Genomic DNA, 57,192 nt, shown 5'->3' with positions numbered 1-57,192 from the left:
CGGCCCTACGGTGCAGGTGTGTTCATGGGCGAACCACCCCGCGGGCCGGAAGACGGCGTCCCGATCCCCTGGGTGCCCGACACGCACGCCCCCGGCCTGAGCGACCTCGAACTCGTCGCCGACATCTGGGCCGCCGACGCCCGCGAGGCCCGGCACGCCGCCGAGCGCGCGGAGGCGATCGCCGCGCTCGCCCGGCGCCGCTCCATCGACCGCGACCGCGACTTCGGCCCGCTGGGCGGTCCGGGGCTGGACAGCCGGCTCCGCCGATCCGAGGTGCTGGCCCAGGTCAGCGAGACCTTCGTGTCCGAGCTCGCGCAGATCCGCAACTGCTCCGAGGTCGAGGCCGAAGCCCTCGCCGTCGAATCGATCCTGCTCACCACCCTGCTGACGGGCACCTGGGACGCCCTCTACGCCGGCCGCATCGACGTGCGCAAGATGCGCGCCCTGGTCGACCTCCTGTCCACGGCCACGCCGGACGTCATCGCCGAGGTGGAACGCCGCGTCCTGCCCGACGCCGGCCGGCTCACCGTCGCCCAACTGCGCGCCCGCGTGCGCCGGACGCTGGCCCGCCTGGACGCCGACGCCCTGGACCAGCGCCGCAAGGAAGCGGCCAAGCGGGCCGACGTCACCACCCGCCGCACCGGCGACGGGATGAGCCAGCTCGTCGCCGACCTCCCGGTCCACCTCGCCGCCGCCTGCGCCGACGCGATCGACCAGTACGCCCGCCTGCTGCGCGCCGACGGCGACTCCCGCCCCATCGGCGTGCTCCGCGCCGCCGTCGCCGCCGACCTGATCCTGCGCCCCTGGGACGACACCCGGCCTCCGGTCACCGCCGTCCTGACCATCCACGCACCGCTGCCCTCGCTGCACGACCCCGACCGCAACAACAGCAGCCAGCCGGCCGCAGAGGTCGCCGGCGAGGTCGTCACCGCCGCGCAATGCCGGGAGATCCTGCACGAACTGGACATGCTCGGCGTCGGTGCTGCACCGGCTGGCGGGTGCGTTCAGGTGGCCATCGGGAACCCGGCCGACGGGCGGCTCGTCGCCGTCGCCACCCGCAGCCAGCTCCGCCGCGCCGCCGGGCACCGCCGCCCCACCCGCCGCGGAAGAACCGCCAGGACCCCCTCGCGCGGTGACCGAGAACCCGGCTCAGGGCTGGGGCCGCCGGCACCGACCACCGCCTACGCACCGACCGCCGCGCAACGCCGGTTCCTGCACGTCCGCGACCGGCACTGCCGCATGCCCGGCTGCCGACGACGCGCCGGACGCTGCGACATCGACCACGGCACCCCCCACGCCGACGGCGGCCCCACCGACTGCTGGAACCTCTGCTGCCTGTGCCGCCGCCATCACCGCATCAAGACCTTCGCCCGCGGCTGGCGCTTCCACCTGCACAGGGACGGTCGCCTCACCGTCCGCACACCCAGCGGCGTCTCCCGCAGCACCCGCCCATCCGGCTGGAGCCACGACCCCGAACCCGACCCACCCTGGCTCGACGAGCAAGCACCACCCGACCCTCAGCGCCACTGACCGACGGGACCCACGCGTCCGGATCCGTTCCCAAGGCGTGCTCGTGCGAGGACAGTGGACACCGCCGCATCGCCCTTCGACGCCGCCCGCTCACCAGAGGAGCCGTCGCATGTACGCGCGTTCCACCACCATCGCCGGCAACCCCGCCCAGGTCGAGCGGGGCATCGTCTACATCCGCACCCGCGTCCTCCCCGCCGTCATGGGCATGGACGGCTTCATCGGCCTGTCGATGCTCGCCGACCGGCACTCCGGCCGCTGCATCGTCACCAGCGCCTGGGAGGACACCACCGCTCTCCGCCAGAGCGCCCCGCAGGTGAAGGCCATGCGGGCCCGGGCCAGCGACATCCTCGGCGGCCCGGCCGTGATCGACGAGTGGACGATCGGCGTCCTGCACCGCATGCACCCCGCGCCCGAGAGCGCCTGCGCCCGCGTCACCTGGACCGAGGGCAGGCCCGAGCGGCTCGACGGGATGACCGAGGCCTTCGGCATGAGCATGGTGCCGCGCCTGGAGGACATCCCCGGTTTCTGCTCGGTGAGCGTGCTGGTCCAGCCCGAGACCGGCCGCGCCGTCACCGCCGTCACCTACGACTCGCGCGACGCCATGCAGGCGGCGATCGAGCACGCCACCGAACTGCGCCAGGCGTTCAGCCGCCGGACCGGCGCGCAGGTCGTCGAGGTCGCCACCTTCGACCTCGTCGTGGCCGAGCTGCGGGTGCCCGAGACGGTCTGATCGGCGACGGTCAGCGCCGCACCAGGGCACGCACCGGCGCCGTCACCGACCGGGAGCCGCCCGGCCACGTCGGCAGGAGCAGCATCTTCACCCCGGCACCCCCGGTGACGACGACGTGCACATCGGACGGCGAGGCCGCCACGCGCAGGTCCCCGGCCGAGTACCGCGCCAGCCCCGCGTGGAAGGCGAGCACCGGTGCCGAGCCCTGCAACAGCGCGCTGGCCTGCTCGAAGAGGAACTGCGCGATCCGCGCGTACCCCCACCCGTGCACCGCCAGCAGCTCGGCCGGCTCCGGCGGCAGCAGCAGGAACTGCTCCCCCAGCGCGGCACGCCGCGGGTCGCCCGACGCCAGCGCGACCCCGGCCATCGCCGCCGCGGCCGGCCCCAGCACGGACGGCGGCTCCCGATAGCCCTCCCCGGGCAGCGCCTCGACCACGCTCCCGACGCCGATGACCGTCACCGCGTCGACGTCCACCCCGAGGCCCCGGCGCTGCGCCAGCGACGGCAGCGGGCGCGCCGCCTCGGCGGTGCAGCACGTGTACTTCGCCGGCTGCCCGATCGTCGCCATGTCGGTCAGCCCGGCCGTCGCTCCCCCGATGCCCGCCAGCGCCATCGACACCGCCCGCCCGATGCAGGCGTTCGCCCGGTTCCCGGTCCCCAGCCCGCCGGCACCCGACGTCATGCCGAGCCGCCTCGCCACCGGCCCGTGCACCAGCACCGCGACCGCCGGCGCCCCCGTCGTCGTCGACAGCCCCAGCAGGTTGAACGGCTCCTCGAGCGCCGCGCGGCACGCGGCCACCACCACCGGCAGCTCCCCGGGCCGGCACCCCGCGAGCACCGCGTACCAGGCCACCGAGCCCACGGTCAGCGGGCCGAACAGCGGCGGCACCAGCCCGAGCTCCTCGTCGGGCGCCGTGACGCCGTCCAGCATCGCCCCGAGCCGAGCCGCGGTCGGCGGCACCACCGGCAGCCCGTCCCCGTGCCCCGCGGCCAGCAGGTCGGCCAGCACCGCCCCGGGGTCGGCATCGGCCCCGACCAGCGGCAGGTCCGCCGCGTTCACCACGGGCCCGCGGAATCCGGTCTCACGGCCGCTCCGGCACCGCGCGCGTGACTGCCGCCGTCGCGCCGAACGAGGGGATCCACGCCGAGTGCTTGCCCGCACCGCCCGCGACCAGGATGTGCAGCATCTCCGGGCCGGTGCTGACCGGGTAGAAGTCCCCCTCGGGCTCCACGCCCCAGTCCTCGAACTGCCGCTGGTTCTCCTCCGACACCTTGGACACCGGCACCCGCGCCTGCTCCCACAACCGCTCGCGCACCGACTCCGCCGTCCACCCGTCGCGGTGCAGGGTCGCCGCGTGCTCCGGGCCCAGCACCAGGAAGTGCGGCCCCTTCACGTAGAGGTTGTTCGACCCCGTCTGCGCCATCGTGCCGGCGATCGTCATCAGCAGGCCCTCACCGGTCGTGCTGCCGTGGTCGTTGATGTTGTGCGGCCCCTCGCACGCCGCCACTGTCACCGTCGACTCCCCCGGCGCGAACCCGCGGCGCACCGAGAACGGCTCGAACGGGCTCTCCTCCTCGTTCTCGCCGAAGCACCACGTGTACTTCGCCGGCCCGCCCTGCGTCGACCGGTCCATCGAGCCGGGTCGCGCCCCGCCGACGTGCGTCGTCACCAGCTGCACCGCCCGGCCGATCACCGCATTGGCCCGGGCGCCCTGGCCGAAGCAGTTTGTGCCGCCGTTGACCCCCAGAAGCGTCCGCACCGGACCGTTCACGATCACCAGCGGCGCGCACGGGTGGGTCGTGGCCAGCACGCCGTGCAGGTTGTACTCCGGCGCGAGCAGCGCGCGGACGGCGGCGAGCACCACCGGCAGGTCGGCCGGCCGGCAGCCGGCCATCACCGCGTTCGCCGCGAAGCTCTCCCGCGTCGGCACGAGCCCCGACGGCGGCACCGGCCCGAGCTCCAGGTCGATGCCTTCCAGCGCCTCCAGCGCCGCCGCGACCCGCTGCGGGGTCGGCGGCACCGTCGGCAGCCCATCCCCCCAGCCGCGTTCCCACGCGACCTCGTGCCAGCTCTCCTCGGTCACCCCGGGGAGCTCGATCACCTCGGTCATGCGCTCCCCCGAGCCTCGTCGGCCAGCGGCAGCAGCGCACCGGCCGCGGCCTCGATCCGCTCCGCGAGCTCCTGCTCGTTGAGCCCGCCGACGGGGTGCGGCACCACGATCACCCGCGGCGTCACGCGCCGGGCCTTGGCCTGCGCCTCGACCAGCGGCAGGAACGTCGAGGTCACCAGCAGCGGTGCCACGACGCCACGCTTCTCCAGTTCCACCGAGTCGTGGAGACTCCACGACGAGCACGAGCCCTAGTCACCGACCGCCACCAGCACCATCTTGTAGCGCTGCGACAGCCAGTCGATGAGGTCCTTGTCGGCCGCCGCGGAGGCGTTGGGCTTGCTGGCGAACCCGAGCTCGGGCAGCCGCCAGTGCTCCTGCAGCCGGCCACCCACCCCGCGGAGCAGCTCGGTGGCGTTCGGCTTGGAGTTGGAGAACAGCGCCACCTCGGTCCAGTCCGCGCCGCCGCCCACCGGGACGACGCCCTCGGCCTCGTCCGCCGGCACGCCGTAGGTCGGGTCGACGATCTGCAGCCCCGGCCCGGCCGCCGCCCGGAGCGCGGCCACCGCCGCCTCCCCCGCCGCGGTCCCGTCCTCGACCGCGGCCGCCACCGACTGCGCCGCACCCGACCGCGCGTCACCCGCCACCACCACCGTGCCGGCTCCCGTGCGCACCCCGTCGGCGAGCAACCGCCCGGCGCCGTCGGCAGGCACCGACTCGACCAGCCCGCCCGGGCCCCGGCGTCCCACGTACGGGAAGAGCCCGTCCGCGGCGAGCTCGCGCTCCCCACCGGGCGTGGCGACGACGACGCCGGCGAGCAGGCCCTCACCCCGCAGGGCGGTCACGCTCGCGCCGGTCAGCACCTCGACCCCGTCCGCGGCGGCCAGCCGGCGCGCGCGGTCGGCGTCCCACCGCGGCTCCCCCGGCACGAGCACGGTGACCGCGGACGCGACCTCGGCCAGCTCCAGCGCCTCCTCGGCGGTCCACCCGTCGTCGCCCACCACGACCACCGGGCGGCCCTGGAACAGGGGGCCGTCGCACCCGGCGCAGGTGGAGATCCCGCGGCCGACGAACAACTCCTCCCCGGGCAGGCCCAGCCGCCCCGCGCCCAGCCCGGTCGCCACGACCACGGCGCCCGCGGTCGCCGCACCCCCGCTCGTCTCCAGCCGCGCCGGGGTGCCGGGCCGCACCAGGGTGACCTCGTCGAAGGCCATGACCACACCGGCGGCCTCCGCCTCGGCGACCAGCCGCGACATCAGCCCGGTCGACCCGACGACCTGCCCCGGCCGCGGGTAGTCGTGCACCGAGGTCAGGTTGACCAGCTGCCCGCCCGGGGCCATCCGGTCGTAGGCCACCACCCGCAGCCCGGCCGCGGCGGCCACCCGTGCCGCGGTCAGCCCGGCGACGCCGGCGCCGACGACGGCGACGTCCCAGTCGGTGCTCATGCGCTCACCAGCCCCCTCGAGATCGTCGGCCACAGCTCGTCGGCGCCGGCGTCGGCCAGCCGCCGCCCGAGCTCCCGGCCCCACGTGCGCTCGCTGCCGAACTCGTCCCGCCACGACCACAACCGCCGGCTGAGCTGGCCGAGCTCGTACTCCTTGGTCATCCCGATGGCACCGTGCGCCTGGTGCGCCGCGCGGGCCGCGAGGGTCGCCGCTTCGCCGGTCACGGAAGCGGCCGCCGCCACGTCGAAGAAGCCGGGCTCCGGCCGCGCGTTGCGCGCCGCCACCTCGACGGCCAGCCGGGCCAGCTCCGCCTCCTCCGCGATCGTCACGAGGTGCGCCTGCACCGCCTGGAACCGGGCCACCGGCCGGCCGAACTGCTGCCGCTCACCGGTGTACCGGACGGTCAGCTCGCCCACCCGCTCCAGCGCCCCCGAGATCAGCGCCGCCCGGCCCAGCGCCCCGCGCAGCCGCAGCGCGTCGGGGTCCACACCGGCCGGCGCCGCGGCGACCGCCTCGTCGCCGAGCGGCACGTCGTCCCAGGCCAGGGTGTCGCGGGGCTCCGCCGCGAGGTTGCGGCCCGGCTCCACCCGCGCCGCCTCCGTCGGTGCGCAGACGACGTGCCGCTGGCCGCCGACGGACGCCAGGAGCACCACCCGGGTGCTCCGGCCACCCCAGGGCACCCGCTGCACCCGCGCCGTCAGCCGCCACCGCCCCGGCCCGCCGGAGAGCTCGACGGCGTCACCCGGCCGGCCCACCGCCACCGACACCGGGCCTTCCGGCAGTTCCAGCCCCGCGGCGGCCAGCGCCCAGCCGGCCAGCAGCCCGCTCTCGGCCAGCGGCACCGGTGCGGCGAACCGTCCGGCCACGGCGAGCAGCGCGCACGCGTCGGCGACGTCCCCGCCCGGGCCACCGGCCTCCTCCGGCACCGACACGTAGGGGAACCCCGCCTCGGTCAGCGCCGACCAGAGCCGGTCGCTCCACCCGGTCGCCTCCGCCGCGACGACGTCCTCCGGGGTGCAGAGATCGCGCATCAGCCCCGCAGCCACCTCGGTCAGCATCGTGCTGTGCTCGCTCATGCCAGCCCCTTCGCGGCCACGGACCGCAGGATCTCGGTGGTGCCGCCGCGCAGCGTGTAGGACGGCGAGGTGAGCACTGCCTCGGCCAGCAGCCGCTGGAAGAGCGTGCCCGTGCTCTGGTCGACCTCGGTCTCGGCGGCGACCCGCAGCGCCTCCACCAGGTCCTGCTCGAACCGCGTGCCGACCTCCTTGACCAGCGCCGCCTCGATGACCGGCACCGCCCCGGCGTCCAGGGCGCGAGCCACCGACAGCGACAGCGCCCGGATCGCCCAGGCCCGGGCGGCCAGCCGCCCGATGACCGTCGCCTCGTCGTCGGCGACCGCTTTGCCGGCCCCCTCCCGCACGAACTCCCGCAGCACCGGGAACGTCGAGAGCCACCGGTCGGGCCCGCTGCGCTCGTAGGCCAGCTCGCTGGTGACCTGCTGCCAGCCCGAGCCGATCTCGCCGAGGACCATGTCGTCGGGAACGAAGACGTCCTCGAGGGCGACCTCGTTGAAGTGGTGCGATCCGTCGAGGTACGGGATCGGCGAGACCCGCACGCCGTCAGCGTGCAGGTCGACGATGAGCTGCGACAGCCCGGCGTGCTTCCGGCCCTCCTCCATCGGGGAGGTGCGGCACAGCACGGCGAAGAAGTGGTTGCGGTGCGCCTCGCTGGTCCAAACCTTGGTGCCGGTCACGGTCCAGCCGCCGTCGACCCTGGTCGCCCGGGTGCGCACCGAGGCGAGGTCGGAGCCGGAATCGGGCTCGCTCATCCCGAGCGAGAAGTAGATCTCTCCCGCCGCGATGCCCGGCAGGAAGCGGCGGCGCTGCTCCTCGGTGCCGAAGTGCAGCAGCGCCGGGCCGGTCTGGCGGTCGGCCACGAAGTGCGCACCGATCGGGGCGCCGGCGGCCAGGAGCTCCTCGGCGACGACGAAGCGCTCCACCGCGCTGCGGCCGTGCCCGCCGTACTCGGGCGGGATCGCCATGCCCACCCACCCGCGGGCGGCGAGCTTCCGGGAGAAGTCCGGGTCGTAGCGGCCGGCGAAGCCGAGCGCCGGCCGGTGGTCCTCGGGGAGCTCCGCGGCCAGGAAGTCGCGCACCTCGGCGCGCAGCGACTCCTCGGCGGGGGTGAGGGTGGTGGCGCCGAACTGCATGGCCGGTCTCCTCCGGTCAGGGGTTGCCCGCCGGGCCGCCGGTGGTGCGGCGGCCCGGCGGGGCGTGCTCAGGCGGTCTCGCGCCGCCGCTGGGACCACATCTGCGTGGCCCGCTCGAAGTGCAGGGCGGCCTCCCAGCCGATCCCGGGCGGGCCGGACTCGGTGCGGAACGAGCGCGCCGCCTCGCGGGCGAGCTCCGGGTCCTTGGCGGCGCGGCCGGCGAGCTCCATCGCGAGGTCCTCGACCTGCTCGTCGGGCACCGCCTTCCACGCCATCCCGATCTCCGCGGCGCGGACCCCGTCGATCTCCTCGCTGAACAGCCCCATGGCCGCCGTCGCCTCGCGGCCCGCGGTGCGGGAGCTGATGGTGAAGTAGCCACCGCCCGGGTGCAGGCCGATGCGGAGGAAGCCGGCCAGCAGCCGCGCGGACTCGGAGACGATCCGCAGGTCGGTGGAGAGGGCCAGGTTGATGCCTGCGCCCACGGCGGCACCGCGGACGGCGGCGATCGTGGGCACCTGCAGCAGGCCCACCCGGCGGAACGCCTGGTAGACCGCGCCCAGCTCCTTGTAGGTCTTGTCCTCTGCCTGGTCGGAGCCGGCCGTCCAGCGGCGGCGGTCGGCGCCCGAGCAGAACATGCCGTCCTTGCCGCGCACGACCGCGGCACCGATGGCGGGGTCGCGGTCCACCTCGTCGCACAGCTCCGACAGCTGCATGCCCATCTCGGGCGTCAGGCCGTTCTTCACCTCGACGTTGTCGATGGTGAGGACGGCGATGCCGCCCTGCTTCTCCAGGTGTACCTGTCCCACGCGGGGGTCCTGCCTCTCTGTGTGAGTGGTGCTACTCGCCGAGCGGGGCACGGTGGCCGGTGGTGCGCACCAGCACGTCGACGGCGGTGGCCCCGCCGCCCTGCGCCCCGACGATCAGGGGGTTGACCTCGAACTCGGCCAGCCTGTCACCCCCGGCCACCGCGGCCTGCGACAGGCGCACCACCGCGTCGACGGCGGCGGCGACGTCGGCCGGCGGCGCACCCCGGAAACCGGCGAGCAGCGGCCAGGCGCGCAGGCCGCGCAGCATCGACCAGGCGTGCTCCGGGGTCACCGGCGCCAGGCCCGAGGCGATGTCGCGGTAGAGCTCGGTGGTGATCCCGCCGAGACCGACGGTGACCACCGGGGGGAAGCCGTCGCGGCCGGCGGTCGCGGCGAGGATCAGCTCGGTGCCGGGCGGGATGAGCTCCTGCACCTGCACGCCCTCGACGTCCGGGACATGGTGCCGGCGGGCGGCCTCGACCAGCTCGGTGAAGACGGCGGCGGCCTCCTCGACGGCCACGCCGACGCGCACGCCGCCGACCTCGCTCTTGTGCGCCAGGTCGCCGGCGGCCAGCTTGAGCACGCCGGGGCCGGGCAGCGCGGCGACCGCCTCGCGGGCCGCCTCCGGCGTCGTCACCAGCGTGGCGGCGGGCTGCGGGATGCCGATGGCGCGCAGCAGCTCGGGCCCGTCGACGACGTCGGCGTCCAGCAGCTCGCGGACCCGGGCGACGGGCACCTCGGGGGCGGGCGGCAGGGCCGGCGCCGCCCCGCGGTGCGCCGGCGGCGCCATGCGCGCCGCGGCGCGGACCACCCCGCCGACCGAGCCGAAGACCGGGATACCCGCGTCGCGGAGCACGCGCCGCCCCTCGGTGGTCAGCTCCTGACCGGCGATCCATCCGACGAGCAGCGGCACCGGCAGCTTCGCGGCGGTGAGCACCAGGTCCTCGGCCAGCCGGGCCCCGGCGTCGCCGACCACCATCGTCACGAAGACGGCGATCGCGTCCACCGACGGGTCGTCGGCCACGATCCGGCAGACGTCGCCGAACGCGTGCGCCCCCCGGTTGAACAGCTGGGCGGTGACGTCGACCGGGTTGGCCAGCGCGCCGAACGCGGGGATCAGCGGGCGCAGCCGGTCCTGGGTGTCGGCGGAGAGCTCGGGCATCTCCAGGCCGAGGTCCTCGCACTGGTCGGCCGCGAGGCTGCCGGCCCCGCCGGAGGTGGTGACGACGGCGACCCGCCGCCCCTCCGAGCGCTTGCCGGTGGAGAGCAGCGCGGCCACCGAGAGCAGCTCGTCGATGTCGTGGACGAGCACCACACCGTGCTCCTCGGAGGTGAGCACGAAGGCGACGTCGTCTCCCAGCATGGACCCGGTGTGGCTGGCCACCGCCCGGCGCCCGGCGCTGGAGCGGCCCGACCGGAGCACCACCAGGTGCCGGCCCGTCTCGCGCGCCCGGCGGGCGAGCGCGGCGTAGGCCTGCCCGTCGTCGGTGGCCTCCACGTAGAGCATGAGCACCCGGATCGCCGGGTCCTCCAGCAGCTCCCGCGAGACCTCCAGCAGGTCCAGGTCGGCCTGGTTGCCGGTGCTCGCCCAGAACGACAGGCCCAGCCCCATGTCGGTGGCCAGGTCGAGCACCGAGCCGCCGACCGCCCCGCTCTGCCCGACGTAGGCGACGCCGCTGTCGGAGGTCAGCGGCCGGTCGGCCGCCGCGGTGAAGGTGGCGACCACGCCGGTGGGCGCGTAGAGGAAGCCCTGGCAGTTGGGGCCCAGCACGCGCACGCCGGTCTCCCGCGCCACCTCGGCCAGCCGCTGCTGCAGCGCCACCCCCTCCGGCCCCACCTCGGCGAAGCCGGAGGCGTAGACGACGGCGGCCGACGCGCCGACCGCGGCCGCCTGCCGGATCGCGTCCTCCACCCGGTCGGCGGCGACCAGCACGAGCACCAGGTCCACCGGCCCGGGGACGTCGGCCAGCGTGGCGTAGCACTTCTGCCCGACCAGCTCCTCGTAGTTCGGGTTCACCGGGTACAGCGCACCCGTGTACCCGTGCTCGACCAGGTAGCGCAGCGGCCGGGACATGAGGTTCTCGGTGCGCCCGGAGATGCCCAGCAGTGCGATCCCGCGCGGCCGCAGCAGGGCACCGAACCCACCGGGGCGGGCGTCTGTCGGCGATCCGGTCAACGGGATCCGCCTTTCGGGCGGGCGACGGGGTGGGCAGGACCAGCTAAGTTGACACCGACGTCAGTGTCAACAGCGCCCCGGGCGTTGCGGGAGGGAGGCCCCTGGTGCAGCACCCCGGCTCCGCCGGGCCGGACGCGATCCCGGCCGCCCCCGCCGCGACCCTGCCGGCGCCGGCCACCGAGCGCGGCCGCGCCATGCGCGTCCGGCTGCTCGCCGCCGCCCGCCAGGTCTTCGAGCGGGACGGCTTCCTCGACGCCCGCGTCACCGACATCTCCGCCGCGGCCGGCGTCGCGCACGGCAGCTTCTACACCTACTTCCGGTCCAAGACCGACGTGTTCCGGGCCCTGGTCGCCGCCACCATGGACGACCTCTACGCCTCCCTCGGCAGCGGGGCGGAGGCCGGCAGCGGCGCGGCCGACGGCGGCATCCGCGACCGCCCCGCGGACCCCGTCGCCGCCATCGAGCGGGCCAACCGCCGGTTCGTCGCGATGTACCGGGAGAACACCGCGCTCATGGCGCTGTTCGAGCAGGTCACCACCTTCGACCCCGAGGTGCGCGCGGTGCGGCAGGCGGCCCGCGAGCGGATGGTCGGCCGGGTCCGGCACAGCATCGAGCGCTACCAGGCCGACGGCCTCGTCACCGCCGACCTGGACGCGGAGTACAGCGCCCACGCCCTCGTCGCCATGGTCAACGGCCTGGTGCACTACTGGCTGGTGCTCGGGGGGGACTTCGAGGAGGAGCGCCTGGTGGAGACGCTCACCCGGCTGTGGGCGCAGTCCCTGGGGCTGGCCACGACCCGCTGAGCGACCGGGTCATCTGGCGGCGGGTCGAACTCCCCGCATCCCGGTCGGCCCCGGGTCACGTCGAGCCGCTCCATCCACCGTTGAGCCGCGTGCGGACGCGGCTCGACGTCGCGCGAAGCGGCTCGACCCGCGGGGCGGGGGCTCCCCACCTCCCGTTGAGCGCTCGGGTCAGCCGGTGATGCGGGTGGCCAGGGTGCCGATGCCCTCGATGGTCACCGCGATGTCGTCCCCCCGCTGCAGCGACCCGACCCCGGCCGGCGTGCCGGTCAGCACCACGTCGCCGGGCAGCAGCGTCATCGCCTGGCTCACCCACGAGACGCACTCGGCGACGTCGCGCAGCATGTCCGCGGTCGTGCCGTCCTGGCGGACCTCGCCGTTGACGGTGGACCGCAACGCCAGCGCGGAGGGGTCGACGTCGGTCTCCACCCACGGCCCCAGCGGGCAGGCACCGTCGAAGCCCTTGCCACGGGTCCACTGCCCCTCGCGCTTCTGGACGTCGCGCATCGTGAGGTCGTTGGCCACCGTGTAGCCGAACACGACGGCGGCGACCTCCCCGGCCGTGACCGCTTTGCAGCGCCGGCCGATGACGACGGCGAGCTCGCCCTCGTAGTGCAGGTCGGAGGTGAGCGCCGGGTACTCGACCTCGGCGTCCGGGCCGACGACCGAGGTCGACGGCTTGAGAAAGACGATCGGCACCTCGGGGACCTCGTTGCCGAGCTCCTTCGCGTGCTCGGCGTAGTTCCGCCCGAACGCGACGACCTTGCTCGGCTCCACCGGCGCGAGCAGCCGCACCTCCGCCAGCCGCAGCTGCTCGCCGGTCCGGCGCACCCCGTCGTAGGGCAGCCCCTCGAGGGCGTGCAGCACGGCGTCGTCGCCGTCGCCCTCGACGACGGCGTAGGAGGCTGCGCCGCCGGGAGCGGTCTCGTAGCGGGCGATGCGCATCAGATGGCCTTGACCAGGCCGCCGTCGACGAGCAGGTTCTGCCCGGTCAGGTAGGTGTTCGCGCCGGAGACGAGGAACGCCGCCACCCGGCCGAACTCCTCCGCCTCCCCGTAGCGGCCCAGCGGGATGGTTTTCTCCGACTGCGCCCGCACCTCCTCGATCGAGAGGCCGGTCTTCTCCGCCCGGGCGGCGTCCAGCGAGGCGACCCGGTCGGTGGCGATGCGCCCCGGACCGACGGTGTTGACCAGCACGCCCTCACCCGCGAATTCGATGGCCAACGACTTGGCCAGCCCCACGACGGCGACCCGGTAGGTGTTGGACAGCAGCAGGTTCTCGATCGGCTGCTTGATCGACGACGACGTGACGACGGCGATGCGGCCCCAGCTCTGCTCGCGCATGTGCGGCAGCACGCCGCGGATCAGCCGCACCGTGCTCATGAGGTTCAGGTCGTGCGCCTGGTACCACTTCGCGTCGTCGACCGCGTCGAACCCGCCCGGCGGGGGGCCGCCGGCGTTGGCGACCAGCACGTCCACGCCCCCGAGGCGGTCCCGCGTCTCGGCCAGCAGCCGCTCGACGTCGGCAGGGTCCGCGACGTCGGCCGGGCAGTGCTCGACCTGCGCCCCGGTCGCCTCGGCGATCTCGGCCGCGGTGCGCGCCAGCTGCTCCTCGCCCCGGCTGGAGATCATCACCCGAGCACCCTCGGCGGCCAGCTGGGTGGCGGTCGCCCGCCCCAGCCCCTTGCTCGCCGCGGTCACGAGCGCGGTACGACCGGTCAGCTGCAGGTCCATCGGTTCACTCCACGGGGTTCGAGAGGTCGCGGAAGCCCGCGATCGAGACGCCGGCGGTGTCGCCGGGCCGGATGTGCACGGCGCCGGGGGTGCCGGTCGAGATGACGTCGCCGGGCAGGAGGGTCATGACGCGCGAGTGGAAGGCGACCAGCCACCACGGCCGGAACGTCATGTTGGAGACGACGTTGCGGCGGTGCACCTGCCCGTTGTGGATCGTGGCGACCTCGAGCGCATCGACGTCGGCGACCTCGTCCACGGTGACCAGCTCCGGGCCGAAGCTGAAGAAGGTGTCGAAGCTCTTCGACCGGGTCAGGTACCGCGGGTTCTTCTCGAGGATGTCCTCGGCGGTCATGTCGACGATCGTGGTGAACCCGGCGACGACGCCCGGCGCGTCGGCCTCGTCGACGTCCTTGCACTCGCGGCCGATGACGACGCCGAGCTCCCCCTCGGCCGTGGTCCGCTGCGACTGCGGCGGGATCCGGATCACGTCGCCGGGCCCGATGATCGCGGTGTCCGGCTTCATGAACGACGCCGGCTCCGTCGACGGGGCCTTCTCGGACAGGTCCGCAGCGTGCTCGACGTAGTTCAGCCCGATCCCCCAGATCTTGCGGGGCCTCCGGTAGAGCGGCGCGTACGCCAGCTGCTCCTGCGGGATCGCCAGGTCGTCGAGCAGCCCCGCCGGGGCGCCGCCCACCCACTCGCGCAGCGGCTCCACCTGGCCCTGCTCCAGCAGCTCCTGCACCGTGCCCGGCCAGGTGGTGCCCAGGGCCTCGTTCACGGCCGTGAGGAGCACGGCGCCGGAGGGCCGGACCAGCGCCGCCGGTTCGGCGCCGTCGATCCGCAGGGAGGTGAGTCGCACAGGGGTGTCCCGTCTCTCGGGTGGCCGCCGGTCAGAGACCGACGGCCGCGATCAGGTCGTCGAGCTCGGCGAGGGTCACGTCGTCGACCGGCGGTGCCGGGAAGCGGGCGTGCGGCGAGCTGATCGCGCCGCGCCGGGCGAACACCTGCTTGCGGATGGTGACCCCGCCGACGCCCAGCTGGGCCTCGTAGCGGATCAGCGGCAGGTACCGGAAGAAGTACTGCTGGGCCTCCGCACGATCGCCGGCCACGAACTTCTCGTAGGTGCCCACGAGGACCTGCGGAAAGCCGAAACCGGTCATGATCCCGTCGGCCCCGCGCAGCAGCTCCTCGTACAGGTACACCCCGCCGAGGCCGCCGAAGATGCCCACCGGCGAGGTGACCGCCTTCCGCACCGCGGTGATCTTCGGCAGCGTCGGCGTCTCCTCGAGCTTGAGGTACCGGCACCCCTCGATCTCGTCGAGCAGCCGCACCAGGAAGGGGGCCGGCATGGTGACGCCGGTGTTCACCGGCTCGTCCTGCACGACCACCGGCACCGAGACCGCCTCGGCCACCCGGCGGAAGTGCTCGAACACCAGGTCGAGGTTCTTCGTGCCGTCCGGGGGTGCGAGCATGACCGCCGCGGCACCGGCGTCCTCGGCCCGCCGCGCGTAGTCCAGCGCCATGTGCGTCGCGCGGGCCGACACCCCGGCGACGACCGGCACCCGGCCGGCGGTCGCCCCGACGTAGCGGCGGAGCACCCGCTCCCGCTCCTCGTCGAGGAGCTTGGCGGCCTCGCCCATGATCCCGAGGATGGTCAGGCCGTGGGCCCCGGCGCCGAGGTAGTCCTCGACCAGGGTGTCGATGCTCCCCTCGTCGACCGCACCGTCGTCGGTGAACGGGGTGAGGGTGATGGGCAGGACCCCCTGCAGGGAGGTCATCGCCGGGCACCCCGCGCGGACGCGCCCTGCGACGGGCTGGAACACTCGGTGATCGACATCACAAGGTCACCGTAACGGTTCCTCGGGCGATGCTCAGGGCGGGTCCCACCGGGTGGACCCAGATCGGAGGATCCATGTCCGCGGCTCGCTTCGCCGTCGTCGGCGGCGGCATCATCGGGACGGCGGTGGCCCGGCGGCTGCTCCAGCTGCGCCCGGAGGCGCAGGTCACCGTCCTGGAGAAGGAGGACCGCCTCGCGGCCCACCAGACCGGGCGCAACAGCGGCGTCGTGCACGCCGGCCTCTACTACGAACCCGGGTCCCTCAAGGCGGTCCTCTGCCGCCGCGGCGTGGCGCTGCTCAAGGAGTTCTGCGCCGAGCACGACCTGGGCTACGACGAGATCGGCAAGGTGCTCGTCGCCCTCGACGACGCCGAGCAGCACCGGCTCGGCGCGATCGCCGAACGGGCCCGCGCCAACGGGGTCCCCGGCATCCGCATCATCGGCCGGGACGAGCTGGCCGAGCTCGAGCCGAACGTCACCGGCGTCGGCGCCCTGCACTCCCCCAGCACCGCGATCGTCGACTACGCGGGCATCACCCGGCAGCTGGCCGCCGACGCCACCGCCCGGGGAGCGACGATCCGCACCGGCTTCGCCGTCACCGACCTGCGGCACACCACGGGCGGCCCCGGCGAGGAGGTCGTCGTCCGCGGGAGCACGGGCGAGGAGCTCGTCGTCGACCAGGTCGTCCTCTGCGCCGGGCTGCAGGTCGACCGGCTGGCACAGCTGGCCGGCGACGGGGCGGCCCCGCGCATCGTCCCCTTCCGCGGGGAGTACTTCGCCCTCGTCCCCGGCAAGCGGGAGCTGGTCAACGGCCTCGTGTACCCGGTGCCCGACCCGCGGTACCCCTTCCTCGGGGTGCACCTGACCCCGCGGTTCGACGGCGAGGTCCTGGTCGGTCCCAACGCCGTCCTGGCGCTGGCGCGGGAGGGCTACCGCCGTCGCGACGTCAACCTGCGGGAGCTGGCCGAGACCGCTCGCTACGCCGGGTTCCGCCGGTTCGCCCGGCAGCACTGGCGCACCGGGGTCGCGGAGATGTACGGCTCGCTGAGCAAGCGGGCCTTCACCCGCGCCGCCCAGCGCTACGTGCCCGCGCTGACGGCCGCCGACCTGGTGCCCGCCGACGCGGGGATCCGCGCCCAGGCCCTCGAGCCCGACGGCAGCCTGGTCGACGACTTCCGCATCACCCGCACCGGCGCGGTCGTCGCCGTGCGCAACGCGCCCTCCCCGGCCGCCACGTCGTCCCTGGCCATCGCCGAGCACATCGTCGACGACCTGCTCGACCGCCGCTCCGACTCGTGAGCGCGGCGCGGTGGGCCTGACCGCCGTGCGCGGGTGGCGGGGCCGCGGCCCGGCGAGCTCGACCGCGGCCGCGGTCGCCGCGGTGACCGTGACGACGGTCGGGGTGCTGCCGATCTACATGGTCGGCGTGCTGTGGGTGCAGATCCGCGAGGAGCTGGAGTTCGGCCCCTCCCTCCTCGGCGTCCTGGTGGCCTGCTTCTTCCTCGTCTCCGCGGTCTCGGCGCTCACCGCCGGCGTCGTGGTGCGCCGCTTCGGCACCTCGCCGGTGGTCCGGCTCTCCGCCCTCGTGGGCGGCCTGTCGATGCTCGCCGTCGCCCTGGCCGCGCAGCACACCGCCGTCCTGGTCGGCGCGCTGGTCCTGGCGGGCTGGGGCAACGGCATCGGCCAGCCGGCGAGCAACGACCTGATCGCCCGGGCGGTGACCCCGGGCCGGCACGGGCTGGCCTACGGCACCAAGCAGGCGGCGATCCCGCTGGCGACCATGCTCGCCGGGGTCGCCGTCCCGCTCGTCGCCATCCCGCTGGGCTGGCGCACCGCCTTCGTGATCGGCAGCGTGCTGGCCGTGCTGGTGCTGCTCGGCGTCCCCGGGGGCGCGCGGCTGCCGGCCCGGGACGCCGCCCAGACCTCGGAGGCGGCCGGCCCGTTCCACCGGGCGGCGCTCGTCGTGCTCGCCGTCGGGCTCATGCTGGGCGCGGCCACGGGCAACGCGCTCGGGTCCTTCTTCGTCGCCACCGCCGTCGACTCCGGCATCGCCCCGGCGACCGCGGGGGTGCTCGCCGCGGTGGCCAGCGGCGCCGGCGCGGCGGCGCGGGTGGCGTTCGGCTGGCTGGCCGACCGGGTGCGCACGCGCTGGCTGCTGGTCGTCGCCGCGCAGATGTCGATCGGTGGCCTCGCCTACGCCCTGCTGGGCACCGGCGTCGAGGTCCTGGTGGCCGCGGGCGCGGTGATCGGCTACTGCACCGGCTGGGCCTGGGCGGGGCTCTCCACCTACTCGGTGGCCCGCATGCACCCGGGCATGGCCGCCCGCGCCACCTCCATCACCCAGGGCGGGATGGGCGCCGGGGCGGCGCTCGGGCCACTCGCCTTCGGCGTCGTCGTCTCCTCCACCTCCTACGCGGTCGCCTGGTATGCCACCGCGGCCGTCTCGGTGGTGGCGGGCGCGGTGGTCGTCCAGGGCCGGCGCATGCTCGTGCACGACCGGCCGCAGCTCGTGGCGGCCCAGCGGCTGCGCCGTCAGGCCCGCCACGGCTGAGCCGGTTCAGCCCGGCGGGTCGGTGGGCAGCCGCCCCAGGACGTCGAGGGCCTCGGCCAGCGACCCCGGCACCTCGCCGGGCTCGTGGCCGGCCGCCGCCAGGCCGCGAGCGGTCAGCTCGTGCCGGGCCAGCAGCCCGCCGGAGAGCAGCGGCGGCACCCCGGTCCCGGCGACGGTGTCCCGGGCCATCCGCACCTCCACCTGGCGCCGCCCGGCGTGCCCGACGTGGGTGGTGACCAGCATCGTGGCGAAGTCCCGGGTCGGGTAGCGGTCCAGCGTCTCCTCCACCATGGCGATCAGCGGCTCGACGACGCCCAGCTCCCGCGCGGCCAGCAGCGCCTCCACCCAGAGCCCCTCCATGCCCTTGACGACGACGCTGCGCAGCATCTTCAGCGCCGCGGCGGCCCCCACCTCGCTGCCGACGACGCCGGCCTTCAGCCCCACCCCGCGCAGCAGCTCCGCCGCCTGCTCCGCCTGCGGGCCGGCGAGCGAGATCGGGATCGCCGCGCCGTCCAGCCGGATCCCGCCGCCGGTCATCACGCCGTCGACCACCCGGTCGCCGCCGAGGGCCTCGGCGACGGCGCGCTTGTCGCCCGGCGCGGTGGAGTTCAGGTCGACGTAGAGCAGGTCGGGGCGCGTGCCGACGGCGCACTCCACCGCCGCCGCCACCGCCGTCGCCGGCGTGACCAGCGACAGCACGACGTCCCGGTCGGCGAAGTCGGCGAGGTCTCCTGCCGCGCGGGCACCGGTCGCCTCGATCGCCGCGCGCGCCGCCGGCCCACGGGCGGGGTCCAGCAGGACCCGGTCGTGCACCAGCAGGTCGGCGCCCGCGGCGGCGACCGCCGCGCCGATGACCCGGCCCGCCTCGCCGAACCCGATCAGCCCCCAGCGGGGGCTCACCGCGCGGCCCGCTCGCCGGCCGGGGACTCGGTCAGCGCCGCGGTCACCCAGGAGCGGTCCAGGGTCCCCGCGGCGATCTGCCGGAACGTCTCCTCCTCGGCGGCCAGCCGCTCCTGCCCGGCCCCGACCACCTCCGCGGCCCGCTCGTGCGGCACGACCACCACGCCGTCACCGTCACCGACGACCAGGTCGCCGCAGCGCACCACCGCGCCACCGGCCTGCACCGGGCCGCGGAGCTCCCCCGGGCCGTCCTTGTACGGCCCGAGGTGGTTGATCCCCCGCGCGAACACCGGCACCGGGCCCTCTGCCAGCCCCTCGCGATCGCGGACGGCGCCGTCCACCACCAGCGCCGCCAGACCGCGCGCGGCGGCGTAGCGCGCCATGATCTCGCCCAGCACCGCCCGGTCCAGGGCACCGCCGCCGTCGACGACGAGCACGTCGCCCGGCTCGGCGAGGTCCAGGGCGCGGTGGACCACGAGGTTGTCGCCCGGGCGCGTGCGCACGGTGAACGCCGGCCCGGCGACGCGCGGCCAGGCGGCGCCCGGCACCCAGTGCAGACCCGTCGCGCCCTGGGCGCGCTCCATGCTGTCGGACAGGATGCTGGTGGGCAGCGCCCGGGCCCGGGCCAGCAGCGCGGGATCGGGCCGGGGACCCGGCGGGTGCAGCCGGCAGGTGCTCATCGGGGTGCTCCTCTCGTGGTGCGCGGGGCGCCGGAGCGGGTCCGGGCCGGGCGCGCCGGTCAGGTCGGGGAGTGCAGGTCGGGCACGGCCGCCGGCCGCCACGGGTGCCGCAGCGACGTCACCGGCAGGCCCCGGGACCGGCGGACGGTGCGGCGGGCCGAGCGGACCGTCAGCGCCGCCGCCAGGCTCAGCACCGCCGCGGTGGACCACGCGGCGCGGTAGGAGAAGGCCTGCGCCACGACGCCGAACAGCAGCGGCCCGCTCGCCGCGCCGAGGGACAGACCGGTCTGCACGAAGCCGGTCACCGAGGCCGCCGCCGTCCGGTTGTCGCGGATCACCGCGAAGTGGAACAACCCGGTCCAGGCCCAGCCGAGCAGGTAGGCGCCGAAGGACCCGGCGACGAACAGCGGCGTGGCGCCGGTGGCCAGCAGCAGGTAGGCGACCGAACCACCGGCCATCAGGTTGGCGATGAACAGGTAGCGGCTGCGGTCGGGGTACCGGTCGGCGAGCCACCCGAACCACACCCGGGCGCCCAGGCCGAACACCGAGCAGGCGGCGAACAGCAGGCCCGCGGCACCCGGGCGGAGGCCGGCGGCGACGGCGGAGTCGACGAGGAACACCCCGGTGGAGGTCGCCGCCGCCGAGCCGAGGAACCCGCCGACGGTGAGCACGACCAGCCCCCGGCGGGGGATGCCCTTGTCCGGTCCGCGGTCCACGGCCGTGGGGGCTCGGGACCGGGCGTCCCGGCCGGTGCCGACCGCCCACAGCAGCAGCCCGAGCGCCAGGCCGATCGCGGCGAGCACCGCCCAGCGCCAGCCCAGCACCAGCGCGATCCCCGGCACGGCCAGCCCGCCGAGCAGCGTCGCCGCCGGGATCGAGGACTGCTTGATCCCGAACGCCAGCCCCAGCCGGGCCTCGGTGACCAGCTCGGAGATGCCGAGGTTGGCCGAGGGCTGGGCGACGGCGTTGCCGAGGCCGCCGATCGCCAGCCCGACCATCAGCCAGGCCGCCGACTGGGCGAGCGCGATCACGCTGAGCGAGGCGATGGACAGCAGCGCCGCCAGCGCGGTGCCCCGGCGGGAGCCCAGCCGCTGCACCAGCCGGCCACCCGGCCGGGCCAGGGACCCCGAGACGGCGAAGAGGGTGGCGGCGGCCAGGCCGAAGACGCCGAGGCCCACCCCGAGGTCGGCGCGGATCTGCACCGCGAGGGCGCCGACGAGGAAGGCCGGCAGCACGCCGAGCACCGAGACCGAGACGCCCTGCACCACGGCGCGACCGGAGGCGACCGGGACGGCGGCGGGCGCCGCCGGCCCGGTGGGGGCGGCGTCGGTCCCCTCAGCCACGGGCGGCGGCCCCCAGGGGCCGGCCCAGCCGGTCGCCGACGGCGACCAGCGCCGCGTGCGTCTCCCGGTCCAGCGGCACGCCGTCCGCCCGGCGACGCGCGCGCTCGGCGGCGGCGCGCTGGCCCGGCGTCCGCACCGGCAGCTCGTCGTCGACGGGCAGCAGCGCCCGCAGCTGGGCCAGCATCCGCCGCATCTCGCCCTGCATGCGGACGGGGTCACCCAGCCGCGCCGGGTCGAGCACGACGACGAGGTGGCTGGTGCCCGGCGGCCGGGGCTCCGACCGGAAGGTGAGGTTCCCGACCTCCGGGCCGAGGGGGCCGCCGGCGAGCACCGCGGTGAGCACCTCCACCAGCAGGCCGAGGCCGTAGCCCTTGTGGCTGGAGCGCTCGCGGTCGCTGCCCAGCGGCAGCAGGGCGCCCTTGCCCGGGAAGACCGCCGCGGGGTCGGTCGTCGGCCGGCCCTCGGCGGTCAGCCCCCAGCCCAGGGGCACGGGCAGCCCCTGCCGCAGCGCGATCTCGAACTTGCCGCCGGCCACCGCGGAGGTGGCCATGTCGAAGACCATCGGGTCCTCGCCGTCCACCGGCACCCCGAGAGCCAGCGGGTTGGTGCCGAAGTACGGCCGCCCGGTGCCCGTGGGGGCGACGATGGGACCGGTGTTCGTGGCCACCAGCCCGAGCAGGCCCTGGGTCGCGACGTCGTGGACGTAGGAGCCGCTCGCCCCGTGGTGGCTGCTGCGGCGCACGTTGACCCAGCCGACGCCGTACCGCCGCGCCCGCGCCACCGCCTCGTCCAGCGCCAGCGCCGTGACCGGGTGGCCGAGCAGCCCCTGCCCGTCGACGAGGGCGACCGCCCCGCCGTCGGAGTGCACGACCGGCTCGCCGTCCGCGGCGATGGCCCCGGTGCCGATCATGGTCACGTAGGCGGGCAGCCGGGCGATGCCGTGCGAGTCGATGCCCGAGAGGTCGGCGTAGCCGAGCACGTGCGCCACCTCCCGGGCGTGCGCCGGGCGGACGCCGACGGACTCCAGGACCTCGACCGTCCAGGCCTCCAGCACCTCGGCCGGCACCCGGACGTCCGGCTCCGAGACCTCTCCCGCCGTCCCGCCCGCGCCGCCGGGTGCGGTCGCGTCGAACGCGGCGAGCACGGCATCGGCGACCTCGTCGGTGGAGGCCGGCGTCATCCCGGCCGGGGCGAGGTCGTAGGTCCAGGGGCCGTGCCGCAGCACGGCGTGCGTGGCCGCGCGCAACTGGTCGCCCAGCGCCCGGGTGGTGTCGAAGTGCCGGAGCAGCGCGACCAGGGCGAGGAAGCCGCCGAGCGGATCGACCTGGCGCAGGCCGGCCCTTCGCGGCGCCGAGCCGTGCGCCGGTTCGAACAACCCCTGGCAGCGTCCGTGCGCCGGCGGGCCGGGGTGGATCGACGCCGACCCGCACAGCGCCGGCGAGCCGGCCCGGCCGGCGGCGAGATCGCTGAGGATGTCGCCGAGCAGCCCCTCGGTGACGATCACCGCGGGCACCTCCGCGCCCGACCCCAGCTCGAAGGCGGCGCGGTCGACGTAGCGGTGCTCGACGGGGACGCCGCGGCGGCCGGTGACCTCTGCGGCGACCTGCCGCCAGAGCCGGCCGGTGGCGTAGAGGTTCGCCTTGTCCACCGACACCAGCCGGCCGCCACCCCGCTGCAGCAGCCGGTCGATGCCGAGCTCGACCACCTCGCTGATGCGCCCGGGGGTCAGCCGCAGCACGTCCGCGGCCTCGCCGCCGCCCTCGGAGTACGTGCGGTCGGCCGGCCCGGTGCCGTAGGAGCCGCCGATGAGGTTGCGGACGACGGTGAGCTCGCCGTCCTCACCGAGCGGGATGTCACGCACCGAGATGCGCAGGTCGTAGCGGGCCCTGAGGCGGTGCAGCGCGACCTCGGGTCGCGGGCAGACCTCGGGCGGGACGGCGGGGTCCTCCCCCACCGCGCCGAGCAGGATCGCGTCCGCGTCGTCGCAGGCGGCGAGCGTCTCGTCGGGCAGCACCTCGCCGGTGACGGCCGCGGCCGTCGCCCCGACCGGCCACGGCCCGGTGACCTCCACCAGGCCCCGCTCGGCCAGCCGGTGCAGCAGCCGGGTCGGCCCGTCGAGCACCTCCGCGCCGACGCCGTCCCCCGGCAGCAGCGCGATCCTGATCACCGCCGCACCAGCCGTCGCCCGACCGTGGTCAGGATGAGCTCGGCGTCGGCCTCCCCCACCGACCGCTCCAGGCCGGCCAGCCAGCCCGGCAGCGCCTGCTCCATCGTCGGGTGGTGCGCGTGCCCGAGGTCGCCGCCGAAGGCAAGCATGTCGTGGGGGTACACCTCGCCGAGCGTCGTCGAGGGCGGGCCGTCGGTGGTCAGGATGTCGGGCAGGATGCCGAGCTCCAGCACCACCCCGAGCCGGGCAAGCTCCGGCGCCGCGTCGTCGTCCCACTCGAGGAACGGCATCCGGGGGTGGTTGAACAGCATCCGGGTCACCCCCGCCGCCTTCGCCGCGCGGAACAGTGCCAGGGCCTGCGCGCAGGTGAGGTGGCCCGAGGCCAGCACGAGGTCGTGGGCGGCGACGACGTCGAGCACGTCCTGCCACGCGGGCAGCAGCGCACCGGCGTCGTCGACGACGTCGACCTGCCGGAACACCATGCCCCGGTGGACCGACCGGGCCGGGCTGGACGGCGAGGCGATGTGCGCCGGCGCCGACACCGTCGGCATCCACACCACCCGGCCGCCCAGCCGTGCCGCCACCTCGACCGCGTCCGGGTTGGCGCCCCCGACCGGTGAGTTGAGCACGATGCCGCCGTACACCTCGACGCCGGCCGCCTCCCCGCGCTGGGCGGCGAACACCGCCCGCTCGACGGTCGAGCCCTCGTGCGCCTTGAGCACCGCCAGGTCGACACCGACCGACCCGTGCGCGCCGACGACCTCGTGGTCGAAGCCGTGCCGCTCCACCAGGCTCGGCGCGCCGTGGACGTGCAGGTCGGCGACCCCGGAGATCACGACGCCACCCGCCCGGGGGCTCCCACCTCAGCGCTCACCGGGACGGTCGGTGCCCGAGGTGGTCGCGCCGGCCGTGGTGCCGCTCGGGGGCGTGCCGTCGCCGTCGGTTCCGCCACCGCCCCCGGGGGCCATCCCCTTGACCTTGGCGGCGACGTCGTCGCCCGCACGCCGGCGCATCACGAGGTGCACCGCGGTGCCGAGCACGCCGAAGCCGAGGCCGATGGCGATCCACAGCGGCTCCATGACCAGCAGCGCGATCGCCGCGCCCAGGAAGAGCGCCCGCTCGGGCCAGCCCGCCGGGCCGATCAGCCACTTGCCGGTCACCACCGCGAGCGCGCCGACCGCGAGCGAGGATGCGACGAACGCGATGGCGACCGTGCTCGCGCCACCCTCGAAGAGCAGGCCGACCCCGTTGGGCGAGAGCACGAAGATGAACGGCACCAGGAACGCCGGCAGCGTGTACTTCCACGTCAGCCACATCGTGGGCACCGGTTTGCCGCCGGTGATCGCCGCGGCCGCGAACGGCGAGAGCGCCGTCGGCGGCGAGACCTCGCTGAGCACCGCGTAGTAGAAGATGAACATCGCCGCGGCGAACGGCTCGACGCCGACCTGCTGCAGCGCCGGCGAGATGATCACGAAGGAGATGATGAAGCTCGCCGTGACCGGCACCGCCAGGCCGAGCAGGATCACCACGATCGCCGAGAACAACGCGGTGAGCACCAGGCTGCCGCCGGAGAAGTCGACGATGATGCCGGCCAGCCGCAGCGCCAGACCGGTGAGGGTCATGACGCCGACGATGATGCCGGCGACGGCCATGACCGGGATGACCGAGAGGGCACCGACCGCGCCCTGGCCGAGCGCGTGCCAGATCCGCTTCGGCGTCATCCAGTGCTCGCGGTCCAGCCAGCTCAGCAGGAAGGCCAGGACCGTGGCGTACACGACGGCGCGGAAGGGCGTGTAGCCCAGGGCGAGGAAGAGGACGATCGCGGCCAGCGAGCTGAAGTGGTACCCGAACCGGAGCAGCAGCCGCCACGCCGACTTCTCCTCCACCTCGACCTGGTGCGTGCCGTGCCGGCGGGCGTCGAACTCGATCGCGAGCACGATGCCGAGGTAGTACAGGATCGTCGGGATCGTCGCCCAGATCAGCACCTCGAGGTAGGAGACGTTGAGCAGCTCGGCGATGATGAACGCCGCGGCGCCCAGCGTCGGGGGCGACATGATCGCGCCGATGCCGGCCGCGGCGAGCACACCGCCACCGGCCTCCGCCGGGTAGCCGGCCTTGCGCAGCAGCGGCCAGCCGAAGCCACCGAGGGTCACCGTCGTCGCGACGCCCGAGCCCGACACCGTGCCGAGCAGGAAGCCCGAGAGCGTGACGGTGCGGCCCGGGCCGGCCTTCGACTGACCGAAGGCGGCGAAGGACAGGTCGATGAAGAACTTCGTCGCACCGGAGGCCGCCAGGACGGCGCCGTAGATGGTGAACAGGATGATGTAGGTCGCGGCGACCTCGAGCGGTACGCCGAAGATCCCCTGGGTGCCCATCACGTTGTGGCCGATGAGCCGCGTCCACTGGAAGTCGGCGGTCGTGAAGGGGCTCGGCATCGCCGAGCCGAAGTAGGCCATGGCCAGGAAGCCGAGCACCACGAGCGGCACCAGCAGACCGACGGTGCGGCGCGCGGCCTCCAGGATCAGGACCACCAGCAGCGTGCCGACGACGAGGTCCATGTCGGTCGGGGTGATCGCCCGGCGGAAGAAGCCCTGCCAGTCGTAGACCATGTAGAGACCCGGCACCAGCGACACGAACGCCAGCAGCCAGTCGAGGACGTTGGGGTGGTCGGCCCTGCCCTTGAGCTTGTCCTTGTCCGACCGGCCCCAGCCGCGGTAGGTCAGGAACGTCAGGAAGAGCCCGATGCTGAGGAACAGGGGCAGGTAGACCTGCCGCGGCATCGGGTTGAACACCCAGTAGAGGGCGAAGACGGACAGCCCGACGCCGATGACCGCGACGACGTGGCCCGGGATGCCGGTGAGGTGGCGCGCCGGCTTCTCGGCCTCGAACTCGGCGAGCAGTGCCTCCTCGTCGATGGCCTCGTCGTCGACGTCGCGACGCCGGTTCAGGCTCTTGTCGATGGTGGAGGCGTCCTCGTCCCCGCGCTCGGCACCCGGGCTCGCCGGAGGTGCGCCGGGGACGTCGCCCGGCTGGTCCTCGGCGACGCGGGTGGCCCCCGCGGTCGTCCCCGGCTCGGCCTGCCGATGCGTGAGTCGTCGGAGATTCATCGGTTCTCCTCGATGTCGAGAATCACGGTGGGGTCGTCGGTGACGACGAGCTGCCAGATCGGGACCGGCTCGGCGCCGGGCACGTGGAGCGTCCGCTCGCCCAGGTCGGTGGCGGCGATGTTGAGCTCGTCGAAGACCGCCGGCCGGGCCGGGTCGGGCGGGACCACGTACGCCAGGCGGTCGCGGGGCGGGGCCGGGCGGGGCGGGGCGGGCACGGCGTAGTACTCCTCGAGGACCGCGACCTGCTCCGCGGCCAGTTCCACCAGCTCGAACCTGCCGTCGGGGAGCACACGGTAGCGCTCCTCGGCGAGGGTCCGGTAGATGCTGTTGCGGTAGCCGACGGCGAACGTGTCGCCGTCCAGCGGGACGCGGGCGATCTCCACGCCGTCCGGCCCGCGGACGGTGACCGCCCGGGACCCTTCGCCCACCGCGACGGGCCCGCCCTCGGCCGTCGCGACCGCGACCGCCACCCCCGCCGCCGTCACGGTGACGAGCACCGCGACGACGGCGAGGACGAGGTGGCGTGCCACGAGCGGGCGTCGGGAGGGCCCGGGGTCGCCGGGGCCGGAGATCCCTCCGGCACCCGGCAGCGCACGGGTCGGGCCGCCGGTCAGCCGACCGAGTCGAAGTAGGCCTGCGCGCCGGGGCAGGTCTCGATGAACCCGACCTCGTCGGCGGTCTCCGCGTTCAGCTCCTCGGCCGCCGGGTGCACGGTGAGCAGCTGCTCCTTGTTCTCGAAGATCGTGCGGGTGATCTCCTCCTGGAGGGCCTCGTCCATGTCGGAGCGGACGACGAGGATGTTCGGCGACACCACGTTGGGCACCGCCTCGTCCTGGCCCTCGTAGGTACCGGCCGGGATGTCCTCGGCGAAGTAGAAGTCGCCGTACTCCTCGGCGAGCGGGTCGGCGTACTCGCCCGTGGGGATGAGCACCAGGTCGCTGGTGCTCGCCAGGTCGACGATCGCACCGGTGGGCAGGCCGCCGGACCAGGCGCCGGCGTCCACCGTGCCGTCCTGGATGGCGGCCACCGTCTCGGCGACGCCGAGCTGGACCCGCTCGATGTCGGCCTGCGGGTCGATCCCGGCGGCCTCCATGATTCGGTCGGCGGTGACCTCGGAGGCCGAGCCGACGGCGCCGGGCGAGACGCGCTTGCCCGCCAGGTCCTCGATCGAGGTGATCCCCGTGTCTGCGGTCGTGAAGAAGTGGACGAAGTTGTTGTACGTGTTGCCCAGCGAGCAGATGTCCAGCGGCTCGGTGAAGGTGTTCTCCCCGTTCGCTGCGTCGGACACGACGTCGCCGAGGGCGAGGGCCATCTGGGCCTGATCGGTCTCGAGCAGCTTCATGTTGTCGACGGAGGCGTTCGTCTCCTGGACGGTGACCGTCAGGCCGGGGATCTCCGAGCTCAGCACGTTGGCCATGCCACCGCCGTAGGGGTAGTACACGCCGCCGGTGCCGCCGGTGGCGAAGGTGAGCTGCTCGTTGAACGTCTGCGTCTCACCCTCGCCGCCGCCGGAGGCCGTGTCGTCGGCCGAGTCGCCGCCGCAGGCCGTGAGTGCCAGCGTGGTCGCCGCCCCCAGGGAGAGGAGGAGTCGCGACCGCTTGCCGGGGTGGGGGCCGGGAGTCGGGAGCATCGTGTGCCTTCCTGTCGGTGCCGACCCGGCGGTGGCCGGGGCACCGGATGCGGGACCTCCCGCATGCCGGCCCACCCGCTGCCGGAGGGGGCGTCAGCAACATGCTGTTGATGAGATCACAGGAGTGAAGCAGCTCACATTCGGCAGTGTCTACTGTTTACAGTGTCACGGGACGATGACATTTCCGAGCGTCGCGTGGAGGCCGGCCGATGTCCGACGCACTGCCCATCGCCGCCCTGCCCCTCCGCGAGCACGTGTACGAGCGCCTGCAGGAGCTGCTCATCAGCAGGTCCCTGGCGCCCGGCGACCACCTCGTCGAGGAGCGCCTCGCCGCGCAGCTCGGCGTCAGCCGCGGGCCGGTGCGCGAGGCGCTGCAGCGGCTGCACCGGGACGGCTGGATCACGCTGCGCCCCCGGCAGGGCGCGTTCGTCAACAAGCCCACCCGGCAGCAGGTCCACGAGTTCTTCGAGGCCCGCCAGCTGGTCGAGCGCGAGGCGGCGCACCTGGCCGCGGTGCGCCGCACCCCCGAGGACGCCGCCGAGCTGCTGAGGATCTGCGACCGCGCGGACGCCGACTGGCGGCGGGGAGTGCCGTCCCAGGAGATGGCGGCGCACACGGCGAGGTTCCACCGGGCAGTGCTCGTGCACGCCCGCAACCACCTCCTGCTCCAGTTCGGCGAGCAGCTCTCCCACCGCAGCCGCTGGTTCTTCGCCCCCCTGGTCTCCTCCATCGCGCCGCGCGCCTGGCACGAGCACCGCCAGGTGGCCGAGCTGATCGCCGCGGGCGAGGCTGCCCGTGCGGCCGAGGCGATGCACCGGCACGTCGCGCTGTCGCGGAACTCCTACCTGGAGATCCACCCCGACGGCGACGTGCACGAGGCCGACCTGACCCCGGTGACCGCCACCGGGGCGCGCCCGGCCGACCCCGGCCGGTGACCGTCCCACCCCTCCTACGGAAGCAGGCCCCATGGCAACCACCCGTGTCGTCCTCGTCACCGGCTCCTCCAGCGGCATCGGCCGCGCCTGCGTCGCCGCCTTCCTCGCGCAGGGGGCGCGGGTGATCGCCGCCGCCCGGCGCACCGACCGGCTCGAGGAGCTGCAGGCCGAGCACGGGGACGCCGTCCTCCCGGTGGCGCTCGACGTGCGCGACCGGGCGCAGGTCGCCGAGGTGATCGGCTCGCTGCCCGACGGCTGGTCGCCGATCGACGTGCTGGTCAACAACGCCGGCCTGGCCCTGGGGAAGACACCGCTGCACGAGGACGACCCGGACGACTGGGACCAGATGCTCGACACCAACGTGCGCGGGCTGCTGAACGTCTCGGGCGCCGTGCTGCCCGGCATGGTCGAGCGCGGCTCGGGCCACGTCATCAACATCGGGTCGAACGCCGGGCGCGAGGTCTACCCGGGCGGCACCGTCTACTGCGCCACCAAGGCCGCCGTCGAGCGGATCACCCGCGGCATGCGCATGGACGTGCTGGGCAGCGGTGTCAAGATCAGCCAGGTCGACCCGGGCATGGTCGAGACCGAGTTCTCCGAGGTGCGCTTCCACGGCGACAAGGCGGCCGCGGCCGCGGTGTACGAGGGCGTCACGCCGCTGGCGGCCGCCGACATCGCCGACGTCGTCACCTGGGTGGCCGGTCAGCCGCCGCACGTGGTGATCGCCGACGTCCTCGTCTACCCGCTCGACCAGGCCGGCTCCGGCAAGATCGCCCGCCGGAAGTGAGCCCGCGCTGAGCCGCGGCGGGCGCACCGCGCCGGTCACCCGCCGCCGGGACTTCCCCGGCTGGCGCATGGTCTGGGCGCTCGCCGTCACCGAGACGGTCTCCTACGGCGTCCTCTACTACTCCTTCGCCGTCTTCCTCGTGCCGATGCGCGAGGAGCTGGACGCCTCCACCGCCCAGCTCTCGGGGGCGCTGACGCTGTCGCTCGCCCTGAGCGGGCTGGGCGCGGTCGTCGTCGGGCGGTGGCTGGACCGGTGGGGCGCGCGGTGGGTGATGACCACCGGCAGCCTGCTGGGCGGCGCCTCGGTGCTCGCGTGGTCGCAGGCGCGGGACCTCCCGCAGCTGTACCTGGCGTTCGCCGGCATCGGGGTGGCCAGCGCCGCGGTGCTGTACGAGCCGGCGTACGCGGTCATCAACACCTGGTTCCGGCGGGACCGGCCGCGTGCCCTGCTGACGCTCACGGTGGTCGCCGGGTTCGCCTCGACGATCTTCCTGCCCACCTCCCAGCTCCTCATCGAGGGCGTGGGCTGGCGGCCGGCGCTGGTCGTCCTCGCCGCCGCCGTGGCGGCGTGCGCGCTGCCGCACGCGCTGGTGCTGCGCCGGTCGCCGGCCGACCTGGGGCTGCTGCCCGACGGTCGTGCGCACGGCGACGCACCCCCCGCCCCGGCGCCGGCCGCGGCCGACGTCGACCTGTCGCCGTACCGCGGCCCGGGCGCCGCCTACCGGCGGCCCGCGGTGCGCTGGCTGACGCTGGCCGCCGCGCTGCAGATGGTGGCCAACGCGGCCGTGGCCGTGTTCCTCGTGGCCTACCTGCTCGAGGCCGGCGCACCCGCCGGGCTGGCCGCGGTGGCGGCCGGCGGGCTGGGCGCGCTGTCGGTGACCGGGCGGGTCGTCCTGACGGTGCTCGCCGCGCGGGTGGGGATCGGCCACGTGACGGCGGCGATGGTCCTCGGTCAGGCCGTCGGCGTCGCCGCGCTCTTCCTGCTGCCCCAGCCTGCGGCCACCGTGGTCTTCGTGCTCCTCTTCGGCGTCGGCTTCGGCGTCCTCAACATCGCCCGGCCCGCGCTGCTGGGGCAGTCCGTGCCCCAGCCGGTGTTCGCGGCCGTGTCGGGTCAGCAGGCGCTGGCGGTCCAGTTCGGCCGCGTCGTCGCGCCCGTCGCCGTGGGGGCGCTGATCACGACGGTGGGCTACGGCGCCGGGTTCACCGCGATCGCCGGCTGCGTGCTGGCCGCCGCCGTCCTGCTCGTCCTCTCCGACCGCGCGGCCGCGTCGTCGTAGGCGCCGCGGGTCAGGCGGGCGGGCCGGCGTGCGGCTCGCCGGCGGGGTGGTGCGGCCGGCCGGTCGCCGCCCGGATCGCGTCGTCGTCCAGCCCCACCGAGCGCAGCACCTGGTCGGAGTGCTCCCCGAGCGCGGGGGCCCCGAGGAGGTCCGGCGCACCGCTGCGGGAGAAGGTCCACGGCAGGCGGGCGTGCACGAGCGGCCCCTCGGTGGGGTGCTCGACGTCCTCGAACAGGCCCACCGCCGCGAGGTGCTCGTCGGCGAAGAGGTCCTCGATGGAGTGCACCGGCATCGCAGGGATCGCCTGTGCGCGCAGCAGCTCGATCCACTCGCCGGTCGTCCGCCGGGCGAGCGCCTCCTCGACCAGCGCGTACAGCTCGTCGATCCGCTTCGTGCGCCCCCGGATGCTGTGCAGCTCGGGGTCGTCGGCGAGGTCCGGCCGGTCGACCAGCCGGAAGAAGGTGCGCCACTGGCCGTCGGTGTACAGCAGCACCGAGATCGTGCCGTCGGCGGTGCGGTAGGGCTTGCGGTAGGGCGAGGCGGTGCGTGCGTACCCGGTGCCGCCGGTGCGCCCGGCGTAGACCCGCTGCCCCTGCTGCTCCATGAGCAGGAACGCCGCCATCGACTCGAACATCGGCACCTCGACGGCCTGGCCCTCGCCCGAGACGTCCCGCTCGTGCAGCGCGGCGAGGATCGCGGCCAGCGCCATGACCCCGACGGTCTTGTCCACCACCTGCGTCTTCACGTACTGCGGCTCCCCCGCGCCGCCCTGCACCGCCGCGATCCCCGAGACGCCCTGGACGACGTCGTCGTAGGCGGGCTCGTCCCGGTACGGGCCGGCCGAGCCATAGCCGACGGCGTGGCAGTACACCAGCCTCGGGTTGCGGGCCCGCACCGTGCCCGGGTCGATGCGCAGCTTGCGCATGGCGCCCGGGCGCATGTTGTGCAGGAAGACGTCGGCGGTGCCGACCAGCCGGTCCAGGGCGTCCCGGCCGGCCGCCGTCGCCAGGTCGAGGACGACGGACTCCTTGCCCCGGTTGAAGGTGAGGAACGCCGGGCCCAGGCCGGAGTGCCGGTCGTCGGCCACGTACCGGATGATGTCGCCCTCCGGCGGCTCCACCTTGATCACCCGGGCGCCCATCTGCGCCATCAGCTCGGCGCAGTAGGGGCCGAGGAAGGTGGACGTCAGGTCCAGGACGGTGACGTCGGCCAGCGGGCCCCGCCCGGCGGACACCCGCTCAGACCGCCCGGGTGAGCGCCGGCCAGAGCTCGTCCGGCCCACCGGCCAGCAGCCCCGACGCCAGCACCCGCGACCACACCAGCTCGCTGCCGGCCTCGTCCCGCCACGACCACAGCCGCCGGGTGAGGTGGTGCAGCTTGTGCTCCTGGGTGAACCCGATCGCCCCGTGCACCTGGTGCGCCAGCCGCGCCACCACCTCGACGGCGGCACCGGCCCGCACCTTCGCCGCCGCGGCGGCCGGCACGACGTTCTCGCCCCGGTCCAGCGACTGCACCGCGGCGTCGGTCAGCGCCGTCACCGCCGTCACCTCACCGGCCATCTCCGCGAGCTCCATCTGGATGGCCTGGAACTTGCCCAGCGGACGGCCGAACTGGTGCCGCTCCCCCGCGTACTGCACCGTCCAGGCCAGCACCTGCTCCAGCGCCGCGGCCAGCTGCACCGCCCGCGCCAGCGCGTACCGGGCACGGACCTCCTGAGCCTGCGCCTCGGTCAGCAGCGCGCCGGACGTGCCGACCTGGTCCAGCACCAGCGACCCGCGCGGCTCACCGGCCAGGTTGAACGCGTCGGTCGCCGGCAGCGACGACGCATCGACCAGGGCGAGCACGGAACCCTCGATCCCCGCCGGGGCCGGCGCCAGGACGACGACCTGCCGCGCCGCTCCCGCCCACGCCACGTCGGTCACCGTGCCGTCGAGCGTGAACCGCCCCGGCCCGTCACCGTCGTCGACCGGGTGGACGGTCACCGAGTCCGCGATCGCGAAGGTCGTCGGCTCTTCCGGCGAGGGCAGCTCGAGGTCCGCGGCGAGCAGCGCCGGCCCCGCCACCAGCAGCTGCTCGGCGACCGGCACCGCCGCGGCGCCGGCGGCGAGGGTGCGCACGATCGCCACCGCGTCGGCCAGCTCGCCGCCCGAGCCACCGGCCTCCTCGGGCAGTCCGACCCCGGTCAGCCCGGCATCGGCCAGCGTCGACCACAGCCCGGCGTCCCAGCGCCGGTCCGCCGTCAGCACGAACGGTTCGAAGCCGCTCAGGATGTCCCTGACGGTCTCGATCACCAGGTCCTGGTCGGACATCAGCGCAGCCCCAATCCACGAGCCACGATCCCGCGAAGGATCTCGTTGGTCCCACCGCGCAGCGTGAAGCCCGGCTGGTGCAGCTGCGCCTCCGCCAGCGCCCGGGCCAGCGGGTCCGGCGAGTCCAGCGACGGGGTCACGTCGACCACCTTCCGGATCTCCTCGATGACGTCCGCCTCGAACGTCGTCCCCACGTCCTTGACCAGCGCCGCCGGGATGTTGGGCAGCTCCCCGCGGTCCAGCGCCGCCGCGATCCGCAGCGACATCTGCCGCAGCGCCAGCAGCCGCGCCGAGAGGCGGCCGAGCACGGCCAGCTGCCCGGCATCGCCGGTCTCGGCGACCCGGCGCCCGAACTCGGCGACCAGCGGGTACGTCGACAGGAATCGCTCCGGGCCCGACCGCTCGAACGCCAGCTCGGCCGTCACCTGGTGCCAGCCGTTGCCCTCGTCGCCCAGGAGCATGTCGCCGGGGACGACGACGTCCTCGAACACCACCTCGTTGAAGTGGTGGCCGCCGTCGAGGATGCGGATCGGGTTGATCGTGATGCCCGGCAGCGACAGGTCGATCAGCAGCTGCGACATGCCGGCGTGCCGGCTGGCGGGGTCCGCCGGCGAGGTGCGCACCAGCACGATCCCGTAGTGCGAGTGGTGCGCGTTCGACGTCCACACCTTCGCGCCGTTGACCACCCAGTCGCCGTCGCCGTTGCGGGTGGCCTTCGTGCGGATCGAGGCGAGGTCCGAGCCGGAGTCCGGCTCGCTCATCCCGATGACGAAGAAGCACTCGCCCGCGGCGATGCGCGGCAGGATCTCCTCGCGCTGCTTCTCGGTGCCGTAGGTCAGCAGGTTCGGCCCGGACTGCCGGTCGGCGATCCAGTGCGCGGCGACCGGCGCCCCGGCGGCCAGGAGCTCCTCGGTGACGGCGTAGCGCTCCATCGCCGAGCGCTCGTGCCCGCCGTACTTCTTCGGCCAGGTCATCCCGAGCCAGCCGCGTTCGCCCAGCTTCCTGGAGAACGCCGGGTCCACGCCGGACAGCCAGGTGTCGACGTGCGTGCGGAACGTCCCGGCGGCCAGTTCGGCGGCGAGGAACTCGCGCACCTCCGCCCGCACCTGCTCCGCCGCGTCGGACCGCGGAGCGGGTGCCAGTGTCAACGAGTTGCTCATGCGACTCCCCAGGTGTGGTCGTGCCCACTGCGGTTGTACAGGGCCCGGCAATCGCACCGTCCGCCGGGATGCTCCAGGCGCTGCGACACAGGGCTCTGATCCTGAGCACTCAACGGGATGACTCCCCTAACCTCGGCTCGTGGTCGAGGCGGTCGCGGCTCTGGTCGGCACCATCACTCTCGTCCTGCAACGACGCGATCGCCGTGAGGACCAGGCGGTCTCCGCCGCCGTCCTCCGGCGCGCCGTTCTCGGCCTGTACGACCGGGCCGTCGGGTGGGCGCGTCTGGCGGAGCACCTGCGCGACGCCGTCCATGCCTGGCGGGAAGCCGGGTGCCCGCTGGACTCCGACTTCGGGACGGTGGAGAGAGCCGGGGCCAAGATGCGTGCGGTCGACGCCTACGCGAGCCGGGACCGCAACCTCCAGCTGGTCCTTCAGGTCTACGCGCCGGAGAGCCAGGACCTCGACCGTCTCGCCGAGCGATCGAGCCGGAATCTGCGTCAGCTGGCCGATCAACTCCGGCAGGCACGGGAATCGGGTCCCGAAGCCGTCGACGAGGTGATCCGTCAGTTCGACGCGCGGACGGATGAAGTGTTGCGCGGCGTTGCAGACCTTCGAGCGCTCATCGCGGACCGCTTCCCCGTGCAGTGATCTCCGCCGGGCCCAGGGTCCCGACCGCGGTGCCGGCCGCGACCGGTGATCGGGCATCACCGTCCGGCGTCGTCGTCCCCCTCACCGCGGGTCAGCTGGCGCAGCTCGGTGACGACGTCGGTGGCCACCGCGCCCAGCGACACCAGCGCCCCTGAAACCAGCCGCCGCACCCCCTGCACGTCCAGGCCCAGCGCCGCCCCGACACCCGAGCCCGCCTCCAGCCCGCCGAGCTCACCGGTGGCCGGCATCCGCTCCGCCAGCTCGGGCGACCAGCGCATCGCATCCCCCGACAGCGTCCAGTCGCCGGTCGCGCCGTCGATCGCATCCGTGACCGGGTTCCCACGGGCCGATGAGTCCATCACCGCCTCCTCCGGGGTCGCCCACCCATGGTGACCCGAAACCGCGGCGTCCGGAAGGTGTGACCCGCGTGTCAGGTGCGGGTCAGCGCCAGCAGGGCGATGTCGTCGGCCCGGTGCGCCCCGGTCAGCTCGCCCAGCAGCCGGTCGCACAGCTGCTCGGGGTCGCCCGCCCACGCCCGCCCCGCCACCTCGACCAGCCGGGCCAGCCCCGCGTCGATGTCGGCGCCCCGGCTCTCCACCAGCCCGTCGGTGAACAGCACCAGCGCCGCCCCCTCCGGCAGCACCCCCGACCACTCCTCGGCGGGCGCCGGCGGGGCACCGAGCATGCGGGTCGGCCGGACCGGGAGCAGTTCCGCCCGGCCGTCCGCGCACAGCAGCGGCGGCAGGTGCCCGGCAGAGGCGATCCGCAGCTCACCCGACGCCGGGTCCAGCGTCGCGAACAGGGCCGTCGCCATCCGCTGCAGCTCGAACAGGTCCCAGTTCTGCTGCAGCCGCTCGATCAGCACGGCCGGCGAGGGCCGGTCGGCCGACATCGCGCGGGTCACGCTGCGCAGCTGCCCCATCGTCGCCGCGGCCGTGATGTCGTGGCCGACGACGTCCCCCACCGTCAGCCCGACCTGGTCACCGGGCAGCCGGACGACGTCGTAGAAGTCACCGCCGACGTCCACGCCCTGCGTCGCCGCCAGGTACCGCACGGCCGTCGACAGCGCCGGGATGTCCGGGGGCGACGGCGGCAGCAGGCTGGCCTGCAGCGTGTGCGAGGTCCGCTCCTCGAACTCCAGGCGAAGCGCCTTGTCGACCACCTGCGACAGCTGGAGGGCCAGCTGCTCGGCCACCTCGACGTCGGCGGCGGTGAACGGCGCCCGGTCCCGGTCGGCCCCGAACGTCACCACGCCCAGCCGCCGGCCGTCCACGATCATCGGGACGCCGACCACACCGACCAGCTCCAGGTGTGCGACCACCTCCCGGAACGCGTCGTCGGGGGCGATCGCGTCGAGCACCGCCCGCGCCTCGTCCAGGTCGCGGATCCACTGGGTCCGGCCCTCCCGCAGCGCGCGCACCGAGGGGTGCTGCGGGGACCGCGCCGGCGGGTGGTTCCCGCGCAGCCGGTCCAGCACCGGCTGGCGGCCGGGGTCGCGGTGCCGCGCCACCGGCTGGTGCAGCCCCTGCTCGGTGACCATGTCGATCACGCAGACGTCGGCCAGCCGGGACACCACCAGCCCGGCCAGCCGGTGCACCGTCTCGGTCACGTCCCGGGCCTCGCTCATCAGCCGCGCCGCCTCGAGCAGGAACGCCGCGCGCTCGCCCTGCTGGCGGGTCTGCTCGTGCAGCCGCACCCGCTCCAGCGCCTGCCCGGCCTGCCGGCCGAGCGTCCACAGCAGGTCCACCTCGGCCGGGCTCAGCGGCCGGTGCTCCCCCGGCTCCTCCAGGCTGATCAGGTGGCCGCGGGCCGCCGCGCCGCGCGCCAGCACGAGCACCCCCAGCCGCTTGGAGTCCGCCGACACCGGGACGACGACGAGGTCGGTCAGCCCGTCGGCCGCCATCGTCGTCGCGAGCTCCGGCTGGTCGGTCCGCAGCCGGGCGTCCAGCACGATCGACCGCAGACCTTGCGCCAGCTCCAGGGCCAGCCGTCCACCGGCCGCGTCCCGCAGCCGCCGCAGCAGCTCGCGCGACACCCCCTCCGAGCGCACCGGCCGCAGGACCGGCAGCTCCTCGGCGTCCGCCTCGCCCTCGACCAGCACCAGCGCCGCCCCGCTGGCCCGCAGCGCCGCGCGCCCGCGCTGCACGATCACCGTCGCCACGTCCTCGGGCGTCGCCGCCGCCGCGAGGTCGAAGACGACCTTCTGCACCACCCGCGACCGGGCCTCGGACTCCTCCGCCAGCCGCTGCGCCGCCAGCAGCTCCCGCTCGTAGCGGCGCCGCGCCGTCGCCTCGAACAGCGTCGCCCGCACCAGCAGCGGGGCACCGTCCTCGTCGCGCACCTCGACGGCGTTGAGCAGGCAGGGCAGCAGCGTGCCGTCGATCCGGGTGACGTCGATGGCGATCTCGCGCACCGCGCCCTGCATGCGCAGGAGCGGCACCAGGTGGGTGTTGTAGAAGACCCGGCCCCCGACGCTGAGCAAATCCTGGAACCGGTGGTCGCGCAGCTCCTCCGGCGCCCGGCCGGTCCACGCGCAGAAGGTGCGGTTGACCTTCACGATCCGCCCGTCGGGCAGCGCGGAGAGGTACCCCATCGGCGCGTTCTCGTAGAGGTCGGCCGGGTCCTCGTCGAGCAGGCGGTCCAGCGGGCTGCCCCCGTCCTCCGGGCCGGTCACCGGACGCCGTCCGAGGCGGTCACGGCGTCAGGAATCCGCGGATGGCGGCCGTCGTCTCCTCCGGCGCGGACAGCTGCGGCACGTGACCGCTGGCCCGCATGCGCACGAACACGCTGCCGGGGATCTGCCGGTGCACGTACTCACCGACGGTGTCGGGGGCGATCGCGTCGGCGCTGCACTGCAGCACCAGCGTGGGCAGCTCGATGCCGTGCAGGTCGGCGCGGTTGTCCGACAGGAAGGTGACCCGTGCGAACTGGCGTGCGATGTGCGGGGCGGTCCGGCAGAAGCTGTTGGTGAGCTCCTCGGCCAGCTCCGGCCGGTCCGGGTTGCCCATGATCACCGGGGCCATCTGCGCCGACCAGCCCAGGTGGTTGCTGTCGAGCGCGTCGAGCAGACCGGCGACGTCGCTGCGGCTGAACCCGCCGACGTAGCCCTCGTCGTCGACGTACCGCGGGCTCGGGCCCACCATGACCATCGCGCCGAACACCTCCGGCGCCCGGTGGTAGGCCAGCACGCCGATCATGGCGCTCACCGAGTGACCGACGAAGACGACGTCGGTGAGGCCGAGCTCGCAGAGGATCTCGACGACGTCGGAGGCGTACCCGTCGAGCGAGTCGTACTTCTCGGGGTCGTACGCCGAGAGGTCCGACTGCCCCGATCCGACGTGGTCGAAGAGCACCACGCGGTGGTCGACGGCGAAGTCCGGGGCGACGAGCCGCCACAGCGTCTGGTCGCAGCCGAAGCCGTGCGCGAACACCATCGGCCGCCCGTCGGGCAGGCCGCTGACGTTCACCCGGTTCCGTGTGACGACGCTCCCCACGGACCCGACCGTAGTGGAACCGACGCCCGCCGTGGTCGATCCGCGCGATCGCTGCGGAACCGTTCCGCCCCGATCCGCCGTACCGGCGGTCACCCCGGGTGACCTCGGGACGACGGAGTGCCGCGCGCCGCCGTACGACCGCCGGACCGCGTGCCCCGCCCGGAAAACGGCTGTCGACGCCGTCCCGGGCGGCCCTACCCTCCCCGCATCCCGCGCTCCGGCCGATCCCGGAGCTCCGGCCCGAACCCCTTGAACGAGGTGCGTGCCATGACCGCTACCGCGGTCCTTCCCCCCACCGTCCCGCACCCCCGGCGCCCGGCCGAGCCGGCGCCCCCCGCCGCGGCCGCGCGCCCCTCCGGCCGGGCCGTGGAGTACCAGCGGGTGCTGCACCAGCTCGTGCGCCGCGAGCTGCGCACGCTGGCCGACGTCGCGACCTGGGCACCCGACGGCGAGTGCGCCCGCACCGGGGTGCTCACCTCCCACGCCGGGCTCGTGGCCCGGCTGCTGCTGCACCACCACGCCGTCGAGCGGGACGCCGTCTGGCCCGCGCTGCTGCGCAGCGCACCGGAGTCCGCCCTCCCCGCCGTGACCGCCGCCGTCGCGACCTGGACCTCGTCGTGCACGGGCATCGACGCCGCGCTGCGCGACCTGGACACCGCGGCCCGCCAGTGGGCCTGCTCGGGCAGCGGCCGGGCCCGGGAGACCTTCGTCCGCGCCTGCCGGCGGCTGGCCGACGACGTCGAGGCGCAGACCGCCGAGGAGGAGGCGACCCTCCTCCCGCTGCTCGACGCCCACCTGACCGACGCCGGGTGGGCGTCCGTGGTGCGCACCGCGCGCTGCGGGCTCTCCACCCGGCAGCGGCTGCTCGTGCTGGGGCTGGCCCTCGAGGACTGCAGCGCGGCCGACCGCGCCCGCGTGCTCGACGGCGTCCCGCGCGGCACGCGGCTCGCCTGGCGGCTCTACGGCGGGGGCCGCTACCGCGCCGCCGTCGTCCGGCTGCGCGGTGCCCCGCCCGCTGCCTGACCCGCTACCCGTTCAGTAGCGGGACGTCCCGCAGTCGCGGCAGCGCTTGCGGGCGCTCATCTCGCGCCCGTGGCAGTTGTCGCAGACCCAGGTGGTCCGCTCCTTCGTCGCCGTGCTCATCGCTGGTCCTCCCCTCGTCGTCGTGCCGACGACGCTAGGAGGCCGGTGTGACGTGGAGGTGTCCACAGAGTTGCGATGGAACGCAAACTAATTTGGCCTGTCCCACGTCCACCCGCCCCGCGGCGGCGCCCGCTGCCGCAGGCCTCTCCGCGGGGCGCCGGTGCGCGCGGCACGGTGCGCTTCCGCCCTGGTCGGGCGCACAATGGGGAGTTGCCCTGAACGGCACGACGCACAGGACGTGCACCACCACCGCGACGAGAAGGCGGAGAGCTTGACGACAGTTCGTGCCGACGGGTCCCTCGACGCCGAGATCGCGGCGGAGCAGACCTACGTCAGCGGGCTGCACGGCCGGCTCGACGAGGTGCGCGCCCGCACGGTCGCCCGGCTCGACGAAGCCCTGGCGACCGTGCCGCACAACCCGCAGGCCGTCGGCGAGCGCGAGGCCGCGGTCGAGATGTACGCCCAGCGGATCGTGGCGCTCGACGCCGCCGACAGCGGGCTCTGCTTCGGCCGCCTCGACCGGCACGGCAGCGACGTCCCGCGGTACGTCGGCCGGATCGGCCTGAACGCCGAGGACGGCCGCGAGGAGCCCCTGCTGGTCGACTGGCGCGCCCCGGCGGCGCAGCCGTTCTACACCGCCACGCCCCTGCACGACCTCGGGGTCCGGCGCCGTCGGCACATCCGCACCCGCGGGCGCACCGTCGTCGGCGTCACCGACGAGACCCTCGACCTCTCCGACCCCGACCTCGCCCAGCGCTCCGGGTTGGCCGGCGAGTCGGTGCTGCTGGCGGCGCTCAACGCCAACCGCACGGGGCGGATGAACGACATCGTCCGCACCATCCAGGCCGAGCAGGACCGCATCATCCGGGCCGACCACCGCGGCGTCCTGGTCGTCCAGGGCGGCCCCGGAACCGGCAAGACCGCCGTCGCCCTGCACCGCGCGGCCTACTTGCTCTACACCCACCGCGAGCGGCTGGCCCGCAGCGGCCTGCTCATCGTCGGCCCCTCCCCCGCCTTCCTCGGCTACATCGCCGACGTGCTGCCCTCCCTCGGGGAGACCGGGGTGGTGCTCGCCGACATGGGCGGGCTGCAGCCCGGGGTGCAGGCGCACGCGGTCGAGGCGCCGGAGGTCGCCGAGGTCAAGGGACGGCTGGCGATGGTCGACGTCGTCACCGCGGCGGTCCGCAACCGCCAGGCGGTTCTCGACGGGCCCGTCGCGCTGACCGTCGACGGAACGCCGCTGCGCTTCACCAAGGCCGACGCCGCCCGCGCCCGCAGCCGCGCCCGGTCCGTCTCCCGGCTGCACAACGAGGCCCGGCCGGCGTTCGTGCGCGCGGTCATCGACCTGGTCGCCGGCAAGTACGCCGACAAGCTCGGCGCCGACGTCCTGGACGGCGGGAACCTGCTCGGCCGGGGCGATCTCGCGGCGCTGCGCCAGGAGGTCGCCGCCGAGCCCGCGGTGCACGCCCTCGTCGAGCGGCTGTGGCCCCGCCTCACCGCCGAGCGCCTGCTGCGCGACCTCTTCGCCGACCGCCGGCGCCTCGTGGCGGCCACCCGCGGCTGGTCCGAGGCCGACCGCGAGCTGCTGCTGCGGCCGCCGTCGGCGCCCTGGACGCCGGCCGACGTGCCCCTCCTCGAGGAGGCCGACGAGCTGCTCGGGGTCGACGACAGCGCCGAGCGGGCGGCGGCCCGCCGGGAGCGGCAGCGCCGGCTGCGGCACGCTCAGGAGACCCTCGACCTGCTGCACGGCTCCCGCTCCACCGACTGGGAGACCGAGGAGGAGTCCGAGGAGCTCTCCGCCGGCGACCTCCTGGACGCGGAGGGCCTCGCCGAGCGCCAGGAGGAGCGGGACAGCCGGTCGACGGCGCAGCGCGCCGCCGCCGACCGCACCTGGACCTACGGGCACGTCATCGTCGACGAGGCGCAGGAGCTCTCGGCCATGGCCTGGCGGGTGCTGCTGCGCCGCTGCCCCACCCGGTCGATGACCCTGGTCGGCGACGTGGCGCAGACCGGCTCGGCCGCCGGCGCCAGCAGCTGGGCGGAGGTGCTCGAGCCCGCGCTCGGGCCGCGGGACCTGCGGGGCTGGCGCCTGGAGGAGCTCACCGTCAACTACCGCACACCCGCGGAGATCATGGACGTCGCCGCGGACGTGCTCGCCGCCGGAGGGGCCGCCACCACGGCCGGCCGGTCGGTGCGCTCCACCGGTGAGCGGCCGTGGGCGCGCGCGGTCACCGAGGAGGAGCTGGTGGGCGCCGTCGCCGAGGCCGCGGCCGAGCTCGACCGCGAGGAGGGCACCCTCGGCGTGGTCGTGCCGCGCAGCCGGCTGGCCGCCGTCACCGCCGCCGTGCGGGCCCGGGTCCCCGCGGCGTCCGCGGACGGCGACCTGACCGCCGGCCCCGTGGTGCTCACCCCCGAAGGCAGCAAGGGCCTGGAGTTCGACTCGGTGCTCGTCGGCGACCCGGTCGGGATCCTCACCGAGGGCGTGCGCGGCCACAACGACCTCTACGTCGCGCTCACCCGGGCCACCCAGCGGCTCGGCGTGGTGCACGCCGACGAGCTGCCCCCGGAGCTCAAGCGGCTCGACCCCTGCTGACCGGCCGGCCGGGTGTCGGAGACGTACCTCAGGCCCCGCCGCGCACCCGCAGCCGCACGCCGCTCTTCGGCTTGGCCGGGATGCGGTGCAGCGCGATGGTGAGGTCCTGCTCGGGCACCTCGTAGCCCAGCCGCGCCAGGCGGACGGCGAGCGCCGAGAGCAGCGCGACGGTGATCTGCTCGCCCGGGCAGCGGTGGTTCGTGCGCGGGTCCCCCCCGCCCTGCGGCACCAGCTCCCACTGGCCGATCTCGCGGTCGAGGAACCGCTCGGGCCGGAAGGCGTACGGGCTGTCCCAGAGCGCCGGGTCGTGGTTCTGCCCGTACAGGTCGAGCAGCACCATGGCGTTCTCCGAGATCTCCACGCCGTCGAACTCCCTGCGCGCCGGCGACCGGCCGCCGATGAAGGGCGCGAACGGGTAGAACCGCCGCACCTCGTGCGCCCACGCCTCGGCGAACGCCGGGTCGCCGCTCGCCAGCTTCCCCCGGTTGTCCGGCCAGCGGATCAGCGCGTGACCCGAGAAGGCCATGAACCAGGCGACCGCCGTCGTCGGGCGGATGATGTTGAGCAGCTCCACCGCCGCCACGTTCGCCGGCAACTGGGTGCCGTCGGCGTCCCGGTGCCGCGACACCACGTCGACCGCGGAGCCCTCCTCCACCCGGGTCCGCCCGCTGCGCACGTCCTGGACCAGCTGCGTCAGCCACCTCTCCCGGCGGCCGCGGGCCCGGCGGGCCCGGAAGTGGCGGGGGCCCCCGGTGGCGAAGCCGTCGACCAACGCCACCATGTCCCGGGCAAGGTCGGGCACCTCGTCGTCGCGCACCGGCAGGCCGGCCCAGCGCGCCACGGAGCCGGCCAGCACGCGGCTCGACTCGTCGAACAGCACGATCTCGGGACGGCGGGACCACTCCGGCACCGCGGCGTCCCAGGCGGCCGTGGTGCGCTCCACGAGCGACGCGATGCCGTCCTCGCGCATGAGCAGGGCGACGAACATCGCCTTGCGCACCCGGTGCATCTCACCGTCGAGCGTGTGCACCGCTCCCTTGCCGAAGAGCGTCCCCTGCACCGGCTCGGGGATGGCGTGCGCGCGGCGCACGTGGTCCTCGTCGTAGAGGTAGCGCGCCGCGTCGGGGCCCTCGATGCCGACCGCAGGCATGCCACCGAGCCGCACCCCCACCGCGTGCCTGCCGGCCCGCCGGCGCTCGTCGGGCAGCCAGGCGTAGCCCTTGGACAGCAGTTTCAGGCTGTTCTCCAGACGTGGCATGGACGGTGCCGTGCCCATCCGCGCAGGCGGGCAACCGCTCAACCCGATCGCTGCTCCTGGGTCCGGTCGTCACGGGGGCGGGTGGCGACGTCCGCTGGCGGGTCCTCCCCGTCGGCGGCCGAGCTGCCGTGGCCCAGCCGGCGCAGCAGGTCGGCGACCTCCTGCCCGACCGTGGAGCAGGCGTCCTCGGGCAGCGCCTCCGCGACGCCGGCCAGTGCCTCGGCCAGCGCCCGCTCCTCGTCGTTGAGCAGCCCGCGGTACGCCGGGTCGAGCAGGTAGCCGGTGGGCGGCGTGGAGAGGCAGCCGATGAGGTCCAGCAGCACCTCCAGCCGGCGCGCGGCCTCGGCGGGCGATCCGTCCGCGGGGCTCATCGCCACCGTCTCGACGTCCTGCTCCCACAGCCGGGCGCGGGCCGGGTCCTCCCGAAGCGCGAGCACGGTCCCGGTGCGCCGGGCGATCCCCGGGCCCTGCGTCTGCAGCGCGGTGCGCACCTGGTGGGCGATCCGGATCAGGTCGTCGTCGAGCATGGAGGTGCCGACGAACAGCACGTGCCGGGTGAGCAGCAGCGAGTGCAGCACCCCGGCCAGCGCGGCGCCGGTGTTGCCGAACTGCAGGTACTCCTCCCGCGTCAGCACCACGCTCTCCGGGTGTGCGGCGTCGCCGTGCAGCTTGAGCAGCCACGGCGCCCCCGGCCGGGCCTCCTCGTGCGGCAGCACCGTCACCTGCCGGCCGATGTCACCGGCGGCCAGCTCCACCAGCGGGTCGTAGTTGGTGGTGACGAACTCCTGCACGGGGAGGTCGGCGATCAACGCGTGCGCCAAGGCGTAGGGCCCCGGGCCGAAGCGCTCCTCGACGAACGCCGCCAGCTCCGCCGACCCGAGCTCGCGGGCCAGCAGCGCCGCCGAGTCCTGCGCCGGCAGCCGGGAGAGCCCTGCGCGCAGCGCGTCGTCCAGGCCCGACCGGGTCGCCAGCTCGTCGACGAGCTGCTCCCAGGTGGGCAGCCCCGCCGCGGCGCTGACCCCCGCGCCGATGAAGAGCGCCAGCTGCCCCCGGCGGGCCCGCTCGCCCAGGTCCACGGCGAGCTCCCGCAGGTGCGCGGGCAGGTCCCAGCCGCCCTCCTCGCCGCGCCGCACGCGCTGGGCGGCGGCGAGGTCGCTGGGCCGGCGCAGCACGAGGGCGACGTCGAAGCCGTGCTCGTCGGCGGCCTCGCGCAGCACCGGCAGCAGCTGCTGCAGCAGCGCCCCGCGCTCGCCGGCGGCGCCGCCCCAGCCGGTGCCCAGCGCCGGCAGCCCGACCAGCCGCCGCGCGCGCCCGTGCACCGGCCGGCGCACCTCCCGCCGGGCGACCGCGGCCAGCGCCTCGCGCGCTCCGTCGAGCAGCCACGACAGGCCGTGGCTCCCCGTGCCGTCGGCGCCCCCGTCGACGGTGTCGACCAGCCACGCGCGCCGCGGGCCGTCGCCGGGCACCTCGAGCACCCGCTCGTCCCGCGACCAGGACAGGGCGATGCAGTCGCCGCCGGCCCCCCGGTCGGTGATCAGCTCGTCGGGCAGCAGGGAGCACCAGCCGCGGGCCACCCGCAGCGAGCGGTCGGTGGGCACCAGGACGTCGTCGCACGACAGCCGCGTCAGGTCCGCCCCGGCGACGAAGACGTGTCCGCTCACGGGCGGGCCCATACCCAGGGCCCGCCGGCCATGCGCTCCGGTCAGGCCCCGCAGCCGCCGGCGCCGCAGGCGCACCCGCCGCAGCCGCCGCCGGCCGGCGCCGGGGCGGGCGTGGCGGCCACCGTGCGCAGGTTCGCCGCGCCGACGAGCAGCGGCACCCCGAGCACCGCGACGGCCAGCGCGGCCACCACGGTGGCGACGTCGGCGGCCCGGTCGAAGCCCTGGACCACACCGGTGACCACCAGCAGGGCGGTGACCAGCAGCGTCCACACCAGCAGCGCCAGGCCGCCGCGGCGCGCCGCCCCGCCCCGCCCCAGCAGGCCGAGGGAGGTGACCAGCAGCAGCAGCGGGACACCGACGAGGAGGACCGCCGCGGACAGCCACGCCGAGGCGACGGCGACGACGAGAGCCACGGCACCCGCCACGACGGCGACGCTGCCGAGCGACCGCGCCCGCCCGGCGACCTCGCCGGGGAGCGCGCCCGAGCGGGCACCGCGCAGCAGCACCGTGCCGCGCGCGGCCAGGAACGCCCCGAGGGCACCGAGGAGCAGGCGGGCGCCGGCGTCCCAGATCACGGCGACCACCGCGACGGCGATCATGGCCACGCCCAGGGCCAGCCACCGGGGCCAGGTGCGGCGGGCGACCTCCGGGGTCGCCGCGCTGACCGTGCCGGCCGAGAGGATTCCGGTTCCGTTCGCCACCCGCCCAGTGTCCCTCACGCCGCGCGCCCGGTGGGGAGGCACCGGGACGTGCGCCGTGCCACGCTGATCATCTCCGCGCCCCCGCGGCCGGGACCGAGATCAGGAAGGCACCACCATGAGCGTGCAGGGCAGTGCCCGGTCGGCCGCCGGTGCGGCCGGGCGGGCCGGGAACAGCGACGGTCTCGAGCACCTGGCCCGCATCGGGCTGATCGCCTACGGGCTCGTGCACGTGCTCATCGCCTGGCTGGCGCTGCAGCTGGCGTGGGGCCGCGCCGGGCAGGAGGCCGACCAGTCGGGGGCGCTGGCCACGCTCGCTCAGCAGCCGCTGGGCAAGCCGCTGCTGTGGGTGCTCGCGGTGGGGTTGTTCGCGCTGGCGCTCTGGCAGGCCGCCGAGATCCTCCGGTGGCGGCACGGCTGGTCGGCGTCGGGCGAGGCCCGCAAGCGGGCGGTGGAGAAGACGGTGAAGGCGGCGGCCAAGGCGGTCGTCTACGCCGCCCTCGCCGTGCTCGCCATCCGGTTCGCCACGGGCGGCGGGCAGTCCAGCGGCGGGGCCCAGCAGCAGCAGGCCACCGCCGGCGTCTTCGGCTGGCCCGCCGGCCGCTGGCTGGTCGGCGCCGCGGGGCTGGCCGTGGTGGCCGTCGCGATCTACCTGGTGCACAAGGGCGTCACCAAGCGGTTTCTCAAGGAGATCGACCTCACCGACTGCTCCTCCTCGGCCCGGCGGCTGGTCACCCGGCTCGGCCAGGTCGGCTTCCCCGCGAAGGGCGTCGCCCTCGGGCTGGTCGGCGGGCTGCTGGTGTGGGCGGCGGTCACCGTCGACCCCGACAAGGCCGCCGGCCTGGACGGCGCCCTGCAGACCGTGCTCACCGCACCCGCCGGGCCGGTGCTGCTGACGCTGATCGCCGTCGGGATCGCCGCATTCGGCGCCTACTGCTTCGTCCGCGCCCGGTACCCCGAGCGCACGTGACGGCCCCGCTCCAGGGTCCCGCCACGAGCTCGCGAGTGCTGGGGGGAAGCGCGGTCCTCCGTCGTCTGCACGACGTCGTCGTCCGCATCCGCCGGGTCACCGACCACCCGGTGCTCGTGCACCTGGCCCGCGCCGGCCTGATCGCCTACGGGGCGATGCACCTGCTCATCGCGGTGCTCGCGCTGCGCATGGCGATGGGCCTGCGCGGCGCCGACGCCGACCAGACCGGCGCGCTCCTCGTCGTCGCCGGCGGGCCCGGCGGCCGGCTGTTGCTGGTCGCCATCGGCCTGGGCATGCTGTCGCTGGCCGTGTGGCAGGCCGCCGAGGTGCTGCTCTGGTGGCACGGCCTGCTGGACGGCGACCACCGGGTGCGCACCGCCGTCGTCTGCGCCAAGTGCCTGGCCAAGGGGGCGGTGTACGGCGTCCTCGGCGTCACCGCCCTGCTGTTCGCCCTCGGGTTCGACTACGAGGCCGACGAGCGGCTGCGCGACCTCACCGGCGAGACGCTGGCGATCCCCGGCGGCGCGTTGCTGGTCGGCGCGGTCGCGGCCGGGGTCGTCGCCGTCGGTGCCTACGTCTTCGTCCGGGGCTGCACCGGCGGCTTCATGCGGGACATCGACCTGGCGGCCGCCCCCGACCGCTGGGAACCGGTGATCGAGGTGCTCGGCCGGGTCGGCTACCTGGCGAAGGGGGTGGCGTTCGCGCTGGTCGGCGTCCTGCTGTGGCGGGCGGCCACCTCGCACGACGTCTCGACCGCCACCGGCCTGGACGGCGCGATGACGGCGATCGCGGGCGTGGGCGCCGGACCGTGGCTGCTCGGCGGGGTCGCGGCCGGGTTCGCCGCGTTCGGGGTCTACGCCCTCACCCGCGCGCGCTACCCCGACCGCGACCCCTCCTCCTAGACCTTCGGGCCGCCCGCGACGTAGACGACCTGACCCGAGACGAACCCCGCGCCCTCGCTGACGAAGAAGGACACGGTGTGCGCGATGTCGTCGGGCACACCGGCGCGCGCGACCGGGATGGCGGCCGCGCGCTTCTGCACGTAGGACTCCCACTCCTCGCCGATCCGCTCGGCGGTCGCCTTGGTCATCTCCGTCTGGATGAAGCCCGGGGCGATGCAGTTGGCGGTGACGCCGAACTTGCCGAGCTCGATCGCGAGGGTCTTGGTGAAGCCCTGCAGGCCGGCCTTCGCGGTGGCGTAGTTGGCCTGCCCCCGGTTGCCCAGCGCAGAAGTGCTGGACAGGTTGACGATCCGGCCCCACTTCTGGTCGATCATGTGCTTCTGGGCGGCGCGGGTCATGAGGAACGAGCCGCGCAGGTGCACGTGCATGACGATGTCCCAGTCGGCGTCGCTCATCTTGAACAGCAGGTTGTCCCGGGTGACCCCGGCGTTGTTCACCAGCACCACCGGCGGCCCGAGCTCCGCGGCGATCCGGTCGACGGCCGCCTGGACCTGCTCGGCGTCGCCGACGTCGGCCCCCACGGCCAGCCCCCGGCCGCCGGCGGCCTCGATCGCCTCGACGGTGCCGCGGGCGTCGTCCTCCTTCAGGTCGATCACCGCGACGGCGAAGCCGTCCTGGGCCAGCCGCAGGGCGGTGGCGGCGCCGATGCCGCGGGCGGCGCCGGTGACGATCGCGACGCGGGGCGAGGACTCAGACATGCAGGCTCCTTACAAGAGGTGGGTGGGGGCGGCCCCGCTGCAGGGGCCCGCCGCGAGCGTGCGAGTGGTGGGGGGCAGCGGGGCCCTTTTCACACCCGCTCGAACAGCGCGGCCAGGCCCTGACCGCCGCCGATGCACATCGTCTCCAGGCCGTAGCGGGCGTCACGGCGGTCCATCTCGCGCAGCAGCGTGGCGAGGATCCGGCCGCCGGTCGCGCCCACCGGGTGGCCCAGGGAGATGCCCGAGCCGTTGACGTTGGTGCGCTCCCAGTCGGAGTCGGTGAAGCCCCACTCCTTGGCGACGGCGAGCACCTGGCTGGCGAAGGCCTCGTTGAGCTCGATCAGGTCGACGTCGGAGAGCTTCAGGTCGGCCTGGGCGAGCGCCTTGGCGGTGGCCGGGACCGGGCCGATGCCCATGGTCTTCGGCGGCACCCCGCCCACCCCGAAGCTGACCAGCCGCGCCAGCGGGCGCAGGCCCAGCTCGGCGGCCTTCTCCGGGGTCGTGACGATGGCGACCGCGGCGCCGTCGTTCTGCCCGGAGGCGTTGCCCGCGGTGACGGTGGCGTCCGGGTCGTTCTTGCCCAGGATCGGGCGGAGCTTGGCGAGGGTCTCGACGCTCGAGTCGGGGCGGATGTGCTCGTCGCGGTCGACGACGGTGTCGCCCTTGCGGCCCTTCACCGTGACCGGCACGATCTCGTCGGCGAACCGGCCCTCGGCGGTGGCGGCCGCGGCCCGCTGGTGGCTGCGGACGGCGTACTCGTCCTGCTCCTGCCGGCCGATGCCGTAGTCGCGCCGGAGGTTCTCCGCGGTCTCCAGCATGCCGCCGGGCACGGGGTGGTTCTGCCCGCCGGCGGTGACCCGGCCGCGGGCGAGCCCGTCCTCGAGGAGCACGCCGGGCCCGGGCTTGACGCCCCAGCGCATGGCGGTGGAGTAGAAGGGCGCGTTGCTCATCGACTCCGCGCCACCGGCCAGGACGACGTCGGAGGCGCCGGACTGCACCTGCAGGGCGGCGTAGATGACCGCCTGGAGGCCCGAGCCGCAGCGGCGGTCGACCTGGATGCCCGAGGCCGTCACCGGCAGGCCGGCGTCGAGGGCGGCGACCCGGCCGAGGGCCGGCGCGTCCATCGTCGGGTAGCAGTGGCCCAGCAGGACGTCGTCCACCGACTCGGGCGGCAGGCCGGTGCGCTCCACGAGCGCCCGGATCACCGTCGCCGCCAGCTCCTGGACGGGGACGTCGCGCAGCGAGCCCCCGAACCCGCCGACCGGCGTCCGCAGGGGCTCGCAGATGACCGCATCGCGCACGGTGGTCCTCCTCGTTCGTCCGCTCGGGGAACCCGGTCCGGCCCCCGGCCTGGGTTCCGAGTCTGCCCCTCGGGCGACGGCGGCGCGCCCCCGACCCCCGCGAGACGGTGCGGCGAGGGGTCAGGAGGCGGCGGTGCCGACCCGCTCTCCGCCGAGCAGGTCCCACAGACCGGTGATCTGCAGCGGCCGGATGACCGCGCGGGTGGCGGCGAGGATCCGGAGCCGCCCGCCGCCGGCCAGCGCCTTGCGGTGGGCGACGGCGAGGGTGCAGAGCCCGGCGGAGTCGAGGAAGGTGACGGCGGTCAGGTCGACCACGACCTCCCGCGGCGCGGCGTCGACGAGCTCGTCGAGCACGGCGCCGACCTGCGGGGCGGAGGTGCAGTCGACCTCACCCGAGACGGTGAGGCGGGGCAGGGAAGCGGAGCCCGCCACCTCGAGGGTGAGGGGGGCGGCCGGGAGGACGTCCATCCCGGCGGGGATCGCAGCGGATCCGGTGAGCGAACGGTCGAGCGAGGAAGCGGTCACGGGTTTGCCTCTCGGGCGAGAACCGGACCAGTGAGCCTGCGGACGCGAACGACACGACGACCAGCACTGGGTTCACGGCTGCTGCTGAACCGCAGCTCCGACCGTAGGCATCGCGGGGTCGCGGCGCAAGGGTCGCGTCGCAGGTCACCGGGCGTGCGCGGCGCCAGCCGCGGGACGCTCCGCCGCCGGCCCCGCGCGGCGACGGATACTGGTCCGGTGACCGAGCCGCGCCCCTCGTCCCGCCGCCCGTCCCCGCTGCTGATCGTGGGCGGGCTCGTCGCGCTGGCGGTCTCGGTGGGCGCGTTCGCCGTGCTGGACCCGGTTCTCGCCGCGGCGGTCGCCATCGGCGCGCTCACCCTGCTCGCCATGGCCGCGGCGGCGGCGGACTGGGAGTCCCACGCGACGTTCGAGGAGCGCGAGCTCGCCCGCGCGCGGCGCCGCAAGGAGAAGTGGGAGCGCAACGCCGACGCCCGCGCGCGGGACCGCGCCCGCTGGGAGGCCCACCAGGCGCGGAAGGCCGCGCGCGACGCCTCCCGGTAAAGAGTTCGACGCCCGGGCGGCGCCGGCCTAGCGTCCCTCCCCATGCGGTACTCCGTGCGCCTGCGCACCTCCTGAGCTGACGCGCCGCGGGCCGGTTCCCCCGCCCGCCGTCCGCGCCCGGTCCTTCCCGGGCGCCCGCTCCCCTGCGCCCCCGCCCCGGGCCCCGTCGTGCCCGCGGGGCGCTCCCCACCGCACCCTGCCGGAGGCACCCGTGCCACGCAGCACCCCTCGTCCCACCGGTCCGGCCGCCGAGGCGCGCGCCGCGCTCCCCGAGAGCGAGACCGCCGACTTCGACCGACTGGCCCACGCCGTCCTCGCCTCGCCGTCGGCCCCGCTGGGCCCGCTGCTGCGGGCGCAGCTGCCCGGGACGGCCGGCGTCCGCTGGCTGCGCCAGGAGGGCCTGGCGCCGACCGCCCGCCCGACGGCCCTGACCGCCGACCGGTGGTTGTCGCTGTTCCGCTGCTGGCGGTCGGTGGCCCCGGCGCCCGGGGCAGCCGGGGCGGGCAGGCAGCGGGGCGGCGGCCGGCCGGCCACGCACGGTCACGCGCCCGGCGCGGCCGCCATCCCCCGCTGGGGTTCCTGACGGATCCCCACCGCGTCCTCGGCCGCCAGGTCGAGGGCGCGGTCGGGGTCGGCGAACGCCTCGGCCAGCGCCTGGCGCAGCCCCCACGCGCCGGTCCGCCAGGCCAGGGCCCGCCCGAGCGCGCCGGGCGTCCCGTCGACGTGGTCGACGTCCTCGCCGGGCCACCACGCCGCCTGGCGACCGTCGACGGTGAGCCGCTCGTGCAACGCCACCGCGCCGGGGAGCGCGGCGCGGCCGAGGCGTGCGGCGGCCAGCGCGGCGCCCGGCACCTCCGCCCACTCCAGCCGGCGCAGCGGCCGGCTGGTCACCCGTGGCTCGCCCACCAGCTCGCCGGCCAGCGGGAGGTCCAGCAGGTCGGCCACCGCCTCGGGCGCACCGCCGGCGGGCACGACCGGCAGGTCCACCAGCGGCAGCAGGTGCGGCGCCTCCAGCACCACCGCGCGCTCGGCCACCCGGTCGGGCGCGACGCGCACCCGGTCCGGTGGCTCGACGTCGAACCCGTCGAGTGCGGCGGCCAGCCGGGCGTGCACCGTGCGGAGCACCGCGGGCGGCACGGTGCGCGCCGGGTCGCCCAGCCGGCGGAGCAGGTCGCGGGCGTCGTCGGGGTCGGAGAGCACGTCGCCCAGCACGGCCGGCGGGCGCAGCAGCCCGAGCAGCGGCTCGTCGCCCGGCGCCGGGTCGTAGAGGCCACGCAGCTCGGTGCTGCCGGGGTGCGCCAGCCGCCCGGGCCGGCGCCCGTCGAGGACCGGGTGGGTCAGCAGCCACCAGCGCAGGTACCCCGGCACCGTCTCCCCGCCGACGACGACGTCGGCCCACGCCTCTGCCGGCCCCGCGGCGAGCAGCGCCAGCGCCCCGGGCCAGTCGGCCACCAGCTCCAGGTCGCGGACGGCGACCAGCGGCGGCCACACCGGCGGGGCGTGGCCGGGCAGCCGGTCGAGCACGGCGTCGGCCCACCCGTCGGCGCCGGCCACGTCGAGGTCGTCGGGGTCGTCGGCGCGCACGAGCGCGAAGCCGTCCAGGACGCCGATCGCGCGCAGCGCCCCGGCGTCCGCGGTCGCGGCGAACCCCGGGTCGAGCACGCCCAGCGCACCCTCGGCCAGCACGTCGGCGAGCGGCGACCCCGGGGCCAGCAGCTCCCCCGCCGGCGCGTACCCGCCGTCGGCGTCGGGCAGCGCCAGCTCGGCCAGCCAGGGGGCTCCGGCCGCCTCCGGCGCGGCGGCGACCAGGGCGAGCACCGCGTCGGCCAGGTCGTCGGGGTGCGGCGCGTCGGCGGCGCCCTCCTCGGCCGCCTCCAGCGAGCCCTCCACCGCCGTCCGCACCGCAGGGTCGGCGAGCACCGCCTCCGCCGTCGCCGGACGCGCGCCCAGGCGCTCGAGCAGGCGGCGCGCCGCCCGGGGAGCCACCGCCGCGGGGTCGACCAGCCGCACGGGCAGCGCCGCCAGCCGCTCCACCGGCAGGCCGGGCTCGGGCAGCAGCACCCCGGCGGGGCCGTGCGCCGTGCGCCCGTCGGCCAGCGGCACCGGCAGCGCCGCGAGCTCCTCCCGGTCGGCGTCGGCGAAGGCGGCGTAGAGCTCCGCCCACCACGCGGCCGGGCGGGCGACCTGGCGCACCGCCTCGACGACGTCGGCCAGGCCCGCCCGGCGGACGCCGAGCGCGCCCAGCACCGGCAGGTCGGTGCGCCGCGACCAGGCGGCCGGCAGCAGCCCGGGCAGCACGCCGGTGAGCGCGGCGACCCGCTCCTCGGTGGCGTCCTCCAGCACCACGGCGCGGGACGGCGGCCGGCGCTCGCCGGGCTCCCCGGCGACGGGCAGCCACGCGGTGCGGCCCAGCCGCTCCAGGGCGGCCGCGGTCAGCGCGGCGTCCAGCGCGGCGCCGGCCAGCGCGGGGCGCGGGACCAGCGCCAGCAGCGCGGGGTCGGCGGCCAGGCGCGCGACGAGCTCCACCAGCGCCTGGGCGGCCTCGGCCACCAGCAGGTCGGTGACCGGGCCGGGGAGCACGTGCCGCCGATCGGGGCCGAGCGGGAAGGGCGCGATCAGCCGCAGCGGCAGGGACAGCGGCTCGTCGCCGGGCGTCGGCGCGTGCACCACCTGCGGGCCGGGCAGGGGCCGCGGCCGGCCGTCGTCGTCGATCGGCACCGCCCACGTCACCGTCCAGGCCCGGCGGCCGCGCTCCTCCAGGGGGCGGCCGGCCAGCAGCTCCGCCGGGAGCTCGCCCGACCGCTCGGCCATCGCCCACCGCGTCGGCACGCCGTCCTCGGTGAGCCGCACCTCCGGCGCCGCCCCCTCCCGGGTGAGCACGCGGCGGTCCCCGTCGATCACCACCTCCACCGCCGCCAGCCCCGGCAGCGCCAGCAGCAGCTCCGCCGGCAGGTCGCGGAGGGCCGCGGCGACGCCCGCCCGCGCGCCCCGGCGCAGCGGGAGCACCACCTCGGTGTCGAAGCCCTCGGGAGGCGCCCCGGCGGCCGGCCAGGGCAGCCGCAGCACCGGCACGGCGCCGTCCCGGCGGGCCAGCTCGGGGGCGAGCGCGGGCAGCGCCGCGACCTCGGCCCGCGTGCCCTCGGCGCTGAACCGGACGCCGCCGGTGCGGGAGAGCACCGCCGGCTCGTCGCTCACCGCGAGCACCGCGGCGAAGCCCACCCCGAAGCGGCCGACCGCCGCGGCGTCGTCCCGCTTCGCCGACGCGCGCAGCGTGGCCAGGCCCTGCACCCCGCCGTCGTCCAACGGCGCGCCGGTGTTGGCGGCGCGCAGCTCCTCCCCGGCCAGCCGCAGGCGCAGCCGGCCGGGCACCCCGGCCCGGAGCGCGGCGTCCGCGGCGTTCTGCGCCAGCTCCACCAGCAGCCGGTCCCGGTAGCCGCCCCGGACGAGGTCCTCCTCGGCGTTGGCGTCCTCGCGGAAGCGGGCCGGCGAGGCGGCCCAGGCGGCGAGCACCCGGCGGCGCCGGCCGGCCGTGCCGAAGGGGTCCGCCGGGTCCCCGGGAACGGTGGCGGCCATGCCCCGGACCCTAGGCGCCCACCGCCGTCGGCCCCGCCACCTCTTCGGGGTGAGACGAGGGTTCGCACTTCCCCGGAACGGGCAGGGTGCCGCCACGACCGGTCGGCGGAGCCGGTGAGGGAAGGCGGTGAGGGGTGGCGCTGTGGCAGGCCGCGCGACCGCCGGGACCGTTCGCGGAGATCTGGTGCCAGGAGCTCACGTCCCTGGGCGAGCTCGCCGCTCTGCGCAGCCGTCTCCGGGAGTCCACGACCGGGAGCCGCACCGTCGCCCACCCTGAGCGGGACCACTGGTCCGAGCGGCTGGTGCTGATCGCCGACGAGCTCACCTCCAACGCCCTCCGGCACGGCGGGGCCCCGGTCGCGACGGTCCTCGGCCGCGACGGGGACCGCTGGCTGGTCGCCGTCCGCGACTCGGCGGCCGACGTCGCGCCGGCGCCGGCCCAGGGGCGCGATCCCGGGCTCGGCGGCTTCGGCCTGTACCTGGTCGCCGACCTCTCCCTCGCGCACGGCTGGTTCGCCGAACCCGGCACCAAGACGGCCTGGGCCGTGGTGGACGGCCGCTGACCGGCCGTCCCCGACCGGGCGAACCCCTGCGCAGGTGTCTGTGACCCGCGGGTAACGTGCGCCACATGTCGCTCGCCGATCAGCTGGACACGGTCACCGGCTCCGCCGCGGGAACGGTCGACCGGCACGCCACCACCGAGACCTTCGAGTCGACCGCGCCGGCCAGCGGCGCGGTCGTCGGCGTCTTCCCCGTGCACGACGAGGCCGCCGTCGGCGAGACGGTCGCCCGCGCCCGCGTCGCCGCCCAGCAGTGGGCGGGGCTGGGTTTCGACGGCCGCAAGCAGCGGCTCTCGGCCTACCGCGGCTACGTCGCCCGGCGCATGCACGAGCTCGCCGACCTGGTGCACCGCGAGAACGGCAAGCCGCACGCCGACGCGATCCTCGAGATCAGCCTCGCCGTCGACCACCTCGCCTGGGCCGCCGGCCACGCCCGCAAGGCCCTCGGCCCGCGCCGGGTGAACCCCGGGATGCTGGCGGCCAACCACGCCGCCTACCTGGAGTACCAGCCGCTCGGCGTCATCGGTGTCATCGGCCCCTGGAACTACCCGGTGTTCACGCCGATGGGCTCGATCGCCTACGCCCTCGCCGCCGGCAACGCCGTCGTCTTCAAGCCCTCCGAGCACACCCCCGCCGTCGGCGCGTGGCTGGCCGCCGCCTGGCGGGCCGCCGTCCCCGACTGCGCGGACGCCTTCCAGGTCGTCACCGGCTACGGCGCCACCGGCGCGGCGCTCTGCCGCGTGCCCGTCGACAAGCTCGCGTTCACCGGCTCGGCGGCCACCGGCAAGAAGGTCATGGCCGCCTGCGCCGAGACCCTCACCCCGGTGCTCATGGAGCTCGGCGGCAAGGACGCGATGATCGTCGACGACGACGCCGACGTGGCCGCCGCCGCGGACGCCGCCGTCTGGGGCGCGATGAGCAACGGCGGCCAGACCTGCATCGGGATCGAGCGCGTCTACGCCACCGAGGCGGTCTACGACCGCTTCGTCGACGCCCTCACCGCCCAGGTGCGCACGCTGCGCCCCGGTGCCGACGGCGAGGCGACCTACGGCCCGATGACCATGCGCTCGCAGATCGACGTCGTCCGCCGGCACGTCGCCGACGCCGAGGCCGCGGGCGCCCGGGTCATCACCGGCGGCACGGACGCCGACGCGTTCCCCGCCGAGGGCTACGTCGCGCCGACCGTGCTGCTCGACGTCCCCGAGGACTCCTCGGCGGTCACGGAGGAGACCTTCGGCCCCACGCTGACCATCACCAAGGTGCGCGACGCCGAGGAGGCCCTGCAGCGGGCCAACGACACCACGTACGGCCTGGCCGGCGCGGTCTTCTCCGCCTCCAAGGAGAAGGCCATGGACCTCGCCCGCCGGATGCGCAGCGGCATGACGTCGATCAACTCGGTGCTGACCTTCGCGTCGGTGCCGGCACTGCCCTTCGGCGGCGTGGGCGACTCCGGCTTCGGCCGCATCCACGGCGAGGACGGGCTGAAGGAGTTCACCCGCGCCAAGGCCATCACCCGCCAGCGGGTGGCGCTGCCGGTCAACCTGATGAGCTTCGGCCGGCCGGAGAAGGCCGCCGACGCGATGGCCCGGGTCATGGGCATGGTGCACGGGCGGCACCGGTGAGCGGCGAGGTGCGCGTGGCCGACGAGTACGACGTCGTCGTCGTCGGGGCGGGCTCGGCCGGCAGCGCGCTGGCCGGGCGGCTCAGCGAGGACCCGGGGCTCCGCGTGCTGGTGCTGGAGGCCGGCGGCACCGACGACGTGCTCGAGGTGAAGATCCCGGCCGGGCTCTACAAGGTCTGGCGCACCCGCCACGACTGGAACTACACCACCGACCAGCAGCCGGGCCTCGGCGGCCGCAGGCTCTTCTGGCCCCGCGGCAAGCTGCTCGGCGGCTCCTCGTCGATCAACGCGATGATCTACGTCCGCGGGGCGCGCGCCGACTACGACGAGTGGGCCGAGCTGACCGGTGACCCGTCCTGGTCCTACGACCGCGTGCTCCCGCTGTTCAAGCGGATGGAGGACAACGCCCGCGGCGCCGACGAGTGGCACGGGGTCGGCGGCCCGCTGCGCGTGGAGGACCTGCGCTCCCCCCACCCGTGGACGACGGCGGTCGTCGAGGCGGCGGTGGCCAGCGGCTACCCGCGCAACGCCGACTTCAACGGCGCCGCGCAGGAGGGCGTCGGCCGGTACCAGGTGACGCAGAAGCGCGGCCGCCGCTGGTCGGCCGCCGATGCCTACCTGCACCCCGCCGCCAGCCGGCCCAACCTCACCGTGCGGACCGGGGCGCTGACCACCCGGGTGCTGGTCGAGAGCGGCCGAGCCACCGGCGTCGAGTACCGCGCGGGCG

General features: G+C 75.6%; 49 protein-coding genes and 1 pseudogene (1 of these 50 running past the window's edge). 18 read left to right on the top strand and 32 right to left on the bottom strand.

From position 1 onward, the window contains the following. Window positions 1–24 precede the first annotated feature (24 nt). Both ACI794_RS11395 and ACI794_RS11390 read left to right on the top strand, forming a co-directional pair. Entirely contained in the window at window positions 25–1,530 is a 1,506-nt protein-coding gene (locus ACI794_RS11395; RefSeq protein WP_456616396.1) for a DUF222 domain-containing protein, read from the top strand. A 109-nt stretch (window positions 1,531–1,639) separates the two neighbouring features. After that, complete coding sequence (locus ACI794_RS11390; protein ID WP_456603589.1) at window positions 1,640–2,260, top strand: hypothetical protein; 621 nt, start codon at window positions 1,640–1,642, stop codon at window positions 2,258–2,260. Window positions 2,261–2,270: 10 nt separating this feature from the next. Here the strand turns inward: ACI794_RS11390 and ACI794_RS11385 are convergent, their stop codons facing one another. From ACI794_RS11385 to ACI794_RS11355, 7 genes and pseudogenes are all read right to left on the bottom strand, one after another. Beyond that, complete coding sequence (locus tag ACI794_RS11385) at window positions 2,271–3,323, bottom strand: hypothetical protein (protein ID WP_456603588.1); 1,053 nt, start codon at window positions 3,321–3,323, stop codon at window positions 2,271–2,273. 19 nt (window positions 3,324–3,342) lie between these two features. Next, window positions 3,343–4,371 (bottom strand): hypothetical protein, encoded by a 1,029-nt coding sequence (locus tag ACI794_RS11380; RefSeq protein ID WP_456616395.1) that lies wholly within the window; start codon window positions 4,369–4,371, stop codon window positions 3,343–3,345. Beyond that, window positions 4,368–5,813, bottom strand: a pseudogene (locus ACI794_RS11375) (UGSC family (seleno)protein). Before ACI794_RS11375 ends, ACI794_RS11380 begins: the two are co-directional and overlap by 4 nt. Continuing rightward, window positions 5,810–6,889: an acyl-CoA dehydrogenase family protein gene (locus tag ACI794_RS11370; RefSeq protein ID WP_456616394.1), complete on the bottom strand. Its 1,080-nt coding sequence runs from the start codon at window positions 6,887–6,889 to the stop codon at window positions 5,810–5,812. Before ACI794_RS11370 ends, ACI794_RS11375 begins: the two are co-directional and overlap by 4 nt. Then, a complete protein-coding gene (locus tag ACI794_RS11365) occupies window positions 6,886–8,022 on the bottom strand; it encodes an acyl-CoA dehydrogenase family protein (protein WP_456603585.1) in 1,137 nt (378 codons plus the stop codon). Before ACI794_RS11365 ends, ACI794_RS11370 begins: the two co-directional genes overlap by 4 nt. A 68-nt stretch (window positions 8,023–8,090) precedes the next feature. After that, window positions 8,091–8,828, bottom strand: coding sequence for an enoyl-CoA hydratase/isomerase family protein (locus tag ACI794_RS11360; RefSeq protein ID WP_456579903.1), 738 nt, complete (start codon window positions 8,826–8,828; stop codon window positions 8,091–8,093). Window positions 8,829–8,859: 31 nt separating this feature from the next. Continuing rightward, a complete protein-coding gene (locus ACI794_RS11355) occupies window positions 8,860–11,004 on the bottom strand; it encodes an acetate--CoA ligase family protein (protein WP_456616393.1) in 2,145 nt (714 codons plus the stop codon). Window positions 11,005–11,108: 104 nt separating this feature from the next. On the opposite strand from ACI794_RS11355, the gene ACI794_RS11350 reads away from it, so the two are divergent. Further along, window positions 11,109–11,807 carry a TetR/AcrR family transcriptional regulator gene (locus tag ACI794_RS11350; protein WP_456616392.1) on the top strand — a complete coding sequence of 233 codons (699 nt, stop codon included), beginning with the start codon at window positions 11,109–11,111 and terminating at the stop codon, window positions 11,805–11,807. A 168-nt stretch (window positions 11,808–11,975) separates the two neighbouring features. Here the strand turns inward: ACI794_RS11350 and ACI794_RS11345 are convergent, their stop codons facing one another. Genes ACI794_RS11345 through ACI794_RS11330 form a run of 4 tightly spaced genes read right to left on the bottom strand, consistent with a single transcriptional unit; the run spans window position 11,976 to window position 15,315 of the window. Further along, window positions 11,976–12,749 (bottom strand): fumarylacetoacetate hydrolase family protein, encoded by a 774-nt coding sequence (locus tag ACI794_RS11345; RefSeq protein ID WP_456603582.1) that lies wholly within the window; start codon window positions 12,747–12,749, stop codon window positions 11,976–11,978. After that, on the bottom strand, window positions 12,749–13,537 hold the full coding sequence (locus ACI794_RS11340) for an SDR family oxidoreductase (RefSeq protein WP_456579907.1): 789 nt from the start codon (window positions 13,535–13,537) through the stop codon (window positions 12,749–12,751). The genes ACI794_RS11345 and ACI794_RS11340 overlap by 1 nt, the downstream gene beginning before the upstream one ends. A 4-nt stretch (window positions 13,538–13,541) precedes the next feature. After that, entirely contained in the window at window positions 13,542–14,396 is an 855-nt protein-coding gene (locus ACI794_RS11335) for a fumarylacetoacetate hydrolase family protein (protein ID WP_456603580.1), read from the bottom strand. 31 nt (window positions 14,397–14,427) lie between these two features. Continuing rightward, window positions 14,428–15,315 carry a dihydrodipicolinate synthase family protein gene (locus ACI794_RS11330; protein WP_456616391.1) on the bottom strand — a complete coding sequence of 296 codons (888 nt, stop codon included), beginning with the start codon at window positions 15,313–15,315 and terminating at the stop codon, window positions 14,428–14,430. Between the two features lie 134 nt (window positions 15,316–15,449). Here ACI794_RS11330 and lhgO point away from each other — a divergent pair, with 134 nt between their 5' ends. Both lhgO and ACI794_RS11320 read left to right on the top strand, forming a co-directional pair. Then, window positions 15,450–16,673, top strand: a complete 1,224-nt coding sequence (gene lhgO / locus ACI794_RS11325; protein WP_456616390.1) for an L-2-hydroxyglutarate oxidase — start codon at window positions 15,450–15,452, stop codon at window positions 16,671–16,673. Window positions 16,674–16,683: 10 nt separating this feature from the next. Next, a complete protein-coding gene (locus ACI794_RS11320) occupies window positions 16,684–17,925 on the top strand; it encodes an MFS transporter (protein WP_456603577.1) in 1,242 nt (413 codons plus the stop codon). A gap of 6 nt (window positions 17,926–17,931) precedes the next feature. On the opposite strand, the gene ACI794_RS11315 is transcribed toward ACI794_RS11320, so the two are convergent. The 8 genes from ACI794_RS11315 to ACI794_RS11280 all read right to left on the bottom strand — a co-directional run bounded on the left by ACI794_RS11315 (window position 17,932) and on the right by ACI794_RS11280 (window position 27,752). Continuing rightward, window positions 17,932–18,825, bottom strand: a complete 894-nt coding sequence (locus tag ACI794_RS11315; protein ID WP_456603576.1) for a DUF1932 domain-containing protein — start codon at window positions 18,823–18,825, stop codon at window positions 17,932–17,934. Then, on the bottom strand, window positions 18,822–19,505 hold the full coding sequence (locus ACI794_RS11310) for an RraA family protein (RefSeq protein ID WP_456616389.1): 684 nt from the start codon (window positions 19,503–19,505) through the stop codon (window positions 18,822–18,824). Before ACI794_RS11310 ends, ACI794_RS11315 begins: the two co-directional genes overlap by 4 nt. Window positions 19,506–19,564: 59 nt before the next feature. Further along, window positions 19,565–20,848 (bottom strand): MFS transporter, encoded by a 1,284-nt coding sequence (locus ACI794_RS11305; RefSeq protein ID WP_456603574.1) that lies wholly within the window; start codon window positions 20,846–20,848, stop codon window positions 19,565–19,567. Further along, a complete protein-coding gene (locus tag ACI794_RS11300; protein ID WP_456616388.1) occupies window positions 20,841–23,015 on the bottom strand; it encodes an Ldh family oxidoreductase in 2,175 nt (724 codons plus the stop codon). The genes ACI794_RS11305 and ACI794_RS11300 overlap by 8 nt, the downstream gene beginning before the upstream one ends. Then, on the bottom strand, window positions 23,012–23,851 hold the full coding sequence (locus ACI794_RS11295) for a DUF6282 family protein (RefSeq protein ID WP_456579916.1): 840 nt from the start codon (window positions 23,849–23,851) through the stop codon (window positions 23,012–23,014). The genes ACI794_RS11300 and ACI794_RS11295 overlap by 4 nt, the downstream gene beginning before the upstream one ends. 27 nt (window positions 23,852–23,878) lie before the next feature. Next, window positions 23,879–26,122, bottom strand: a complete 2,244-nt coding sequence (locus tag ACI794_RS11290; RefSeq protein ID WP_456616387.1) for a TRAP transporter permease — start codon at window positions 26,120–26,122, stop codon at window positions 23,879–23,881. Further along, on the bottom strand, window positions 26,119–26,652 hold the full coding sequence (locus tag ACI794_RS11285) for a hypothetical protein (RefSeq protein WP_456603571.1): 534 nt from the start codon (window positions 26,650–26,652) through the stop codon (window positions 26,119–26,121). Before ACI794_RS11285 ends, ACI794_RS11290 begins: the two co-directional genes overlap by 4 nt. Before the next feature lie 80 nt (window positions 26,653–26,732). Continuing rightward, window positions 26,733–27,752, bottom strand: a complete 1,020-nt coding sequence (locus ACI794_RS11280; protein ID WP_456603570.1) for a TAXI family TRAP transporter solute-binding subunit — start codon at window positions 27,750–27,752, stop codon at window positions 26,733–26,735. Window positions 27,753–27,961: 209 nt separating this feature from the next. On the opposite strand from ACI794_RS11280, the gene ACI794_RS11275 reads away from it, so the two are divergent. From ACI794_RS11275 to ACI794_RS11265, 3 genes are all read left to right on the top strand, one after another. Continuing rightward, the gene (locus tag ACI794_RS11275; protein ID WP_456603569.1) at window positions 27,962–28,687 is read left to right on the top strand and encodes a GntR family transcriptional regulator; all 726 of its coding nucleotides are present in this window, start codon (window positions 27,962–27,964) and stop codon (window positions 28,685–28,687) included. 31 nt (window positions 28,688–28,718) lie between these two features. Further along, window positions 28,719–29,474, top strand: coding sequence for an SDR family NAD(P)-dependent oxidoreductase (locus ACI794_RS11270; protein WP_456603568.1), 756 nt, complete (start codon window positions 28,719–28,721; stop codon window positions 29,472–29,474). 67 nt (window positions 29,475–29,541) lie between these two features. After that, on the top strand, window positions 29,542–30,750 hold the full coding sequence (locus ACI794_RS11265; protein ID WP_456603567.1) for an MFS transporter: 1,209 nt from the start codon (window positions 29,542–29,544) through the stop codon (window positions 30,748–30,750). A 10-nt stretch (window positions 30,751–30,760) separates the two neighbouring features. On the opposite strand, the gene ACI794_RS11260 is transcribed toward ACI794_RS11265, so the two are convergent. From ACI794_RS11260 to ACI794_RS11250, 3 genes are read right to left on the bottom strand one after another with little or no spacing between them, the layout of a single operon-like run. Next, a complete protein-coding gene (locus ACI794_RS11260) occupies window positions 30,761–31,984 on the bottom strand; it encodes a CaiB/BaiF CoA transferase family protein (protein ID WP_456616386.1) in 1,224 nt (407 codons plus the stop codon). Window positions 31,985–31,988: 4 nt separating this feature from the next. Next, window positions 31,989–33,059 carry an acyl-CoA dehydrogenase family protein gene (locus ACI794_RS11255; protein ID WP_456616385.1) on the bottom strand — a complete coding sequence of 357 codons (1,071 nt, stop codon included), beginning with the start codon at window positions 33,057–33,059 and terminating at the stop codon, window positions 31,989–31,991. After that, window positions 33,059–34,219: an acyl-CoA dehydrogenase family protein gene (locus tag ACI794_RS11250; RefSeq protein WP_456616384.1), complete on the bottom strand. Its 1,161-nt coding sequence runs from the start codon at window positions 34,217–34,219 to the stop codon at window positions 33,059–33,061. Before ACI794_RS11250 ends, ACI794_RS11255 begins: the two co-directional genes overlap by 1 nt. Window positions 34,220–34,358: 139 nt before the next feature. Between ACI794_RS11250 and ACI794_RS11245 the strand changes: the two genes are divergently transcribed. Beyond that, window positions 34,359–34,868, top strand: a complete 510-nt coding sequence (locus ACI794_RS11245; RefSeq protein WP_456603563.1) for a hypothetical protein — start codon at window positions 34,359–34,361, stop codon at window positions 34,866–34,868. A gap of 56 nt (window positions 34,869–34,924) precedes the next feature. On the opposite strand, the gene ACI794_RS11240 is transcribed toward ACI794_RS11245, so the two are convergent. The 3 genes from ACI794_RS11240 to ACI794_RS11230 form a co-directional block, all read right to left on the bottom strand. Further along, window positions 34,925–35,227: a hypothetical protein gene (locus ACI794_RS11240; RefSeq protein WP_456603562.1), complete on the bottom strand. Its 303-nt coding sequence runs from the start codon at window positions 35,225–35,227 to the stop codon at window positions 34,925–34,927. Window positions 35,228–35,298: 71 nt separating this feature from the next. After that, window positions 35,299–37,542 (bottom strand): SpoIIE family protein phosphatase, encoded by a 2,244-nt coding sequence (locus ACI794_RS11235; RefSeq protein WP_456603561.1) that lies wholly within the window; start codon window positions 37,540–37,542, stop codon window positions 35,299–35,301. 19 nt (window positions 37,543–37,561) lie between these two features. Continuing rightward, on the bottom strand, window positions 37,562–38,362 hold the full coding sequence (locus ACI794_RS11230) for an alpha/beta fold hydrolase (RefSeq protein WP_456603560.1): 801 nt from the start codon (window positions 38,360–38,362) through the stop codon (window positions 37,562–37,564). A 267-nt stretch (window positions 38,363–38,629) separates the two neighbouring features. Here ACI794_RS11230 and ACI794_RS11225 point away from each other — a divergent pair, with 267 nt between their 5' ends. Together ACI794_RS11225 and ACI794_RS11220 are read left to right on the top strand one after the other, a co-directional pair. Continuing rightward, window positions 38,630–39,385, top strand: coding sequence for a hemerythrin domain-containing protein (locus ACI794_RS11225; protein WP_456603559.1), 756 nt, complete (start codon window positions 38,630–38,632; stop codon window positions 39,383–39,385). A 391-nt stretch (window positions 39,386–39,776) separates the two neighbouring features. Continuing rightward, window positions 39,777–42,098, top strand: coding sequence for a HelD family protein (locus ACI794_RS11220; RefSeq protein WP_456616383.1), 2,322 nt, complete (start codon window positions 39,777–39,779; stop codon window positions 42,096–42,098). 28 nt (window positions 42,099–42,126) lie between these two features. Here the strand turns inward: ACI794_RS11220 and ACI794_RS11215 are convergent, their stop codons facing one another. From ACI794_RS11215 to ACI794_RS11205, 3 genes are read right to left on the bottom strand one after another with little or no spacing between them, the layout of a single operon-like run. Beyond that, window positions 42,127–43,356, bottom strand: coding sequence for a cytochrome P450 (locus ACI794_RS11215; RefSeq protein ID WP_456616382.1), 1,230 nt, complete (start codon window positions 43,354–43,356; stop codon window positions 42,127–42,129). A 38-nt stretch (window positions 43,357–43,394) separates the two neighbouring features. After that, a complete protein-coding gene (locus ACI794_RS11210; RefSeq protein ID WP_456616381.1) occupies window positions 43,395–45,017 on the bottom strand; it encodes an SIR2 family protein in 1,623 nt (540 codons plus the stop codon). 41 nt (window positions 45,018–45,058) lie between these two features. After that, window positions 45,059–45,718, bottom strand: a complete 660-nt coding sequence (locus tag ACI794_RS11205) for a hypothetical protein (RefSeq protein WP_456603555.1) — start codon at window positions 45,716–45,718, stop codon at window positions 45,059–45,061. Between the two features lie 115 nt (window positions 45,719–45,833). Between ACI794_RS11205 and ACI794_RS11200 the strand changes: the two genes are divergently transcribed. Together ACI794_RS11200 and ACI794_RS11195 are read left to right on the top strand one after the other, a co-directional pair. Continuing rightward, a complete protein-coding gene (locus ACI794_RS11200) occupies window positions 45,834–46,685 on the top strand; it encodes a DUF1206 domain-containing protein (protein ID WP_456603554.1) in 852 nt (283 codons plus the stop codon). Between the two features lie 35 nt (window positions 46,686–46,720). Beyond that, window positions 46,721–47,587, top strand: a complete 867-nt coding sequence (locus ACI794_RS11195; RefSeq protein ID WP_456616380.1) for a DUF1206 domain-containing protein — start codon at window positions 46,721–46,723, stop codon at window positions 47,585–47,587. On the opposite strand, the gene fabG is transcribed toward ACI794_RS11195, so the two are convergent. From fabG to ACI794_RS11180, 3 genes are all read right to left on the bottom strand, one after another. Then, a complete protein-coding gene (gene fabG, locus ACI794_RS11190) occupies window positions 47,584–48,345 on the bottom strand; it encodes a 3-oxoacyl-ACP reductase FabG (RefSeq protein WP_456579936.1) in 762 nt (253 codons plus the stop codon). The two genes, ACI794_RS11195 and fabG, sit on opposite strands and share 4 nt — an antisense overlap. 89 nt (window positions 48,346–48,434) lie before the next feature. Further along, complete coding sequence (locus ACI794_RS11185) at window positions 48,435–49,646, bottom strand: acetyl-CoA C-acetyltransferase (protein WP_456579937.1); 1,212 nt, start codon at window positions 49,644–49,646, stop codon at window positions 48,435–48,437. A 120-nt stretch (window positions 49,647–49,766) separates the two neighbouring features. Further along, window positions 49,767–50,171, bottom strand: a complete 405-nt coding sequence (locus tag ACI794_RS11180; protein ID WP_456603552.1) for an STAS domain-containing protein — start codon at window positions 50,169–50,171, stop codon at window positions 49,767–49,769. Window positions 50,172–50,387: 216 nt separating this feature from the next. On the opposite strand from ACI794_RS11180, the gene ACI794_RS11175 reads away from it, so the two are divergent. Together ACI794_RS11175 and ACI794_RS11170 are read left to right on the top strand one after the other, a co-directional pair. Then, complete coding sequence (locus ACI794_RS11175) at window positions 50,388–50,711, top strand: hypothetical protein (protein ID WP_456603551.1); 324 nt, start codon at window positions 50,388–50,390, stop codon at window positions 50,709–50,711. A 211-nt stretch (window positions 50,712–50,922) separates the two neighbouring features. Further along, complete coding sequence (locus tag ACI794_RS11170; RefSeq protein ID WP_456579940.1) at window positions 50,923–51,294, top strand: hypothetical protein; 372 nt, start codon at window positions 50,923–50,925, stop codon at window positions 51,292–51,294. Here ACI794_RS11170 and ACI794_RS11165 read toward each other — a convergent pair. Beyond that, entirely contained in the window at window positions 51,252–54,284 is a 3,033-nt protein-coding gene (locus ACI794_RS11165) for a sacsin N-terminal ATP-binding-like domain-containing protein (RefSeq protein ID WP_456616379.1), read from the bottom strand. The genes ACI794_RS11170 and ACI794_RS11165 overlap by 43 nt on opposite strands. A gap of 134 nt (window positions 54,285–54,418) precedes the next feature. Here ACI794_RS11165 and ACI794_RS11160 point away from each other — a divergent pair, with 134 nt between their 5' ends. From ACI794_RS11160 to ACI794_RS11150, 3 genes are all read left to right on the top strand, one after another. After that, on the top strand, window positions 54,419–54,847 hold the full coding sequence (locus ACI794_RS11160; RefSeq protein ID WP_456603548.1) for an ATP-binding protein: 429 nt from the start codon (window positions 54,419–54,421) through the stop codon (window positions 54,845–54,847). Between the two features lie 65 nt (window positions 54,848–54,912). After that, the gene (locus ACI794_RS11155) at window positions 54,913–56,466 is read left to right on the top strand and encodes an aldehyde dehydrogenase family protein (protein WP_456616378.1); all 1,554 of its coding nucleotides are present in this window, start codon (window positions 54,913–54,915) and stop codon (window positions 56,464–56,466) included. Beyond that, window positions 56,463–57,192 carry the start of a GMC family oxidoreductase gene (locus ACI794_RS11150; protein WP_456603547.1) on the top strand. 896 nt of this gene lie beyond the right edge of the window, so 730 of the gene's 1,626 nt are visible here — the first part of the coding sequence; the start codon lies at window positions 56,463–56,465; the stop codon falls past the right edge of the window. Before ACI794_RS11155 ends, ACI794_RS11150 begins: the two co-directional genes overlap by 4 nt.

The sequence above is a fragment of the Blastococcus sp. SYSU DS0541 genome, from assembly GCF_054050875.1.
The sequence above is the reverse complement of the archived record's forward strand: the minus strand, read 5'-3'. Positions and strand labels throughout refer to the sequence as shown.

What these genes read in the sequence shown, in the direction of transcription:
- ACI794_RS11395 (WP_456616396.1), top strand. Translation starts at nt 25, where the DNA reads ATGGGCGAACCACCCCGCGGGCCGGAAGACGGCGTCCCGATCCCCTGG.
- ACI794_RS11390 (WP_456603589.1), top strand. Translation starts at nt 1,640, where the DNA reads ATGTACGCGCGTTCCACCACCATCGCCGGCAACCCCGCCCAGGTCGAG.
- ACI794_RS11380 (WP_456616395.1), bottom strand. Translation starts at nt 4,371, where the DNA reads ATGACCGAGGTGATCGAGCTCCCCGGGGTGACCGAGGAGAGCTGGCAC.
- ACI794_RS11370 (WP_456616394.1), bottom strand. Translation starts at nt 6,889, where the DNA reads ATGAGCGAGCACAGCACGATGCTGACCGAGGTGGCTGCGGGGCTGATG.
- ACI794_RS11365 (WP_456603585.1), bottom strand. Translation starts at nt 8,022, where the DNA reads ATGCAGTTCGGCGCCACCACCCTCACCCCCGCCGAGGAGTCGCTGCGC.
- ACI794_RS11345 (WP_456603582.1), bottom strand. Translation starts at nt 12,749, where the DNA reads ATGCGCATCGCCCGCTACGAGACCGCTCCCGGCGGCGCAGCCTCCTAC.
- ACI794_RS11340 (WP_456579907.1), bottom strand. Translation starts at nt 13,537, where the DNA reads ATGGACCTGCAGCTGACCGGTCGTACCGCGCTCGTGACCGCGGCGAGC.
- ACI794_RS11330 (WP_456616391.1), bottom strand. Translation starts at nt 15,315, where the DNA reads ATGACCTCCCTGCAGGGGGTCCTGCCCATCACCCTCACCCCGTTCACC.
- lhgO (WP_456616390.1), top strand. Translation starts at nt 15,450, where the DNA reads ATGTCCGCGGCTCGCTTCGCCGTCGTCGGCGGCGGCATCATCGGGACG.
- ACI794_RS11310 (WP_456616389.1), bottom strand. Translation starts at nt 19,505, where the DNA reads ATGAGCACCTGCCGGCTGCACCCGCCGGGTCCCCGGCCCGATCCCGCG.
- ACI794_RS11290 (WP_456616387.1), bottom strand. Translation starts at nt 26,122, where the DNA reads ATGAATCTCCGACGACTCACGCATCGGCAGGCCGAGCCGGGGACGACC.
- ACI794_RS11280 (WP_456603570.1), bottom strand. Translation starts at nt 27,752, where the DNA reads ATGCTCCCGACTCCCGGCCCCCACCCCGGCAAGCGGTCGCGACTCCTC.
- ACI794_RS11275 (WP_456603569.1), top strand. Translation starts at nt 27,962, where the DNA reads ATGTCCGACGCACTGCCCATCGCCGCCCTGCCCCTCCGCGAGCACGTG.
- ACI794_RS11270 (WP_456603568.1), top strand. Translation starts at nt 28,719, where the DNA reads ATGGCAACCACCCGTGTCGTCCTCGTCACCGGCTCCTCCAGCGGCATC.
- ACI794_RS11265 (WP_456603567.1), top strand. Translation starts at nt 29,542, where the DNA reads ATGGTCTGGGCGCTCGCCGTCACCGAGACGGTCTCCTACGGCGTCCTC.
- ACI794_RS11255 (WP_456616385.1), bottom strand. Translation starts at nt 33,059, where the DNA reads ATGTCCGACCAGGACCTGGTGATCGAGACCGTCAGGGACATCCTGAGC.
- ACI794_RS11250 (WP_456616384.1), bottom strand. Translation starts at nt 34,219, where the DNA reads ATGAGCAACTCGTTGACACTGGCACCCGCTCCGCGGTCCGACGCGGCG.
- ACI794_RS11240 (WP_456603562.1), bottom strand. Translation starts at nt 35,227, where the DNA reads ATGGACTCATCGGCCCGTGGGAACCCGGTCACGGATGCGATCGACGGC.
- ACI794_RS11225 (WP_456603559.1), top strand. Translation starts at nt 38,630, where the DNA reads ATGACCGCTACCGCGGTCCTTCCCCCCACCGTCCCGCACCCCCGGCGC.
- ACI794_RS11215 (WP_456616382.1), bottom strand. Translation starts at nt 43,356, where the DNA reads ATGCCACGTCTGGAGAACAGCCTGAAACTGCTGTCCAAGGGCTACGCC.
- ACI794_RS11200 (WP_456603554.1), top strand. Translation starts at nt 45,834, where the DNA reads ATGAGCGTGCAGGGCAGTGCCCGGTCGGCCGCCGGTGCGGCCGGGCGG.
- fabG (WP_456579936.1), bottom strand. Translation starts at nt 48,345, where the DNA reads ATGTCTGAGTCCTCGCCCCGCGTCGCGATCGTCACCGGCGCCGCCCGC.
- ACI794_RS11165 (WP_456616379.1), bottom strand. Translation starts at nt 54,284, where the DNA reads ATGGCCGCCACCGTTCCCGGGGACCCGGCGGACCCCTTCGGCACGGCC.
- ACI794_RS11155 (WP_456616378.1), top strand. Translation starts at nt 54,913, where the DNA reads ATGTCGCTCGCCGATCAGCTGGACACGGTCACCGGCTCCGCCGCGGGA.